Below are 55384 nucleotides of genomic sequence, written 5' to 3'. Positions count from 1 at the left end.
TCCGTCGGCCGCGCTCCGATCCTGGCCGGCCTCGCGGGCCTTCTGGTCGGGGTGTTCGTGGTCGGGATCGTGTGGCTGGGCACGGCGCTGATCGGCGGCGGCGACGACCACGAGGGCGCCGCCGCCGACGCGGCCGCCTCGTGCCGGATCCTGGAGCGGATCGACGCGACGAACTCGGACTCGCTGGACCTGCCGTACGCGTACCGGATCGGCGCCGCCGCGCAGCTCGCGGCCGCGGCCGCCGAGGACGACCGCCGCTACCAGGTCCTGTCCCGGGACACCCACGCCGCGTCGCAGGCCATCCAGTACGCGGACGCCGCGACCGCCAGGAACGAGATCGCGCAGGCGCTGGCCACCTGCGAGGGCCTCTGACCGCGCTGTTGCGCCAGTCCATTACTGTGACCTGTTGTCCACCCCTAGCCGACCGGCTAGAGGCGGGTCGCGCGTATCGGGGACGCGGGAGGGCCGAACAGCGTGGTACTCGAGGCACATCGGACAGACCTTCGAGCCCTGGGTGACCACACCGCGTCACACAGATCCGACCGTCCGTCCTGGCGCCGCGAGATCCTGCTCGTGATCGCGTTCCTCGTGCCCTACGACCTCATCCGGATGGTCGCCAGCGACGACCGCGGCCCCGCCCTCGCGCACGCCCGCGCGATCCTCGGCCTCGAACGGCACCTCGGCCTGCACGTCGAGGCACCGCTCAACGCCGCGGTCACCGGCGTGCGCTGGGCCGAGCTCGCGACGTCGTTCTGGTACGCCGGCCTGCACTACCTCGTCACACCGCTGGTGCTGATCGCGCTCTACCGCTTCGCACCGGAGCGGTACCGGCCGGCCCGGTCGGCGCTGATGCTGGCGACCGCGGTCGCGCTCGTCGGTTACCTCGCGTATCCCACGGCACCGCCGCGGATGCTGCCCGGCTACGTCGACACGATGATCGCCACCGCGGACGTCGGCTGGTGGCCCGACCACAACTCCGCGGGCCTCAACCAGCTCGCCGCGATGCCGTCGATGCACGTCGGATGGGCGCTCTGGTGCGGGCTGGTGCTCGCCGGGCTGGCACGGCACCGGTGGCAGCGGCTGCTCGCCCACGCGTATCCGCTGGTCACGACCGTGGTCGTGGTCGCGACCGCCAACCACTGGACGCTCGACGCGGTCGCCGGCGCAGTGCTCGTCCTCGGCGCTTGGTGGCTGCTCGTCCACCGCCGGCGGGCGGTGCGGGCACCGGAGCCTGTGGGGCTCCTGTGAACTAGCCAGGCAAAACGTCGAACCGCGTCATCTGTCGAGGCGTCTGGGCAGCGGGGCCAGTACGCAGCACAGCACTCGGCGGAGGATGACTCAGTTGCAGAAAAGATGGACCATCGGCGCCGTCGTCGGCGTCGCGGCGCTCGCGATCACCGGCACCACCCTGGTCGGGGTGTCGTCCGCGAGCGACAAATCGGCGGGTTCCGCACCCGGCACGATCGTCTGCCCGGACGTCCGGGCCGCGCTGCCCGCCGTTCCGGCGCGGGCCGCCGCCGAGGTCGACCGGAACCTCGCACAGCTCCGGACCCAGATCGACGAGGCCAACAAGCGGCTGGTCAGCTCGCAGGGCGAGGGGGGTAAGAACTTCGTCCAGAACGCGATCCTCGGGCCGTTGAAGGACAAGCGGACCGCCACCATCGACCGGATCACGATCGCGATCGGACGCGCGGCACCGCGTCCGAACCTCGACGTGGCGACGCTGGCCACCTGCCGCGTGCAGGGCGCCGGGAACACCGCGGCACCCACTGCCTCCTCGTCCGCGTCCCCGTCCGCGTCCAACCACGGACACGTGCAGACCGGTCCGGTGCCCGCGGACTTCATCCCGATCCGCAAGGTCCGGCCGACCCGCAGCACGCTCGCCAGGACCACCCGCCGCGGCTCCGGCGGCACGTTCACCGCGCGCTGCGGCAACAACGAACGCGGCCACTTCAACTCCGACAACGTGATCGTCGCGCCCGGCGTCGGCAACGGCGCACACCACCTGCACGACTACGTCGGCAACACCACGACGTCCGCCGCCTCCACCGACCAGAGCCTGGCCGCCGGACGCACCACCTGCCGCGACCGCGGCGACCTGTCCAGCTACTACTGGCCGGTCATCCGGGACATCACGAAGACCAAGAACCAGAAACGCGTCCCGGGCGAGCTGGACTCCGACCTCAACGTCGGCAAGGTGCTGCGGCCCAAGGTGACGATCACCTACTCCGGGAACCCGTTCTCCAAGGTCGTCCCGATGCCCCGGTTCCTGCGCGTGCTGACCGGTGACGCCAAGTCGTTCACGAACGGCGGCGCCAACCAGCGGGCGAAGTTCACCTGCCAGGGCTTCACGAACCGGATCAGCACCGACAAGTACACACTCTGCCCGGACGGCCGCGGGTTCACCCGGATCGCGGAGTTCCCGAGCTGCTGGGACGGCAAGAGCACCGACAGCGCCAACCACCGCACGCACATCCTGTTCCCGGACGCGGCGGGCAAGTGCCCGCGCGGCACGGTCGCGGTGCCGAAGCTGACGATCACGCTCACCTACAACGTCCCGAGGGGCCCGTCGTTCGCCACCGACGGATTCCCCGAGCAGCTGCACAAGCCGATCACCGACCACAACGACTTCATCAACGTGATGTCCCCCGCGTCGATGAAGCGGGTCGTGAACTGCCTCAACGCCGGCCGCCGCTGCTGATCGCCGCGCGCCCGCAAGCCGGTAACTCCGCTTGCGGGCGCGCAGTCACCCCGCCGGGATGAGTCTCCCGGCGCCGCTGACCGCCAGGGTCGAGGGCACGGGGGCGAACCTGGAGGCGCAGATGAACGGTTGGCTGATGTGGGGCCTGATCCTCCCCGTCCTCCTGGTCGTCGCGGGGGTGATCGCGATTCGCCGCCGGAACGGTCGATGACCCCGTCGGAACGGTCGATGACCGGAGCCGTCACACCGGCCAGTCGACCGAGAAGAACTGGGTCTCGCAGAACTCCTCCAGGCCGACGCGCGCACCCTCGCGGCCGATCCCGGACTGCTTCATCCCGCCGAACGGCGCCGCCGGATCCGACACCAGGCCCCGGTTGACGCCCACCATCCCGGCCTCGATCCGCTCGGCGAGCCGCAGCGCGCGGCCGAGATCACCGGCGTACACATAGGCGGCCAGGCCCATCTCGGTGCCGTTCACCTGCCGCAGCAGGTCCTCCTCGTCGCTCCACGCCACGATCGGCGCGACCGGGCCGAAGATCTCCTCGTCGAGGATCGCCGCACCGGCGGGCACGTCGGCGAGCACGGTCGGGGCGAGGAACCAGCCCTTCGACTCCGGGACCGCGGCGGTCGCCGCCACCCGGGCACCGGTCGCCACGGCGTCCGCGACCAGGGCCGTGACCCGGTCGACCGCGGCGCCGGAGATCAGCGGACCGATCTGTGCGCCGGTGTCGGCCGGACCCACGGTCAGCGCCTCGACCCGGGCACCGAACCGGGCCGTGAACTCCGCGACGACGTCGGTGTGCACGTAGAACCGGTTCGCCGCCGTGCAGGCCTGACCCCCGCCGCGGAACTTCGCGACCATCGCGCCCTCCACCGCCGCGTCGAGGTCGGCGTCCGCGGTGACGACGAACGGCGCGTTGCCGCCGAGCTCCATCGACGTGTTCACCACCCGGTCGGCCGCCTGCCGCAGCAGCAGCTGCCCGACCCGGGTCGAGCCGGTGAACGAGATCTTGCGGACCCGCGCGTCGGCCAGCCACGCGCCGACCACCCCGGCGGCGTCGGTGGACGGCACCAGGTTGACCACGCCGTCCGGCACCCCGGCCTCGGCGAGCAGCCGCACCACCGCGATCGCGGTCAGCGGGGTCTCCGCCGCCGGCTTCAGCACCACCGTGCACCCGGCGGCCAGCGCGGGCGCGATCTTCCGCGTCGCCATCGCCGCCGGGAAGTTCCACGGCGTGACCAGCGCCGCCACCCCGACCGGCCGGTGCGTGACCAGCGTCCGCGTACCCCCGGCGGGCGACGGACCGAAGTCCCCGCCGGTCCGCACCGCCTCCTCGGCGAACCACCGGAAGAACTCCGCCGCGTAAACCACCTCGCCGCGCGCGTCCGCGAACGACTTGCCGTTCTCCCGGGTGACCAGCGTCGCCAGGTCGTCGGCGTCGCGCAGCATCAGCGCGTGGGCCCGGTGCAGGATCTCCGACCGGCTCCGCGGCGGCAGCGCGCGCCAGCCCGCGAACGCGGCCTGGGCGGCGTCCACCGCGGCGATCGCGTCCCGGCGGTCGGCGTCGGCGACCGCCGCGATGACCCGGCGATCGGCGGGGTCCTCGACATCGAACAGCCCGGCGCCGCCGCGGCGGTGTTCGCCGCCGACGATGAGGGCGCGAGTCGGATCCAAGGCGTCGACGAGGGTCTCGTCGGGGCACACGGTCATGGTTCCAGGGTTCGCGGCGTCGCCTATGCTGTCCAATACCTGTTCGTCATCGTTCTCATGCCCGGAAGGCATACGTGGAGCTCCGCACCATCGCCTACTTCGTCGCGGTCGCGGACGCCGGGACCGTGAGCGCCGCCGCCGACGCGGTACGGGTGACGCAGCCCGCGCTGTCCCGGCAGCTCCGCGGCCTCGAACGCGAACTCGGCGTCGACCTGTTCGAGCGGGCCCAGGGCCGGCTGCGGCTCTCCCCCGCCGGGCGCGCGCTCCTCCCCCACGCCCGCGACCTGCTCGAACGCGCCGACGCGCTGCGCGTCGCCGCGGACCTGCAGGCCCGCGGGCGGCTCGCCCGCGTCACGATCGCCGCGCCCACCACGACGCTGACCGACGTCGTCTCGCCGTTCCTGGTGACGCTCGCCCCGAACGATCCGGTGCCCGCCGTGTTCGCGTCCGACGGCCTTACTCCGGACGACGCCCGGCGGCGCGGCGCCGACCTGGTGCTCACCGCCGGGCGACCGCACCCGCCGTTCGCGTCCCGCCCGCTGCCGCCGCTGCCGGTCTGGGCGTACGTCCCACCCGGACACCGGTGGGCGGCCGAACGCTCGGTGACGCTCGGGGCTCTCGCCGACGAGGACCTCGTCGTGCTGCCGCCCGGGCACCCCGCACGCCAGGCGTTCGACGCCGCGGTGCTGGCCGCGGGTGTCGCGCTACCCGCCGCCGTCGAGGCGAGCAACGGCACGGTCGCGCAGGCACTCGCCGCCGCCGGGCGTGGGATCGCGGTCGTCTCCGACGATCCGCGGTTCGACCTGATACCGCTGGCGGTCGTCTCTTCCGGAGCCGCGCCGGTCAGCGTGCACCTCTCCTGCGCGTGGGACGCCAGGCATCCGGCCGCTGCGGTGCTCGCCGACCTGGCCGCCCGGATCGAACGCTACGTCGTGGCGAGGTACGGGTATGGGTGAGCGTCGTCGTGTCTGGGCTTGTTATTTTGGACGCCGCGCGGCGCGGTGCATCCGGGCGGCCAGCGCGCGCAGATGTGTCCGGAGTTCGGCGGGTTCGAGCACCTCGAAGTCGAAACCGAATGTGCTGACCCAGACCGCGAGCTGGTCGAGGTCGTCGGAGCCGATCCGGACCGTGCAGGAGTCGGAGCTCCGCTCCTCCACGACGCCGAGCCAGGCCGGCACCTCCGCCCGGACGGCGTCGGGCGTGCCGTGCAGGACGAGGACTGCCTCGTACCGGTACGGCGCCCGGGCCAGCGCGTCATCGAGGTAGGCCGCCAAGTCGTCGGTGGGCAGCGGTCGCGGCGCGAACCGCGGCCCGCCGGGCGTGCGGACGCGCAGCCGGTCGACCCGGAACGTGCGCCAGTCGGTGCGGGCGACGTCCCAGCTCAGCAAGTACCACCGGCGCCCGGCGTTGACGAGACGGTACGGCTCGACCTCGCGGATCGTGGCCTCCGCGGTGCCGCTGGTGTAGTCGAAGCGCAGCCGGGTCGTGTCGCGGATCGCGGTGGCGATCGTGACCAGCGTCGTCGCGTCGACCGACGGGCCGCGGCCCGGCAGGCTGACCACGGCGTCGCTGAGCGTCGCGACCCGGTAGCGCAGCCGCGACGGAAGCACCTGGTCGAGTTTGGCCAGTGCACGCACGGAGCTCTCGGCGATCCCGGTGACCGCGGCCCCGGACGCCGCGCCGCGGAGCCCCACCGCGACCGCGACCGCCTCGTCGTCGTCGAGCAGCAGCGGCGGCAGCGCGGCGCCTGCGGCCAGCCGGTAACCCCCGCCGACGCCGCCCACCGCGTCGATCGGGTAGCCGAGCGCGCGGAGCTTCTCGACGTCACGGCGCACGGTGCGGGCGGTGACGGCGAGTTCGCCGGCGAGCGCGGTCCCGGTCCACTCCCGATGGGTCTGCAGCAGACCGAGCAGGCGGAGCAGGCGCGCGGACGTGTCGAGCACGGTTCGATTCTGCCTCGAATCGCGGACAGGAGTTGACCGCGATTGTTCCTACGGTCGTGGTGTTGCCGCTCCCCTCCCCGATCGGAGAGACACCATGACCGTGCTCGTCACCGGCGCCACCGGAAACGTCGGCAGGCCGCTCGTCGACCGGCTGCTCGCCGCCGGCCACCCGGTACGCGCGCTGACCCGCGACCCGGCCAGGGCGAACCTGCCCACCGGTGTGGACGTCGTCGCCGGGAACCTCACCGACAGCGACGCGCTGCCGCAGCTCTTCGACGGCGTCACCGCTGCGCACCTGATCACGTTCGGCGACGACTACGCCCCGCTGACCAACGGCGCGGAGATCGTCGCGGCCGCCGCGAAGGCCGGCGTCGAGCGCGTGACCGTGCTGAAGGGTGACCTCGAGCGCAGCCCGCTGGAGCAGTCGCTGGACGACGGCGGGCTTCGGTGGACCGGGCTGGCGCCGGTCGAGTTCATGTCGAACACGCTCGGCTGGGCCGACGCGATCCGCGCCGAGGGCGTCGTCCGGGAGGGGTTCGCGCAGTCCCGCAGCGCGCTGGTCCACGACGGGGACATCGCCGCGGTCGCGGCGACCGTGTTGACCTCGGACGGGCACGACGGCCGCGAGTACTGGCTGACCGGGCCCGAGGTGCTCACCCCGGTCGACCAGGTCCGGATCCTCGCCGAGGTGCTGGACCGGGAGATCCGGTTCGTCGAGCTGTCCCGGGACGAGGTCGTCGCGCAGTGGCGGGAGCAGGGGTTCGGCGCGGACGACATCGAATTCTTCCTGACGATGCGCACCGACCCGCCGGCTGCGGGCTACACGGTGCTCCCCACCGTCGAGGAGGTGACCGGCGTCCCGGCCCGCACCTACGCCCAGTGGGTGGCCGAGCACCGCACGGAGTTCAGCGACCGCGGGTGACCGGCGCCGACTCGGCGAGCAGGCGCCGGAGCTCAGCGCCGGGCGGCCCGAACCCGGCGCCGGCCTGGCGCCGGCTCAGCTCCCGGCGGTCGGCGACGTGGTCGAGCGAGCAGGCGAACCGCATCGTCTGCCGCAGCAGGTGCTGGTGGTAGTCGAGCAGCACCGCCGCGCGACGCCGCTGCGGGGTGTCGGTCGGTAACGCGGTGAGCAGGTCGCAGTACCGTCCGGCCAGCCGCGACGCCGCCCGCGCCCAGATCCCGACCGTGTCCTCGCCGCTGGACAGCGCGGCCAGCGCGTCCTCGGCGACCGGTTGCAGCGCGACCGCGTCCCGCAGTGTCGCCGCGAGCGTCTCGTCCACAGTGGTGACCGCCATCGCCGCCCACCTCCGGCCACCACTCTCCGCCGCCCCGCGGCGGGGGTCAAGCGCCCCGCTGGGCCTGTCCGAGCACCACCCCGGCGACGACGCTCAGCGCGGCCACGAGCGCGAGCACCAGCGCGAGGATGACCCAGGTCCGGCCGCTGAGCCCCTCGTCGTCGTGCGACCAGGCAGCGATCCGGCGCCGCACCTCCTCGGACGAGAGCGGCTCGGCGGGGCCGGACGGGAACGGGGCGGGCTCGTCGTCGGGCGCCGCGTGCCGCCCCCGGCGCCGGCCGCCGCTCGTCGCCGAGGTTCCCGTCGTCCGTGACCGGCGCAGGGACCGGCTCACCAACCGTCTGCCGCCGGTGGTGGTGAGGCCCCGGCTGCCGGACGCCGCCCGGAGCACGTCCTCCTCGACCCGCAGCGGGGTGTTCGCGCGGCTCAGCCAGTCCGGCCCCAGTTCCGCCGCGGCCGCGGCCGCCAGCAGCAGCGCGAACTCCTTCGCGGACTCCGGCCGCTCGGACGGCTCCCGGCGCAGCGCGTGGCCGACGACCGTCGCGAACCGGTCAGGCATCCCGGCGGGCAGCTCGGGGCCGCGGTAGATCTGGTGGTGCAGCATCTCGGGCACCGGTAGGTCCACCGGGTACGGCGGCCGCCCGGTGAGCATGTGGTAGGAGATCCCGGCCAGCGCGTAGACGTCGGTGGCCGGCCGTACCTGCTGCCCGAGGATCTGTTCGGGGGCCGCGTACCCCGGCGTGCCGACCAGCGAGCCGCTGGTCACGACGCTGCCCTCGAAGATCTTCGCCAGGCCGAAGTCGGTCACCTTGGCCGCGCCGTCGGCGGCGAACAGCACGTTGTCGGGCTTGACGTCCCGGTGAACGATGCCGCGGGTGTGCGCCGCGTGCAACGCGTCGGCGATCGAGAGCGCGATCGCGCACGCCGCCTCCGGCGGTAACCCCGCCTCCAGCCGGTCGGTCAGCGTCCCGCCCGGGCAGTGCTCCATCACCAGGACGCAGAGCCCTTCGTCGTCGGCGTAGTCGTGAACGTGGACGACGTGCGGATGGTCGAACGCAGCCATCACCTGCGCTTCGGCGAGGAACCGGCGCTCGACGGCAGCGTCGTGCATCGACAGGACCTTGATCGCGACCGGCCGCCCCAGCTGGCGGTGGCGCCCTTCGAGGACGAGACCGAACCCGCCGCTGCCGACCTGCTTGCCCAGCGCGTAGGACGGGAGCGCAGCGGCGATCTTCCCCCGGTCGAACGGCACCCGGGCAGCCTAGCCACCGGACACTGTTCGGAAAAACGTTCCGCGTCGGAGGCGTTAGCGAACCTCCGCGAACGGACGCGCACCGGCCGGCCGGGCGACGCTGTACCGCAGGTGCAGCACGCCCGGCCCGTCCAGAACGCGCCGCAGTTCCAGCTCGACGTGCTCGGCCGGCAGCTCCTCGAACAGCCGGCGCCCCTGCCCGAGCAGCACCGGGATCAGGTGCACCTCGAGCTCGTCGAGCAGGCCGGCCCGCAGGCAGGCCTGCGCGGTCGCGGCGCCGTGCACCATGATGTCCCGGCCGCCGGCCGCGGCTTTGGCCTGCCGGACGCACGATTCGACATCGGTGACGTAACGCGCGGACCCGGGCGCGGGCTCGTCGGGCGGCGCGTGGGTGAGCACGAAGATCGGCACGTTGTCGTGGTGATCGCCGGCCCACTGGCCGGCGGACTCGAACGTGCGCCGACCGGTGATGACCGCGCCGGTGGCCATCATCTCGTCGAACACCGTCGCGTTGGGCTCCGCGACGGGCCGGTACGAGGACGGATCCACCGAACCGGCCGCCAGCCACTCGTGCAGCCGTTCGCCGCCGACGCCGAGCCCGCGGTCCCTGTCGTCGTCCGGGCCGGTGATGAACCCGTCCAGCGACATCGACATGTACAGCACGACCTTGCTCGTCATGGTTTCTCCTCCGGGGTCCGGGCCGGCGGGGTGACCGCGAGCCGGGCGTCCGTGACGTTGTCGAACCGGGTGTCACCGCCCCGGATCAGCACGTAGTGCTGGGTGATCACGGCCTGGTACGGCTGGAGCGGCCCGAGGTCCTCCGGTCCCAGCTGGTGACCGGCCGGCAGCCGGGCGTTGAGCAGGGCGAGCGCCGCGCCGCGAGCGTCGTCGTCGTCCGGGACGGCCTCGGCGGTCGCCTGCAGGTAGAGCGCCTCCGCGCCGCCGATCGGCGCGGAGGAGTCGAAGACGGTGATCGCCACGCCCGGCCGTGCGGCGATGTTGCGAGAGTGTCGGCTGTCCGGTGCGGACACCCAGACGACCCGGTGGTCGCCGTCGGCCGCGTAGAACACCGGGGTGGCCCACGGCCGGCCCTCGCCGTCCGCGGTGCCGAGGACGAGGTAGTGGTGCGCGGCGAGCAGGCGCGGCACGGCTTTCCACATCGGCGTCACCCGATCCGGCGCAGGTACAGGACGGCCGGGCCCGATCCGAACGGCGCCGCGAACTCGGCGGTGCCCGCCGCGTCGATCGTCCGCGGGTCGGCCGTGGACGTGTCGCGGGAGGCGACACCGAACCATTCGACCGCGTACGAACCGGCCGGCAGGTCGACGGTGAACGCTCGCCCGTCGCCGTGCGGTTCCAGGACGAGGTACTCCGACCCGGGGTTGACCAGCGCGTAGCCGGTGGACGCGGTGGTGCGATCGGGCTGCGTGTCGATGAGGTTCAGGCGTTCGGCGTAGCGGCGGGTGTCGCCCATGGCCCACCGCGCGGGCTCGTACAGCTCGAACGGTGGCTCGCCGGTGTCGGCGGGCGACGCCCCCGCGGGCTCCAGCCCTCCGATCAGGCCGAAGTCCATCAGGATCGGGTGGTGGCCCCGGAGGAACGACTTCCAGGCCCACAGCGCGTCACCCTGTCCCGGCGCGTAGTGGTCGGTGTCGCTGAGGATCACCTTCGCGCCGTCGGCGACCGGCGGGTCGGCGAACCACTGGGACGGTGGCTCGCCGGGCGACATCGGGTGCCGCCCGTTGCTGAAGATCTCGTCGTCGTACCCCGGGGAGATCCACTCGGCCGCGCTGCGCAGCAATGGTTCGTTCACCCTCGTCTGCTCGGCGACCGGGAACTGCATGGTCATCCCGATCGGGTGCACCGGGTAGCCGCACGCCGCCTCGTGCTGCTTGACGACGTCGATGACCCAGTACTGCCACTCGGTGGAGTCACCCCACACCGGTGGCTCGTCCATGCCCAGCGCCTTCGCGAACTCCTCGCTCGCTGCTCCGCCCCCGGCGGACTCGTTGGCGACCTCCCACAGGACGTTCGGCAGGTCGTGCACCGTGTCGACGACCTTGCGGACGTACGCCGCCTGGAGGTCCCGCACCGTCGGGTCCAAGGGCTGGACCTGCAGGTCGTCGATCGAGGTCACCGACGTGCCGTTGACGTTGTTCCCGGCGTGGAACGGGTGGCCCTCGACGTGGTCGGGCGCCGGGCTCAGGTGCAGCGCCCAGCCGTCGAACAACATCACGCCCACGTAGATGCCCGCCTCACCCGCGCGGATCACCCGGTCGCGGAGCCGGTCGAAGAAACTCTCGTCGAAGCGCTCCAGGTCGAACCGGGGTTTGCCGTCCTTGGCGGTGCCCGGCCCGGTGCGCGCCCAGGGCTGCGGCTCCATGTTGAGGTGGTAGTTCCCGCCCGCCGCCTGCGAACGGAACTGTTCCCAGCGCCAGAGCCGGATGAAGTTGTGGCCGCGGTCGGTGAGGAACCGCAGGTAGGCGTCGTAGTCGAGCTGCTCGGGCTCGGCCGGGCCCTCAGGTCCTGGCCCCATGCCGTCGTGCAGGTTGTTCCAGATGTGCGATCCGGTCAGGTACACCGCACGGCCGGCGCGGGGGCCCGACGTCGGGGTGAAGTAGCGGGGGTTCCGGGTCGCGACGGCCAGTGGCCCGTCGGCACGGAGTGATGTCGTCGTCATGACGTCAGCCTCGACCACGCCGATCCACGGAACATCTGCCATCTGGCCGACGCAGAGGCCATCGTGGTCCCGTGACCGAGGTACCCACCAACCTGCAGAGCCCGCTGACGTCGTTCGTCGGGCGCCGGACCGAGCTCGAGACCGCGGGCCGGCTGCTGGCCCGCCATCGGCTGGTCACCGTGACCGGGCCCGGCGGCGCGGGCAAGACCAGGCTGGTGACCCGGGTCGCCGAGGGCCAGAACGGCCGCTACGCCGACGGCATCTGGTGGGTCGACCTGTCGGCTGCGGCCGGGGACGGTGCGGCGGTGGCGGAAGCGGTCACCGACGCGGTGGGCGTCCCGATCGTGGGACCACCGTTGTCCGCGCTGACCGTCCACCTCGGCGGGCACCACGCGCTGCTCTGCCTGGACAACGCCGAGCACCTGCTCGATCCGATCGCCGAGGTGGTGCAGGCCGTCCTGCGGAGCTGTCCACGCGTCACGGCCCTGGTGACCAGCCGCGAACCGCTCGGTGTGCCGGGCGAGGCGATCCTGGCCCTCCCTCCGCTGTCGGACGACGACGCGTTGGCGCTGTTCGCCGACCGCGCGCGCCTGGCCGAGCCCTCGTTCGTGCTGGACGAGACCAACGAGGCCGCCGTCCGGTCGATCGTGGCGCACCTCGACGGCATCCCGCTGGCGTTGGAGCTGGCCGCCGCGTGGCTGCGGACGCTCACGCCGCAGCAGGTCGAGGCCGGTCTCGAGGACCGGTTCACGCTGCTGGTGCGGGGACCGCGCGGCGCCCAGCGGCGGCAGCGCACGCTGGCGGGCTCGATCGACTGGAGCCACGCACTGCTCGACGACACCGAACGGGCCGTCTTTCGCCGGCTCGCCGTGTTCACCGGAACGTTCAGCCTCCCGGCGGCGCAAGCGCTCGGGGCCGGGGGCGTGGTTCCCGCGGCCGCGGTGCTGCCCACGCTCGGGCGCCTGGTGGACAAGTCGCTCGTGGTGGCCGACGAACACGACGGTGCGTACCGATACCGGCTGCTGGAGACCATCCGGGCCTACGGGATGGCCCGCCTCGTCGAGGCCGGTGAGGAAACCGCGCTGCGCGGCCGGCATCTCGACTGGTACCTGGAGTTCGCCGAGTCGATCGAGGCCGAGCGGGAACGCGACACCGACCGCTGGCGGCGGGCGCTGCTCCTGGAGTACGACAATCTCCGGGCTGCCCTGGAACGCGGGCTGGCGGCCGACGACCCGGACGCCGGTCGGCGGCTGGCAGCGGCGCTAATGTGGCTGTGGCACCTCGACCGGCACGGCCGGGAAGGGGTCGGCTACCTGCGCCGGGCCATCGACCGCGCCCCCGACGAGCGATCCGGGCTGCAGGCGCGCCTGCTGACCGGCCTCGCGCTCGTCCTCGACACCACCAGCCCGCTCGACCTGGAGTACGACGCCGCGACCCGAGCGGTGGACCTGGCCACCGAGGTCGGCGACGACGGCCTCCGCGCGCTGTCGCTGACCCTGTCGGCGGTCGGCGCGTTCTACACCGACTTCGACGCGGCGTGGCACCTGTGCGAACAGGCTCACCGCGCGGCGCGAGCGGGCGAGGTCCGCTTCGCCCGCGGCGGCGCGCGAGCGCTGCAGACGATCATCCTGCACCTGCGTGACCGGCACGCTGACGCGCGGACGACGTTCGACGAGGCCGTCCGGCGGGACCTCCGGCACCACCGGGGCGTGTTGTCCACCGTGCTCGCGTTCCAGGCGTCCGGCGCCCTGGCGATCGGTGAGCCGGCTCGGGCGCTCGACCTCGCGACGCAGGCACTGCACGTCGCCGAGCCGTTGGACGACTATCTGCGGGTGGGCTCCGCCCGCTCGGCCCTCGCCCGGATCAGGGCGCTGACCGGCGACCTGGCCGGTGCGGCCGAGGCCATCGCTCCGGTGGTGCGCTCTGTGGACGGTGTGGAGGGCGAGGTGTTCATCCCGTTCTTCGACCGCGCGATGGCCGCGCTGGCACTGCGCCGCGACGACCCGGGTGCTGCCGTTGCCCGGCTCCGCCCGGCCGCCCGCTCCACCGACCGTGGGCTCGAGACCTGGGTGGCCGGCCAGGCTCTGCCCGAGCTCGGCGCCGCGCTGATCATCGCTGACCAGCCCGACGAGGCCTCGACGATCCTGGGCAGCGCGCTCGTCGTCGCCCAACGTCTGGGGCTGCCCGCATCGCTCGCCGAAGCGTACTCAGCGCAGGGAGAACTCGCGGCGGCTTCCGGCGAGCGGTCACGGGCCCTCGACCTGCACCACGAGGCGCTGGCCATCCGCGTCGAACACGGGCTGCGCGCCACCCAGCCGGACAGCCTGGAGGCGTTGGCCCAGCACGGAGCGGCGATCCGGCCGAGCCTCGAGGACGTCCGCGCCCTGTACGCGGCCGAGTCGGCCCGAGCTGCCCTGGGCCTGCCGCGCCCACCGCACCAGCAGCGGGCGTTCGAGGCGACCGCCGCGGAACTGCGTGACGCGCTCGGCGTCCCGGCGTTCGACGAGGCCGCGGCCGAGGGGGCGGGCCGCACGCTCGACCAGGCCGTCGCCGACATCCGCCGCGCCCGCGGTCGCCGCGGCAGGCCCGCGACCGGCTGGTCCAGCCTGACCCCCACTGAGCTGCAGGTCGTCCGCCTCGTCGCCGAGGGGCTCACGAACGCCGAAGTCGGTGCCCGGTTGTTCATGAGCAGGGGCACGGTGAAGACTCACCTGTCGCGCGTGTTCGCCAAGCTCCACACGGCCAACCGCACCGAGCTCGCCACCGCGGCCGCCGAACGCGCGGCTGCCCTAGACGCGCGGCCGGTTCCACCAGAGTGACAACCCGACCCCGGTGGCGATCAGCGCGGTCGCGCCCAGCACGAACCAGACCGTGACCTCGATGTCACGCCGCTGCAGGCCGATCTCGCTCGGCAGGTCGGAGAGGACGTCGGCCAGCTGGTCGGCGTCCTCGGCCTGGAAGTACCGGCCGCCGGTCAGGTCCGCGACCCCGGTGAGCGCGTCCTCGTCGATCTGCTGGACCCGCCTGCCGCCACCGCGCGGGCCGCCGCCCCAGTTCCCGCCGGTCGCGTCGCCGCTGATCTGGTCGGGGGTGCAGACCATCGGGGCGGGCTCGGTGGTGCCGAAGCCGATCGTGAACACCCGCACCCGGCGGGCGGCGGCCTGCTCGGCCGCGGTGACCGGATCGATGCCCTGGGTGTTCGAGCCGTCGGTCAGCACGACGATCGAATCCGGCTCGTAGTCACCGAGCGGCCCCGGTGAACTCGGCGCAGCCCCGTTCGGCGCGCTGTCGCCCAGGTCGACGCCGCTGGCCGCGACGTCCGGGTTGATCTCGGCGATCGCGTCGATCGCGGTGAGGATCGCCTGCCCGATCGCGGTGCCCCGCGCGGTGGTCAGCGAGTCGATGGCCGCGAGCAGCGCGTCCTGGTCCGTGGTGGGCGCTACCAGCAGCCCGGCGATGCCGGAGAACGCGACCAGGCCGATCCGGACGCCGTTGTCCTGCGACTCGATGAACGCGCGGGCGGCGTCGCTGGCCACCGCCAGCCGGTTCGGCGCGATGTCGGTCGTACACATCGAACCGGACACGTCGATCGCCAGCAGGATCGTGCTCTGGTCGGTCGGCACGGTCACCGAGGCCTGCGGACGGCTCACGCCCGCGCCGAGCGCCAGCAGACCGGCGAGGAACAGCACCACCGGGACCCGCCGCCGCCACGCCGATCGTTTCGGTAACGCCGCCCGGATCAGCGCGACGCTGGAGACCTGGATCGCCGTCCGCCGCCGGCGCCGGTTCAACCACCACCGGGCGACCAGAAGCAGCGGCACGGCCAGCAGCGCGACCAGCGCCCACGGCCAGTGCAGCGACATCACACGATCCTTCCGTGCCAGCGGGTCATCAGGAGCGCACCGGCCACCAGCAGCACGAGCGCTACGGCGGCGACCGGGGCGGTGAGCTCGAGCGGTTCCTCCTTGCTGGTCAGGCGCAGGTCGATCGACCGGGTCGTCTCGGCGAGCCCGTCGGCGTCCTCGGCGCGGTGGTACGAGCCGCCGGTCGTCGCGGCGATCGACGTGAGCTGCGGCTCGTCGAGTGCGGTGGCGAGCTGGTAACCGTCGACCTCGACGGTCGCTCCCCGCGCGGTGCCCACCCCGACGGTCTGGATCCGCACCCCGGCGGTTGCGGCGAGGTCGGCCGCGCCCTGCACGTCGGTGCCGCTGGTGTTCTCGCCGTCGGAGAACAGCACGATCGTCGCCGACGGCCAGTAGCCGAGGTCGGGCGCGGGCGCGGCGGATCCCTCGGCAGGCAGGCTCACCGGCTTCCCGGTGATCGTGCTCAGCGACGCCAGGATCGCCTGGGAGAGTGACGTCCCGCCGGTGCCGCCGACCCGCTTGATCGCCGCGAGCGCCAGGTTCCGGTCGTCGGTCGGCTCCTGCGTCATCAGCGCCTGGTCGCCGAAGACGACCACGCCGACGTCGACCGAGTCCGGCTGGTCCTCCACGAACGACGTCGCCGCCTCCTGCGCGGCCGCGAGCCGGTTCGGCTTCAGGTCGTCGGCCTTCATGCTGTTCGACGCGTCGAAGACCAGGACGACCGTGCCCGCGATCCGCGGGACGGTGACCGTCGCCTCCGGACGGGCCAGGCCGACGAGCAGCAGCGGCAGCGCGGCGAGCAGCAGCGCGTACGGCAGGTGCCGCCGGAGCGCGGCCCGGCGCGGCGAACCCGACCCGGCCAGACCCGCTGCCGCGAGCGCCGCCGTCCGGCGTCGCTGGAGCAGCACGTACGCCACGACCGCCACCGCCGTGAGGAGCACGGCGGCCGCGAGCACGAACGGGTAGTGGAGACTCACCGGCGCCTCCGGCGCGAGTCCTGGACGAGCCCGACCAGCGCCGGGACGACGCCCTCGTCGGTGGTGATCCGGTGGGAGTTCACCGCGGCCCGGTGCATGCCGTCCTCGACCGCCTCCTCGCGGGCCCGGACCTCGGCGCTCAGCTGCCGTTGCAGGATCGGGTCGCTGGTGTCGACCAGCACCTGTTCGCCGGTCTCGGCGTCCTGCACCAGGATCAGCCCGACGTCGGGCAGCTCGAGCTCAACCGGGTCGACGATCCGGACGACGACGACCTCGTGCCGGTGGGAGAGCATGGTCAGCGCCCGTTCCCAGCCCGGGTCGCCGATGAAGTCGGAGACGACGAACACCAGGCTGCGGCGCCGGGACGTCGTCGCGGCTGCCAGCCGCAGCATCGCGGACAGGTCCGTGGTGGTGCCGGGACCGGTAGCGTGCTGCGGCCGGGTCAGTTCGGCGGCGAGCCGGAGGATCTGGTTACGGCCGGTGCGGGGCGGGATCACCTGGTGCGACCCGTTGTCGTAGAGGATTGCGCCGACCCGGTTGCCGCCCTGGGAGAGCATCTGCGCCAGACCCACCGTCAGCTCGGTCGCGAGCGACTCTTTGCCCTGCTCCGAGCGTCCGAACCGCATCGAAGCCGACCGGTCGACGACCATCCAGGCGGTCAGCTCCCGGTCCTCGGTGTACTGCCGGACGTACGGCTCGTCGAGGCGCGCGGTGACGTTCCAGTCGATGTGCCGGACGTCGTCCTCGGGGACGTACGCGCGCAGGTCGGTGAAGTCGATCCCGGCGCCCCGCCACACCGTGCGATACGACCCCTGGAGCCGCCCGTCCAGCCGACGGTGCAGCTTCCACTCCAGGCGCCGCAGCAACCGGTCGGGGGCCGACGCCATGCTCAGCCTCCCCGGCCGGCCGGCTCCGGCACCCGCAGCGCGCCGAGGATGCCGGTGAGCACCGCGTCGGCGGTGACGTCGTCGGAGAGCGCCTCGTAGGACAGCACCAGCCGGTGCCGGAAGACGTCCAGCGCGAGGTCGGTGAGGTCCTCGGGCACCACGTACTCCCGGCCGCGCAGGTACGCGAGCGCGCGGGCGCCGAGCACGAGGCTGATCGACGCGCGGGGGCTCGCGCCGAACATCACGTACCGGGCGAGGTCGCCCAGGCCCACCTGGGCCGGTTCGCGGGTGGCGGAGGCCAGCTGCACCGCGTACTCGATCAGCGCCGGGTCGACGTAGACGCGGTCGGCGTCCCGCTGCATCGCGACCAGCTGCTCGGGGTCGATGATCCGCTGGATCGCCGCGCCGGGCGCGATCGCCCGCTCGACGATCACGAACTCCTCGGTGGTGCTGGGGTAGCCGACGACGACCTTCATCATGAACCGGTCGACCTGCGCCTCGGGTAACGGATAGGTTCCCTCGGACTCGATCGGGTTCTGGGTGGCCATCACCAGGAACGGCGCCGGGACGCGGTGGGTCTCGCGGCCGATCGTGACCTGCTGCTCCTGCATGACCTCGAGCAGCGCGCTCTGCACCTTGGCCGGCGCCCGGTTGATCTCGTCGGCGAGCAGCAGGTTCGTGAACACCGGCCCGAGCGAGACCTGGAACTCCCCGGTCGGCTGGTGGTAGATGCGGGTGCCGAGAATGTCGGCGGGCACCAGGTCCGGGGTGAACTGCACCCGGTGGAACTGCCCGCCGATCGCCTCGGCGAGTGACTTCACCGCGAGCGTCTTCGCCAGGCCGGGGACGCCTTCGACCAGGATGTGGCCGCGCGCCAGCAGCGCCACCAGCAGCCGTTCGAGCAGCGCGTCCTGGCCCACGATCGTCTTCTTGACCTCGTAGAGCACCTGCTCCACCGGTCCGCCGGGGCCCGCGCCCGATCCGTTCGGTGTGGTCGCGCTGCCGTTCCACTGCCGCGTCATACGTGTCCGTCCTTCGAACTCGGGGTCACGGGGCCACTGGTCACAGCGGCGGCGCCCGGCCGTCGCCCTCGCCTGCGCCGAGGGCCGATCCGATCGGGACCGCGAACCCCACCCCGATGAACGTCCCCGCGTCGGTGGGGTTCGCCAGCGCCACGATGATGCCGATGACCTCGCCGCGGACGTTGATCAGCGGCCCGCCGGAGCTGCCCGGGTTCACCGCGGCGTCGAACTGGATCAGCCCGCTCAGCGGTTTCGCACCGGCCCGCGGCACCGTGCGGTTGAGGCCGGAGACGACGCCGCTGGTCGTGCTGTCGGCGAGCCCGAGCTGGTTGCCGATCGCGACCACGTCGTCGCCGACCGCGGCACCGCCGCCGAGCGTCGCGGGGACGACGACGTCGGGCAGCGTCTGCGGGGCGAGCGCGGCGATGTCGAGCGCCGGGTCCGCGTCGACGACGGTGGCCGGCGAGCTGGAGCCGTCGGAGAACGTCACCGAGATGCTGCGGGCGCCCTCGACGACGTGGAACGCGGTGAGGATCATGCCGTCGGCGTTCGCGATGACGCCGGTGCCGAGCGCGCTCGTCTCCGTGCGGCGGGCGTCGCGGTCCACGTCGGAGGATCCGCCGGTGGCCTGGATCAGCACGACCGACGGCAACAGCGTCTGGAAGACCTGCGCGGTCGTCAGCGTCTCGCTCGGGGACGGCGAGGGTGACGGCGCCGCGACCGGCGTCTCGTCACCGCCCCGGTACACCACCAGCACGGTGAGTACCACTGCCCATAACGCGGCCACGCCGAGCAGCGCACGGCGGCCCCACCTCCGGCGGCGCGACGGACGAGCGCGATCGGGCTCCGGCGGTGCCGCACCGGTCTCGTCCGGCACTCCGGTCACAGCCCGACCACCGCGCTCCGCACCAGCCGATCCTATGCGCGGTGTGGTCATGGAGAAGCCTTTCCCTACGTAGGAATCGGCTGTGCGGACAGTGAGAGAACTCCATGATTTCTCAGTTCTGCCCTCGGCGCCATCACCAGCGTTCGGGCCCGCGGAACCACGGTGGAACCGCGGCGGAACCACGGGGTCGCACGATCGGCCGCGTCGTGGCCCGGTCGGGCCACCGTTACCCAAGGAGGGACATGACTCGCGTGCAGCCCCGGGCGGCGATCACCGCCGCCGGGATCCGCAAGTCGTTCGGGTCTCAGGTCGTGCTCGACGGCATCGACCTGGACGTGACCGAGGGGACGATCTTCGCGCTGCTCGGCCCGAACGGCGCCGGCAAGACCACGATCGTCCGGATCCTGTCGACGCTGATCGACGCCGATGCCGGTACCGCGACGGTCGCCGGTAGCGACGTGACCCGCGAGGGCCGCGCGGTGCGCAAGGCGATCGGGGTGACCGGTCAGTTCTCCGCCGTCGACGACCTGCTCACCGGCGCGGAGAACCTCGTCCTGATGGCGGACCTGAACCACCTCGGACGCGCGGAGGGCCGCCGTCGGACGGCCGAGCTGCTCGCGCGGTTCGACCTGACCGACGCCGCCGCGAAGCCGGTGTCGACGTACTCCGGCGGGATGCGCCGCCGGCTGGACCTCGCGATGACGCTGGTCGGCGCGCCGAGCGTGATCTTCCTCGACGAGCCCACCACCGGCCTGGACCCGCGCAGCCGCCGGACGATGTGGGAGATCATCCGGCAGCTGGCGTCCGACGGCGTCACGGTGTTCCTCACCACGCAGTACCTCGACGAGGCCGACGAACTGGCCGACCACGTCGCGGTGCTCGACCAGGGCCACATCGTCGCCACCGGCACGCCGGGTGAACTCAAGCGCCGGATCCCCGGCGGGCACATCCGGCTGGTCTTCGCCGACGACGCCGCGCTGTCCGCCGCGTCCGCCGCGCTCGGCACCGCGACCGCCGACGCGGACGCGCTGGCGCTGCAGGTGCCGTCCGACGGCAGCGTCACCGCCCTGCGCGGACTCCTCGACCACCTCGACCGGGCGTCCGTCGAGGTCGCGGAGCTGACCGTGCACACCCCCGACCTGGACGACGTGTTCTTCGCCCTGACCGGCGCCCCCACCCGTGAGAAGGAGACCGCCCGATGAGCACGCTGAGCTACGCCGTGGCCGACTCGGCCACGATGTTGCGCCGCAACGCCCGCCACGTCGTGCGCTATCCGATCGTGGTGCTGATGTCGGTGGGCATCCCGGTGCTGCTGCTGCTGTTGTTCGTCGGCGTGTTCCGGGAGCTCGGGGCGAGCCTGGCCGCCGGCGACGACTACATCGACTACATCGTCCCCGGCATCCTGCTGATCGCGATCTGCTACGGCTCCTCGTCGACGTCGATGGAGGTCAACAGCGACTCGACCAAGGGCATCATCACCCGGTTCCGGACGATGGCGATCGCCCGCTCCGCGGTGCTCACCGGGCACGTGCTGACCGCGCTGATCCGGACCGCGATCAGCCTCGTGCTCGTCGTCGGCGTCGCGCTGCTGATGGGGTTCCGGCCGACCAGCGACCCGGTCGCGTGGCTGGCCGCGGCCGGCCTGCTGATGCTGCTGACGCTCGCGCTGACGTGGCTCGCGGTCGCCGTGGGCCTGGCCGCGCCGAACGCCGAGGGCACCGCTGGTTTCGGGCTCATCGTCCAGCTGCTGCCGTTCATCAGCAGCGCGTTCACGCCACCGGCGACGATGTCCGGCGGGGCGCAGTGGTTCGCCGAGAACCAGCCGTTCACCCCGGTCATCGATACCGTGCGCGGGCTGGTCGTCGGCGGGCCGATCGGCAACGACGGCATCATCGCGGTCGGCTGGTGCGTCGGGCTCAGCCTGATCGGGTACCTGTGGGCGCGGTCGCAGTTCCGGCGAGCTCCGGTGCACTGAGGCGGGCGTCCAGCACGGCGGACGCCGTACGCAGCACCGCGTCCCGGTCGAGGTCGGCGTACTCCGCCACGGCGGCGGCGTACGCCGCCGCGTCGGCGGCCTCCACCACCGCGCAGGAGCGGTCGACCGCGGTGGCCGACTGGAATCCGGCGAACATGCTGCACCGGCCGGCCAGCGCGACCATCCGGGCCGCGGAACCGGCGGCCGCCGCGCCGCCCCGCGCGAGATCGGCCAGCGCGAGCGCGACGAGCAGCGCGCCGCAGGCCGACAGCCCGTGGATCGAGTCCCCGGCCGCGCGGGCCCGGTCGATCGCCGCGGTCAGCTCCCGCGGCAGGTCGTCGACCGCGTCCGCGACGAGCTCGAGCCGTCCGGCGAACGCGTGCCCGATGACGCACCCGGCGTGGACTTCGGCCGTCCAGCCGTCCATGCCGATCACGTTCCGGTCCGTCGTGCTGCGGAGCCGCTCGGCGGCGAGACGCCACAGGTGCAGCCCGCCCTCGACGTCGCCGCGGCCGGTCAGGATCTCCGCCCGCACCACCAGGTCGAACATCAGCAGTCCGGTATCGCCTTCGCTCTGCCGCACGAGCTGTTCGACCTGCAGCTCCGCCTCGTCGAGCGCGCCGCCGTGGAGCGCGGCGAACGCCACCGCCCAGCGCACCCGGGTCGCGGTCGACCGGGCCTCCAGCTCGTCCAGCACCGGCAGGGCCGCGCTCAGGTGGTGCCGGGCGTCCTCGATCCGGCCGGCCGTGAACGACAGCTCTCCCACGCGCGCGTGCGCCTGCACGCGGACCAGGCGGTTGTCGCCCCCCTGCAACGCCGCGAGCATGCGCCCGGCCGCCACGAGGGCGGTGTCCACGTTGCCCTGTGCCTCCTCCAGGTAACTCCGGACGCCGTTCGCGATCGCGGCGAGCATCGGCTGCCCGCTCTCGCAGAGGACAAGCACCTCCTCCGCGGTGGACACGCGCAGCACGGCGTCGGTGGCGGCCACCGGCGTGGTCGGCGGAGCGGGCGGCAGCCTCCGGAGCGTCGCGCGGGACCGGAGCCCCCGCGTGCCCTGGATGAGCAGCGCCCCGAGGGCGGCGACGGTGACCGCCGTGCGGGTCGGTTCGACGAGGGCCGGTTCGGGCCGGTAGTGCGAGAGCAGCCAGGCGGGCTCGCCGGCGAGCGTCGCGATCCGGCTGAAGTTCGACTCCAGCATCCACACCCCGCCGAGCACGGCGGAGGTCGTCGCGACCGTGGCGCCGTCGGCGCGCTCCAGTCCGATCCGGAACGCGGCCGACAGGTTGTCGTGCTCCGCGCGGATCTGCCGGGCGCGTTCGACGACGTCGGACTCGAACAGCGCGGTGTGGTTCGCGATGCCGACGCCGCGGGCCCACGCGAGGAACCGGTCGGTCGCCACGGCGGTCTCGCCTGCCTCGTCCCGCCGCGCGGCGCTGAACCCCCGCACGGTCGCCAGCATCCGGAACCGCACGCCCGCCGCGGTCTCGGCCACCTTGAGCAGCGACTGGTCCACGAGGTGCTCGAGGACGGGCAACGGATCGCCGTCGCCGAGCACCGCACCCGCGGCGTCCGCGGTGAAGCCGCCGGGGAAGACCGACAGCGTCCGCATCGCGGCCCGGCCACCGGTCCCGAGCAGGTGCCAGCTCCAGTCGATGACCGCGGCGAGCGTCCGGTGCCGCTCGGGTGTGTCCCGGCTGGCGGTGCGGAGCAGGGCGAACCGCCGATCCAGCCGGTTCGCGATCTCCCGCACCGGCAGCACCTTGACGCGGGCCGCGGCGAGCTCGACGGCGAGCGGAAGCCCGTCCAGGTGCCGGCACACCTCGTGGACGGCGTCGTCGGGCAGGTCGACGTCCGGCCGGACCGCCCGCGCGCGCTGCCGGAACAGCTCCGCGCTGGTCCGGACGCTCAGCTCCGGCAGTAAGTGCACGGCTTCCGACGACAGCCCGAGCGGCGTCCGGCTGGTCGTCAGGACGCGCAGGTCCCGGCTGCGTGCCACCAGCGCACCGACCAGGTCGGCGGCACCGCGGATGACGTGTTCGCAGTTGTCCAGCACCAGCAGCGCGTCCGGCCCGAGCGAGTCGACGATCCCGGCGGGCAGGTCCGGTAGCCCAACCGGCCGCCCCGCCGGGCCCGGAGCGGCCTCACCCGCGCCGGGAACCGCGCCGAGGACGGCGGCGACCTCCCGGGCGACGTCCTCGTCGTCGGTGAGCCCGGCGAGCGGGACGACGAACACGGTGCGCTGCGGAGCGTCCCGGGCGACGGCGTGGGCCAGCCGGGTCTTGCCCAGCCCACCCGGCCCGACGATCGACGTCACCCGGGACGTACGCATGAGGTCGACGACGGCCGCGACGTCGTCCGCGCGGCCGAGCAGCGGGTTCGGCTCGTGGGGTACGCCGTGGCGGACCGGCCGCGGCTCGGGGCGGAGCAACTCCTCGTGGACGGCCCGCAGCGCCGGGCCGGGGTCGACGCCGAGCGCGTCGCGCAGCCGCCGCCGGTACGCGTCGTAGCGGGCGAGCGCGGCGGCCGGGCCGCGCACCGCGGCCTCGCAGCGCAGCAACTCGGTCAGCACCTCCTCGTCGCGGGGCAGCGCGGCCGCGAGCGCCAGCAGCGGGTCGAGCGCTTCGGCGCGGCGTCCCAGGCGGGCCAGCGCCATCGCCCTGGCGCGCGTCAGCGCCCGGTGGGTGGGGATCCGGGCGGCGCGGAGCTCGGCCAGCGGGCCGTCAGCACCGGACACGTCGGGCGGGTCCTCGGCCCACAGCGCGAGGGCGCGTTCGGCTGCCGCGAGCGCGGTCGGGTGGTCACCGGCCCGGGACGCTTGTTCGGCCTCGGCGAGCCGCCGCAGCACCGCCGACGCGTCGACCTGCTCCTCGGCGAGCGCGAGCCGGTAGCCGCGCGGCGTGCTGACGACGACGTCCGGCCCCAGCTGCGCCCGGGCGCGGAACACCAGCGCCTGCAGCGCCTTGGCCGGATGTTCGGGCAGCTCACCGGCCCACACGCCGTCGATCAGCCGGTCGGCGGCGCACCCGGCGCGCAGCTCGGTGGCGAGCAGCGCGAGCAGGTCGTGGAGCCGCCGACCCACGACGTCGGCGTCCCGGAACGCCACTCGGGACAGCAGCACCAGTTCGACGGTCACGGCACCCAGGTTAGGCCCGGTGACTGCGCCCCAGACTTCCCACTGGTTGATGAAGTTCCGGCGGCACGTCGGCGGCTCATGGACCTCGCGGGCACAATAATCGAACATTCCCGGCATGAGCAGATTTACTCCACGTATCGCCCGTTTCGCTGGCGTTCTACTGTTCACGCTGGTGCCGATGGGCACCGCGGCGCCGACCGCGCCCGACCCGAGGACGCTCACCACCCCGACGTTCTGTCCCGGCATCGCGTGCGACTTCTTCTGGCGGATCCGGCCGACTCCCCGCCCGGTCCTCCCACCGATCCCGCTGCTGCCGAATCGGAACAAGCCGTGAGCGCGGGCCGCCGGGTCGGGCTCCCGGTGCTGCTGTTCGCCGCCGACCTGTGCCTGTTCGCCAATCCGTCGGTACTGGCCGGTCTCGGTCGTCCCGGCCCGCTGTTCGCCGTCCTGGTCGCCGCGTCCGGCTTCGTCGCGCTGGTCTGGCGCGACCGGGCGCCGGTCGCGGTGCTGTGGGTGACCTGCAGCGAGGTCGTCCTGCTGTTCTGCCTGGCCACCAACGGTCTCGTCCCGCACTACATGCCGACGCTGAGCGTGCTGCTCGCGACCTACACGCTGGGCGCGCTCCGCATCCGGTCGGCCCGCTACCTGCCGCTGGCGATCGTGGCGCTGAGCGCGACCGCGCTCGACGTGATGGCGTGGAACGGCGTGGAGCCGGAGATCTCCGGCCGGGCGACGATCGTCGTGGGCTGTGCGCTCTCCGGGCTCGGCGCGTGGACCGCGGGGCGCACCCGGATGGCCGGGGCGCGCCAGGAGGCGTTGCTCGAGGTCGGGGCACTCGCGGTGGCCCAGCGGGCCGTCGCGCAGGAGCGGCTGGAGGCAGCCAGGGCGTCGCAGCACGCGCTCGCCGACGCGGTCAGCGCGATGGTCATGCAGGCCGCGGGCGCCGGCCAGGTGCTGCGCCGCGACCCGAGCCGCACCGCCACCGCGCTGCGTCGCATCGAGCTGATCGGCGGCCAGGCCATGCGTGAGCTGCGCCAGGCGCTCGCCGCGGTGCCCGCCGGGCCGCCGGCTCCGGCGCTCGAGGTCGAGCAGTGCCTGCCGCCGGCCCCGCGCGGACGCCGCCGGGCGCGCCGTTCGCCGGACATGATGCAGTGGGTGCTCACCCACGTGGCGCGGCGATGAGCGTCGCTCTGTGTCCGGGCCCGCGCGTGGTGCGGGTGCTCGTCGCCGATCCGATCGACGGTTACCTCGACGGCGTCACGATGCTGCTGCGCGACGCGGTCGTCCCGACGCCCGCCGGGCCGGTGGCGCTCACGCTGGTCGCCACCACCCGGTGGGGTGACGACGCGGTCGACCTGGCCCGGCGGCACGAACCGGACGTCGTCGTCATCGACGCGCGGCTGCTCGAGGTCCCGGACCGCGACATCGTGCACGAGCTGGGCACGGTCCTGGCCCGGCGGCAGGTCCACGTGCTGGTGCTCGTCCCGCCGGGTGCGGACGGCGTGCTCGGCGGGGCATTCCGCGCCGGCGCCCGCGGGTTCCTGATCCGGGAGACCGCCTCGGCGCACCTGGCGGACGCGATCTGCACGGTGTCGCGCGGGCACTGCTGGATCGAGGGGGCGGTCAGCACCCGGCTGCTCCCGCCGCTCGCCGAGGTCGCCGACACCCGGGCCGCCGCCTCCGCCGAAGTGCACCGGATCGAGCAACGCCTGCGCACGCTCACCCGGTCGCAGCACGAGGTGCTCACCCACTACGCCCAGGGGCGGCGTCCGCCGGAGATCGCGTCGCTGCGGAGTTGCTCGGTGGAGAACGTCCGGAGCCACCTGTACGCCGGTAAGCGCCGGCTGGACGCGACGGACCTCGCGCTGGTGGTGACCGCGTTCTTCACGACCGGCGCGATCCGCCTGCCCCGTCTCGACCTGGCCGAGACCCGTCATTAGCCCTCCGACCCATCCTCGACCCTGGAGCGTTCCGTGGCCCACTCGACGGATCCCGCGCGACCGCCGGTGTTCATCAGCTACCGGCGACGCGACACCGCGAACGTCGCGGGCCGCCTGGCCGACCGCCTCGCTCAGGAACACGGCGAGGACCGGGTCTTCCTCGACGTCGATTCGACGCAGATCGGCGCCGACGTGGTGTCCGAGGTCCGGCGCCGGATCCGGGCCAGCGGCGTGCTCGTGATGCTGATCGGCTACCGGTGGCACGGCCCGCGCGTCACCGGCCCCCGGCTGCACGACCCGGAGGACGTCGTCCGGATCGAGATCGAGGAGGCGCGGCGGTTCGGGGTCCCGGTGGTGCCGGTGCTCGTCGACGGCGCGCCGATGCCGTCAGCCACCCAGCTGCCGCCGTCGATCCAGGACGTCGCGCGGCTGGCCGCCGCGCGCCTGCGATACGACATGTTCCGCTATGACGTGGTCCCGCTGCTGGAGACGATCCGGCGGATCCTCGGCGCCCGCGCGGGCTCCGGGCGTCCGCGCGGAACGGGCCGGTCACGCGGGGGCGGCCGGGTCAGGCGCGCGCGACCACGTCGTCGGCGGCGAGGCGCGCGGACCGCGCCGTGCCCCACGCACCCAGCGGACGCAGGGCCTCGTTGAGCGAGGTGCCGTCTGCGGTCAGCGAGTACTCCACCCGGGGCGGCACCTCGCGGTACACCTCGCGGTGGATCAGGCCGTCCTCCTCCATCTCGCGCAGGTGCTGGATCAGCATCTTCTCGCTGACGCCGGGCAGCCCGCGCCGCAGCTCGCCGAAGCGTCGGGTGCCGTAGTTGTCCAGCTCCCAGAGGATCAGCGACTTCCACTTCCCCGACACCACGTCCATCGCGGCGTCGATCCCGCAGATGTACGGCCCTCGCCGCGCGCTCGCGCCCATATCGCCCCCTGACCTCAATACTTACGAAAAAGTAAGTATTGAACAAAATAGTAGGTACTTGTTGCACAGTAGGTGTCCACCGAGGATTTGGTCGACCCGTTACCGACCTCGGAGGGATCGATCTCGATGACCACCAGCACCACGTTCCTCGGGCTGGGAGCGATGGGCAGCGCGCTGGCCGCGGCCACGCTGGACGCCGGCGACCGCGTCACCGTCTGGAACCGCAGCCCGGAACGCGCCCGCGACCTCGGCGCGCGCGGCGCCCGCGTGGCCGGCACCGTCGCCGAGGCGGTGGCCGACGACGGCGTGATCGTCGCGTGCCTGTTCGACCACCGCTCGGTCCACGATGTACTCGATCCGGTGATCACCCGGCTATCCGGCCGGACCGTGGTCAACCTGACCACGTCGACGCCGGACGAGGCCCGCGAGCTCGCCACCTGGGCCGACAAGCACGGCGTCACCTACCTCGACGGCGCGATCATGGCCGTGCCGGAGATGATCGGCGGCCCGGCGTCGGCGCTGTTCTACAGCGGCTCGGAGAGCGCGTTCACCGACCATCGGGACCTGCTCGACCGGTGGGGCACGAGCACCTGGTTCGGCCCGGACGCCGGCCTGGCCTCGCTGTACGACCTCGCGATGCTCACCGGCATGTACACGATGTTCGCCGGGTTCCTGCACGGCGCCGCGATGGTCGGCACCGCCGGGGTGCCCGCGGCCGAGTTCGCGGCCCGGCAGGCACCGTTCCTCGCCGCGATGACCGAGCAGCTCGCCGAGCTCGCCGCCACCGTCGACGCCCGCGAGTACACCGGCCCCGACCAGCAGAGCCTGCGTTTCACCGACACCGCGCTGTCCGCCCTCCGGCGGGCGAGCACCGACCAGGGCGTCGCCGACGACCTGCTCGTGCCGGTGCACGACCTGGTCCGCCGCCAGATCGCGGCCGGGTTCGGCGCGCACGGCACCGCGCGGATGTTCGAAGGACTGAGGAGCAGCCGATGACCCCCGCGCCCGTCACGGTGATCGGCATCGGTCCGATGGGCCGCGCGATGGCCGCCGCGCTGCTCCGCGCGGGTCACCCGGTCACGATCTGGAACCGGACGCCGAGCCGTGGCGACGAGCTGGTCGCGGCAGGCGCCACCCGTGCGGCCGGTCCCGCGCAGGCCGTCGCCGCGAGCGAGCTGGTGATCCTGAGCCTCACCGACTACCCGGCGATGTACGACATCCTCGGTTCGGTCCCGCTGGACGGCACCGTGCTCGTCAACCTGAGCTCGGACACCCCGGCCGCGTCCCGGCAGGCCGCCCAGTGGGCCACCGACCGCGGGGCGCGGTTCGTCACCGGGGGCGTGATGGTGCCGGCACCCATCGTCGGCACGCCCGGCGCGTACGTGTACTACAGCGGCCCGCCGGACGTGTTCGACGCGCACGCCGCCGCACTCCGGGTGATCGGCGAGCCGAAGTACCTCGGGGATGACCCCGGCCTGGCCCAGCTGTTCTACCAGGCTCACCTGGACGTGTTCCTCACCGCGCTGTCCAGCCTGCTGCACGCGACCGCGCTGGTCACCGCCGCCGGGGTCCGGGCGGCCGACTTCCTGCCGGACGCGCTGGGCACGCTGACCGACATCCCGGCGATGATCGGCGACGGAGCCGAGCTGGCGCGGAGCCTGGAGGCCGGTGAGCACCCGGGCGAGTTGAGCACGGCGCGGATGATGGGCGCCACCGCGGACCACATCCTGCGCACCGCGACGGCGTCCGGCGTCGATCCGGGCCTGGCGGCGGCGGTGAAGTCGCAGTACGACCGCGCGATCGCGGCCGGCCACGGCGACGACAATTGGACCGCGCTGTACGAGGTGATCAGGGCGCGCTGAAGTTCTTCGGGTGCGAGACAACCCGGGAGGCGGCGCCGTTCGTCCATCCGGTCGAGGGAGGTGCCGATGCATCGACGGACGCTCGACGCGGAGTTCGCCGGCTTCGTCCGGGACAACCGGGTGGACCTGGTACGGACCGCACGGCTGCTCACCTGCGGGGACGTGCACCGGGCCGAGGACCTGGTGCAGTCCGCGCTGGTCCGGGCCTACGTGGCGTGGAACCGGATCCGCGGCAGCGACCATCCGGTCGCGTACGTCCGGCGGAGCATCGTCAACGCCCACATCGACGAGAGCCGCCGGCCGTTCTGGCGCCGCGAACGGTCGGTGGCCGAGCCACCGGAGTTCGGGGCGCCGGAGTCCCCGCCGGACGATCTCGGTGACGCGGTGCGGGCCGCGCTCGGCTCGCTCCCGCCGAAGATGCGGGCGGTCGTCGTCCTGCGGCACTGGCTCGACCTGAGCGTCGAGCAGACCGCCGAGTGGCTCGGCTGCACCGAGGGGACCGTCAAGAGCCAGAACGCCAAGGCCGTCGCGAAGCTGCGGCATCTCCTGGCTCCCGACGGCGCCCCGGCACCCGTCCCAGTCCACGCCGGGCGGAGGTCCCGATGAACGACATCAAGCACCTGCTCACCGCTGCCCTGAACGAGGAGCCCGCGCGCATGACGACCGACCTCCAGTCCCCGCCCGTCGACCCCACCGACGACCTGGCCCGCGGCCGACGCCGGGTGCTGCGACGCCGGGCCGCGATCGCCGGCGGGGTCGCCGCCGCGGCCCTGCTCGTGGGAGGCGTCGCCACCGTCGCCGGCCTCGACGCGGGCGGCGACGGCACCACCGGGGTGGCGACGACCGAGCACCGCACCACCGTGCGAACCCAGGAGGTCACGCTCGTCGCCTACACCGGGGAGCAGCCCAAGGGGTACCGTGTCGAGCAGCTGCCGGACGGCTGGGTGATCCAGGGCGGTTCGGAGGCCTCGCTGACGATCGCCCCCGCGAACGCCGCCGACCAGAACCCGGACTCGTTCGTGAACAAGCTGACCGTGCTCTCAGCGTCGTCGGACACCCCACCCGAGACGCTCACCGAAGGCACCCCGGTGCCGATGAGTGGCGGCACCGGCTACTTCCGCGACGCGGGGGACGGCGTCCAGATCTTCACCTACCAAGACCCGTCGGGCCGCTGGGTGCAGATCCAGGTTCCCGCCCAACTGCATTGGGACGCCGCCCGCAGCGCCGCGTTCGCCGAGGGCATCACCGTCGTCAACGGCGCGGGCGACTCGCACGGCTGACCGTCCACTCTCGGCGCTGCACACTTTGTGCCCCTCCAGGGGAACAAAGTGTGCAGCGCTCAGCGGCGCCACGCGGGGTACGCGTCGGCCGCGAACGTCCGGAAGCTGGCCGGGGGGCGGCCGGTGACCGTGGCCACGTCGTCGTTCACCAGGCCGAACGCCCCGCTGGTGAGCGCGTGGACGTAGACATCGCTGATCGGCTCGGCCACCTCCGCCGGAATGCCCGAGGCGACGAGCCGGTCCCGCACCTCGTCCCGCCCGGACTCCACGTGGCGAATCGGCCGGCCCGCCGCGTCCGAGATGAACGCGGTGACCTGAGCCATCGTCAGCGGTTCCGGGCCCACCAGCGTGTACCCCTTCCCCTCGTGGCCGTTCTCGGTCAGCGTGACGGCCGCCACCTCGGCGATGTCATCGGCGGACACCCAGGAGACGACGCCCTCGCCGCCGGGGAGGTCGATCTCGTCGCGGTCGCGGATGCCGTCGACGATCCGCATCCAGTGCCGCTCGGAGAAGTTCTGCATGAACGCGCCGGGCCGCAGGATCGTGTGCGGCACGCCGCAGGACTCCACCGCGAGCTCGACCCGGCGCAGCAGGTCGTCGTCCGGTGCCTGGTCGACGCCGAGCGCCGAGAGCAGAACGACCCGCCGGACGCCGTCCTCCGCGGCGCCGTCGAGCAGCGCGCGCACGTTCTCGGCCTCGTCGCCGGCCCGGCCCGGATCGCCGTAGACGAGGTAGATCGCGGTCGCGCCCTTGCGGGCGGCCTCGTACGTGCTCGGGTCCGCCCAGTCGAACGCGACCTCCTCGACGCCCGGCGGCGCCTCGGCGGGAGCCCGGACCGCCGCCCGTACGGTGGTGCCGCGGCGGACGAGCAGGGGTATCAAACGACGCCCGGTCTTGCCGGTGGCGCCGGTCACCAGAATGGTGCCAGTCACGGAAGCCTCCGCTGATCAGCGATGTGGACTGTTCGACGATAGGTACGGCTTCGCGGGACGTACCATGCCAGTTCAGCGCCCAGACATATCCGATCGACTCAGTGCGTACGGTTCTCGGAATGGTCCTATTAGCCGAAGCCCAGAGCGCGACGCGTTCGGCCGACGTCGTCGCGGACATCGTCGCCGACGTCGTCGCGACGACCCGGCAGCGCACGGCCGTCTACTCCCGGAGCCGGTTCCACGCGCCCTGGGGCATCCGCGTGGAGGGCGGGCACGTGGCGAGCGTCCACGTGGTGACCGCCGGGGCGTGCTGGCTGATCCCGGACGACGCCGAGCCGATCCAGCTCACCCGCGGCGACGTCGTCCTGGTGCCGTCCGGCCACGGTCACTCCCTGGTGGACGCACCCGGCAGCACGGCCCGGCCGCTGACCGAGCTGATCGGCGGTCCGCTGGGCGCGATGCCGGTGCAGGACCTGGTCATCGACGGGCCCGGCCCGGCCACCCGGTTGCTCTGCGGCGGGTACCTGCTCGCGCCGGGGCCGTGGCACCCGCTCACCGCCGCGCTGCCGTCGGTCGTCCACCTCACGGCCCGGCATTCGCGGATGGCCGGGCTGGCCGCGGTGGTCGACTTACTGTCCGACGAGGTCGACCGCGTCGATCCCGGTGCGCCCGCGGTGATCAGCTCGCTGGTCGAGCTGCTGTTCGTCTACGTGCTGCGGGCCTGGCTCGCCGAGCAGAGCGCCGCCTCCCACGGCTGGATCCGCGCGCTGCACGACCCGGTCGTCGGCCGTGCCCTCGCGCTGATCCACAGCGAACCGGGCCGGCCGTGGAGCGTGCTGTCGCTCGCCCGCGCGGTCGACACCCCGAAGGCGACGTTCAGCCGCCGGTTCACTGGCCTCACCGGTCAGTCCCCGATGGCCTACGTCACCGCCTGGCGGATGGCCGTTGCCGCCCGCCTGCTGCGCGACGAACACCGCCCGGTGCGCGAGGTGGCCCAGCGCGTGGGGTACGACTCGGAGTTCGCGTTCGCGCGGGCGTTCAAGCGGACGGTAGGCCACTCCCCCGGCCGCTACCGAGCCACCACCGAACCACCTTGGCCGAGCACCTAGAGGTACTCGCGCAGCTCCGTGACCGGCCAGCGGCGTTCGAAGAGGGTGGGGTCGCCGGCGTCGTCGGCGCGGAGCTGCTCGATCAGCCGCACGTAGCCGTCCAGGTCGAGCGTCCGCAGGAGGTCGAGCAGGTCGGCTGCCTCGCCGGTCACCGGCTCGACCGGCGCGACGAACCGGTCGTAGAGGTCGACGACCTGCCGGACCATCGCGAGGTGGCGGGCGCCCGGGTCGACCGAGGGGAAGTTCGTCGCGGCGAAGTCCTCGGTGAACACGATCGGCTCGACGGCCAGCGCCTCGGCGCCGTAGCGCTGCGCGAGGTGGATCAGCAGCTCGACGTCGAACGTCTCGTTGAACGACGTCATCTCCGGCAGGACCGGGCGCAGCGCCGTGGCGTCGAACGCTTTGAAGCCGGCCTGGGTGTCGAGCACGTGCGCCAGCGACGGGATCAGCAGCGCCCGCACGTAGTGCCGGAACAGCACGATGAGCTTGTCGGGCTTGTCGCCGGTGCTGCGCGGCTCGGTGTGCGGCCCGTCGGGCTTGACCAGCACCGCGCCCTCGAGGCCGTATCGCTGGCCGAGCGCACCGACCACGCCCGAGCCGCCGGCGATCGGCGCCACCAGCGAGCCGAGCTGCGCGAGGTTCGCCGAGAGATCGGCGTCGGTGTACGCCACGACGTGCCGCCCCGGCACGTCGTCGGCGACCGCGGCGGCCAGCGCGGCGAGGATCGAACCGCCCTTGCGGGACTGGTCGGTCGAGGTCAGCCGGTCGAACTCCGGGCTGATCGACGCTCCGCTCGTGAGGACGTCCGCCAGGCGCAGCACCCGCACGCCACGGTGGCCGCTCGCCGGGTAGCCCTCGGCCGCCACGATGCGCTCCATCACGTCCGCACTGGACGGCTGGTCCGGGCACCCGTCGTCACAGGCGACGATGCTCCAGGTGACGCTGGGCAGGCCCGCGGTCAGCCAGTCGAGCTGGCGGACCTTGGCCCGGACGAAGTCCTCGCCGTGCGGGTGTTGCGACCGCGGCACGATCCGCCCGGTCTCGCCGTACATCGCCCACACCACGGTGAGGTGCACGGGCCCGGGAACCGCGGCGAGGCGTTCCCGCGACCGGGCCACGGCAGCGGCCTCCGCCGCTACGGCCGGCCCCCGGTCGCCAGGGGCAGGGTCGCCCGAGGCCAGCGTGAGCACGGCCTCGTTCTGGTCGGAATCGGTCAGGTCACGCACGAGCGCTGACGTCTGCTCCACAGCCAGGAGATCGTACGGGTCCCCGGGCCGCCCGTGGGTGGCGGCCCGGGGAGCCGGTCACGCGTCCGCGGCGTGGCGGGCGGCGATGTAGCCGAACGTCATCGTGTTCGAGATGCTCGCCCCGGCGCCGGGGTAGGTGCGCCCCATGACCGTCGCCGCCATGTTGCCGGTCACGTACAGGCCGGGGATCGGCGCGTCGGCCTCGTCGAGCGCCCGCCCGTGCTCGTCGGTGATGACGCCGCCGATCGTGCCGACGTCGCCGGGGTAGATCTGGGTGGCGTAGAACGGCGCGGTGTCCACCGGGCCGAGCGCCGGGTTGGGCTTGTTGCCCGGGTCGCCGAGCACCTTGTTGTACGCCGACTCGCCGCGCCCGAAGTCCGGGTCCTCACCCTGCGCGGCGTGGACGTTGAACCGGCCGATGGTCGCCAGCAGCGCCTCGGGGTCGACCTCGATCTGCTTCGCCAGCTCCTGCAGCGTGTTCGCGCGCTTGAGCCAGCCGCTGGTGACCAGCTCCTCCGGCATCCGCCCGGGTAAGACCGACGCGAGCTTCCGCAGCGTCGGCAGGCCGCGTGCCCACGGGTACCGCTTCCGGAACGTGTCATCGAAGATCAGCCAGGCCGGCACCGCGTCGTTCGCGTACATCGCCTTGCCGACCTCCAGATAGGAGTTCGACTCGTTGACGAACCGCTTGCCGTGCTTGTTGACGAACAGCGCGTGCGGGTACTGCCTGCCGAGCGCGACGGCGGAGCCCGCCAGCTCCATCCGCGGGTTGGGCAGCCAGACCGCGTCGTCCATGTAGTCGGTCTTCGCGCCGACCGCGATCGCGGCGGCCAACACCTCCCCGGTGTTGCCGGGGTTGGCCATCGTCCACTGACCGTCGTTCGGCTGCGTGTCGGCGCTGTACTTCTTCCGCATCTCCGGGTTGCGCTCGAAGCCGCCGGCCGCGAGCAGCACGCCGCGGTTCCCGCGGACCAGGACCGGTTCGCCGTTCCGCACCGCGCGGACGCCGACCACCCGCCCGTTCTCGACGACGAGGTCCTCGACGCCGGTGTTGACCCACAGCGGGACGCCGGCTTCGACGAGGATCTTCGTGATCTGGCCGACCAGCGACATGCCGTTGGTCAGCAGATCCTTGCGGCGGATCTTGCCGAGGTAGGTCCGCGAGCCGACCCGCACCGTGGTGCGCAGCGACCGGAGCGAGCGGCTCCACGTGGGCAGGCTACGGACCTCGTTGGTCTTGACCGCCATGCCCATCCCCTTGCCCATGCCGGGGATGATCTTGGACTGCCACTCGCCGAGCTGCCGCCCGTCCCACGGGACGCCTTCGACCGACCGGCCGCGCGCCTTCCCGCCCTTGCGGTTGTCGTAGTAGTCGGCGTAACCCTCGCAGCGCACCAGCTTGACGCCCTTGCGCTGGAGCAGCGAGATCATCTCCGGGCCCTCGTTGAGGAACGCTTCCCGGCGCGCCTGCGAGGAGCCCTGGTCGGGCGGTCCGACGACCGACTCGAAGTAGGCCATCCCGTCCTCGAACGAGTCCGGCACCCGCTCCGCACGCATCAGCGGGTTGTTCGGCACCCAGATGATGCCTCCGGACATCCCGGTCGAGCCGCCCAGGAACGGCTGCTTCTCGATGACGACCGGCTTCAAGCCGGCCTCGTGGGCGGCGAGCGCGGCGACCAAGCCACCTCCACCGCTCCCGACGATCACGAAGTCGAACGACTCATCCCGCGTAGCCATGCCTCATCCCCATCGATGGTCGGAACGTGCGATCCGGTCTGGTCACCGGGAGAGCGAGCCGCCGTCGATCGCTTCCCAGAAGACGACTTGCGCGCCCTCGGTATCCAGCGCCGGGGACATCGACATGTCGGCCGTGCGGGTGGCGAGCGCACCGAAGACCGCGGCCGGTTCGCCCTCCACCTCGTAGAGGGCGACGTAGCGGTGCGATGGCTCGGTCGTGCCCGCGCCCTCCGCGACCCGGTAACGGGTGGCGGCGACGACGCCGGGGACGTCCAGCAGCTCTTTGAGGTGGACCTGGTTGTACCAGGCGTTGTACTCCGCCTCCTGCTCCGCGGAGCGGGGATTGGTGAACACCATCATGATCGTCCGGGCCATCGGATCCTCTCCCCGGTCGGCACACCGTTGGGCGTTCGAAGTTTAGACAACAGTCAATGTGTAAGTCACGACTTCGTACGGACCGGATTCACGGCTGTGACGGGTGGGACTCCTAAGGTGATCCCCATGCCTGCCACCCTGAGCCCGACGAAGACCCGGGCGGCGCTCCGCACGTCGGCGCGCGTCTCCCTGCAGCTGCTGCTGGTCCTGCTCATGACCGCGGTGACGCTGTGGATCCTGGGCCGGATGTGGTCGATCGTCTGGCCGCTCGTCGTCGCGCTCCTGCTCACAACGCTGACCTGGCCGCCGACCCGTTTCCTGCGCAACCACAGGTGGCCGCCCGCGCTGGCGGCGGCCACCGTGACGCTCGGTTTCCTGGCGCTGGCCGCGGGTACGATCGTCGGCATCGCGGTGCCGGTGGCAGCCCAGTCACCCGAGCTCGCGACCGGCGTCGCCGACGGCATCGCGCGCCTGCGCGAGTGGGCGGCGGGCCCGCCGCTGAACATCGGTGACGATCAGGTGACGAGCGCCCTGGACAGCGCGACCGCGAAGCTGCAGGACAGCGTCGGCAGCATCGCGACCGCGACGCTGACCGGCGTGAGCACGGTGGTCAACGGCCTGATCACCGCGATCCTCGCGCTGTTCCTGATGTTCTTCTTCCTCAAGGACGGTCCGCGGTTCCTGCCCTGGCTGACCCGCCAGCTCCCGGGCCGCCTCTCGACCGACGTGCCGACCGTCGCGGCGCGCGGGTGGAACACGCTCGGGGCGTTCGTCCGGTCGCAGGCGTTCGTCGGCCTGCTCGACGCGGTCTGCATCGGGATCGGGCTGTGGATCCTGGACGTTCCGCTGGTGCTGCCGCTGGCCGTGCTGACGTTCGTCTCGGCGTTCGTGCCGATCGTCGGCGCGGTGTTCGCGGGTTTTGTCGCGGTGCTGATCGCGCTGGTGTCCAACGGCCTGACCGACGCGCTGATCGTGCTGGCGATCATCCTGGTCGTGCAGCAGCTGGAAGGAAACGTGTTCCAGCCGATGGTGCAGAGCCGCGGCCTGGGGCTGCACGCCGGGGTGGTGCTGCTGGCGGTGACGCTCGGCAGCAGCCTGGCCGGCATCGTCGGCAGCCTGCTCGCGGTCCCGGTCGCCGCGCTGATCGCGGTGACCTGGAATTACGTCCGCGATCAGCTGACCGATCCGGTACCGGTTCCGGCGCCCGACCCGGACCCCGACCCGGAGCCCGCGGTCGAGAACGCCGAGGGCGTCGCACCAGCCTGACGCTCGGGAACGTTCAAGCCTCCTCGCGCTGGGTAGTTCTGCGAAAGCGGAGCGCAACCGGGGCGCTGCCGCTCACCCCGTTGACCGGGACGCCCGCGCGTCCCCGCGAGAGGAGCAGGCATGACGCACTCACCACCGCCGAAGGGTGGTCCGGAGGTCTTAGTCGCGGAGTCCGCCACCACCCGGCGCGACCTCGGCGACGACGTCGACGCGCTTGCGACCCGCGCCGACCGGCCGCGCAAGGCCCTCGCCGGAGCGGCCGGTTCGGCCGGAATCGCAGCGCTGACGCTGGTCGCCGTCGTGGTCCGGCGGCGCCGCCGCCGTCGGACACCCCCGGCGGCCTGGTACCGGCGGGGGATCCGCCGGTAGAAAGCCGGTGCGGCGGCCCCGGGCCGCCGCACCGATCACGAGCCTTCGGCCTCGCCGGTGTAGGCCGCGTACGTCCGGTCGGCGGCGGCACGGGCCGCCTCCGGGTCGTCACCGGCGGCGATCGCCTGCTCGGCCCACGCGTCGCTGCTCAGCCGCATGAACTCCTTGCCGTCCGGCGACGCCGCCCATGCCGCGGCAGCCTCCTGGTCGGCCGCGGGCGACGAGGCGGGGTCCGCGAGGTAGTTGGCCAGGCCCCAGAGTCCGGAGTCCCAGCCGACGCCGGTCGCACCGGGGCCGAACTGCTCCCAGAGCGCGTCGTCGATGTGCGCGACGTGTTCGAGTTCGACGCGCGTCCGCCCCGCGCCCTCCGGCGTCAGCCGCACCTCGATCCAGCTGACGTTGCCGCCGTACTCCCACGTCGCGGCGTACCCGTGCGGCTTCTCGCAGCGGGTGATCGTGCCGCCGGCGTTGCCCTCCAGCTGGTAGTGGCCGCCCTCCTTCAGCTCACCGGAGATCGGCAGGAACCAGCGCGGGAGCCGGTCGGCGCTCGAGACGGCGTCCCACAGGTCCTCGATGTCGGTGTCGTAGGCCTGGCTGATCGTGGAGACCCGGGCCTCGCCGGCCTCCAGCACCCGGCTGCCGAGCGTGCGGCGTACGGCGCTGATCTGGCTCTTCACGTCGATCATTCGGTCGCTCCAGGGGGGTCGTCGGTCTTCGCGGCCGCTCGCCGCTGTCGTTTGCCGCGCGCGACCTCGGTGGCCAGCGCGTCGAAGTGCGGCGTCCAGAACCGCCGGAACTGCCGCAGCCAGTCGTCCGCTTCACGCAAGGCCGTCGCCTCCACGGCGTAGAGCCGCCGTGTCCCCTCCGGCCGCACGGTGGCGAACCCGTTGTCGCGCAGCACCCGGAGGTGCTGCGAGACCGCGGGCTGGGTGATCCCGAACTCCGCCCGGATAACCTCGGTGATCGCACCGGAGGGCTGCTCACCGTCGGCGAGCAGCTCCAGGATCCGGCGGCGCACGGGGTCGCCGAGCACATCGAACGCATGCACGGGAGCAACGTTATCAGGTGATGCTTATATAAGCGAACACTTCTAGAAAGTCACGGTCACGTCCAGGCCGCCGCCCTCACGAGGCCGGACGTCCAGCGTCGCCCGGTGCGCGTCGGCGATCGCCCGGACGATCGGAAGTCCGAGCCCGTAGCCGCCGCCGTGCCGGATCCGGGCGCCGCCGAGCTGCTGAAACGGCTCGAGCAGCCGGGCGACGTCCTCCGCCGGGATCTCCGGGCCGGTGTTCCGGACGGTCAGCCGGGCCCGCCCCTCGACGGTCCCGGTCGTGACCTCGACCCACCCGTCGTCGACGTTGTGCCGGACCGCGTTGTCGACCAGGTTCGCGACCAGGCTCTCGACGAGGTGCGGGTCGCCGGTCGTCGGGGCCGGCCGCCTCTCGCCCGTGATCCCCTCCCGCCCCCGCAGTACCCCGCCGACGATCTCCGCGACGTCGAGCGGCCGGCGGTGCTCGATCCCGGACTCGCTACCCGCCAGCGTGAGCAGCGCGTCGATCAGCCGCTCCTGCTGGGTGCCGAGCGTCAGCACCTCGCGGCACGCCGCGCGCAGGTCGTCCGCGGTCGCATCCGGGTCGGCGAGCGCGACCTGCAGCAGCGTCCGCTCGGCGGTGAGCGGCGTCCGCAGCTCGTGCGACGCGTTCGCGACGAACCGCCGCTGGGCCTCGAACGACGCCTCCAGCCGCGCGAACAGATCGTCGAGCACGGCCGCGAGCTGGCGGAACTCGTCGTCGCGCCGGTTGACGCCCAGCCGCCGGTGCAGGTTCGACGCGGAGATCTCGCGCGCGGTCGCGGTGATCGTCCGCAGCGGACGGAGCAGCCGCCCGGCGATCAGCCACCCGAGCACGACCGCGACCACCACGGTCAGCGCCAGCCCGACCAGCGACGAGACCACCAGCTCCTGCCGGACGCCGACCCCGTCGCTGGACGGTCCGGCGCCGGGTGGCACGCCGGGCTGCCCCGGCACCGGCGACGACTCGCTGGCCTGCAACAGCGGGACGCCGAGCAGCGCCGCACCGCACACCACGAACGCCCCGGAGTAGAGCAGCGTCAGTTGCCCGCGCAGCGTCACGGCTCGCCCACCCGGTAGCCGCCGCCGCGCACGGTGTGGACGACCGGCGGGTCGCCGAGTTTCGTCCGCAATCGTTTGATCGTGGTTTTGACCGCGGTCGTGAACGGGTCCGCGGCCTCGTCCCAGACGTGGTCGAGCAGTTCCTCCGGCGAGATCACCCGGCCCGGCGACGCGAGCAGGTACTCCAGCACCGCGAACTCCTTCGGGCTCAGCTCCAGCCGACGCCCGTCGCGGGTCGCGACCCGGCTGTTCGGGTCGAGCGTCAGGTCGCCGCACTCCAGCGTCGGCGGCAGCGCGGCGCCGGGGCGGCGGCCCAGCGCGCGGACCCGGGCGACCAGCTCGGCGAAGTCGAACGGTTTCGGCAGGTAGTCGTCGGCGCCCAGACCCAGGCCGTCGACGCGTTGGCGGACCGTGCTCGCGGCGGTGAGCATCAGGACGCGGCACGCCGGGTGGCCGGCCACGATCCGGCGACACACCTCGTCGCCGTGGACCCCCGGCACGTCCCGGTCCAGCACGACGACGTCGTACGGGGTGACCGCGAGCCGCTCGAGTGCGGTGTTCCCGTCCAGGACGACGTCGACCGCCAACCCCTCGCGCCGCAGCCCGGTCCCCAGCGTCCGGGCCAGGATCTCGAAGTCCTCCACGACCAGCACTCTCACCCGCCCCACGATGCCAGCCGTTCGGTGTCAGTTCGGTGCCAAGGCGCGACACCGGGCTGACACCGTCCGCCGCGTAGACCGGAGCCGCCACATTCCGAGAGGAAGGACAACCGATGAGCATCGTCGTCGACGGGCTCCACAAGCGCTTCGGGTCGACGGTCGCACTGGACGGCATGACGTTCGCGGTGCGGCCCGGCCTGGTCACCGGTTTTGTCGGGCCGAACGGTGCAGGCAAGTCCACCACGATGCGGGTGATCCTCGGCCTGGACGCCGCCGACGCCGGCACCGCGCTGGTGGACGACACCCCGTACCGGTCGCTGCGGCGCCCGCTGCGCCACCTCGGTTCGCTGCTGGACGCCGCCGCGCTGCAGCCGAGCCGGACCGCCCGCAACCACCTGCTCTGGCTCGCGCACTCGCAGGGCCTGGACGGCACGCGCGTGGACGAAGTGCTCGCGCTGACCGGGCTGACGTCGGTGGCCCGGCGCCGCGCGGGCGGGTACTCGCTCGGCATGCGGCAGCGGCTCGGGCTCGCCGCCGCGCTGCTCGGCGATCCGCCCACCGTGATGCTCGACGAGCCGTTCAACGGCATGGACCCGGACGGCATCATCTGGCTGCGCGGGTTCCTGCGGTCGCTGGCCGCCGAGGGACGCGCGGTGCTGGTCTCGAGTCACCTGATGGGTGAGCTGCAGGACACCGCCCACCACCTGGTCGTGGTCGGACGCGGCCGGGTCCTCGCCGACGGCCGCGTCTCCGACCTGGTGGCCGAGCACTCGTCGCTGGAGCAGGCCTACCTGACGCTGACCCGCGGCGCGGTGGAATTCTCCACCCGGGAGGACGTCCGATGACCGGCCAGTTCGCGCGGGTGCTCCGCGCCGAGTGGACAAAGTTCCGCACGGTCCGGGGCTGGGTGGTCGCGACCGCCGTCGCCGCGGTGCTCATCGTCGGCCTCGGCGTCGCGCCCGGCATGGGCGGAACGTGCGGCACCGGCTGCCGGTTGCCGGTCGGCCCGGAGGGCCAGGAGGTCACCGACAACTTCCGGTTCGTGCACCGCGCGCTGACCGGCGACGGCAGCATCACCGCCAGGCTCACGGCGCTGACCGGCGAGAAGCCGTCGTCCGAGGGGCCGTCGGAACCGGGGCTGGTGTCGTGGGCCAAGGCCGGGCTGATCCTGAAGGACGGCACCGACCCCGGGTCCTCGTACGTGGCCGTGATGCTCACCGGCGCCCACGGCGTCCGCCTGCAGTACGACTACGTGCACGACGTCGCCGGCCCGGCCGGGGACACGGCGCCGCAGTGGCTGCGGCTGACCCGCACCGGCGACACGGTGACCGCGGCCGTGTCGGCGGACGGCGCCCGGTGGCAGACCGTGGGGCAGGCGACGCTGCCGAACCTGCCGGAGACCCTGGAGGCGGGGATGTTCACCACGTCGCCGCAGTACGCCGAGGTGTCGTCGCAGTCGTCGTTCGGCACGACCGGCGCGATGGGCGGCCCGTCGACCGCGACCGGAGTGTTCGACCAGGTGCGGCTCGAGGGGGACGCGGAGGCCGCCTGGAGCAGCGACCAGGTCGGCGGGCCCGACCGGCCGGAGGACGTCCCGACCGGCGGTGGTCCGGACGAGGACGGCGACACCGATCGCGCGGCGGGCGCCGACACCGGCTCACGCGAGGAGGGCGGCGTGTTCACGCTGACCGGGTCCGGCGACATCGCGCCCGCGGTCACCGGTGCGGCCGGGCTGGGCACCAGCATCACCCAGACGCTCGTCGGGACGTTCGCCGGGCTGGTCCTGTTCGTCGTCGTCGGCGTGCTGTTCGTGACCGCCGAGTACCGGCGGGGGCTGATCGGCACGACGCTGGCCGCAGGTCCGCCGCGCGGCCGGATGCTGGTGGCCAAGGCGCTGGTGGTCGGCGCGGTCACGGCGATCACCGGCGCAGTCGCGGCCGCGGCCGTGCTGACGCTCGGGCAGCGGGTGCTGCGCGGCAACGGCGTGTACGTCCATGCGGCGTCCACGGCGACCGAGGTGCGGATCGTGCTCGGGACCGCGGTGCTGCTGGCGGTCTGCGCGGTGCTGGCGCTGGCCCTGGGTGTCGTGCTGCGGCGCGGGGCGGTGGCGCTCACCGTCGTGCTGGCGATCACCGTGCTGCCGTATCTGCTGGCGATGAGCGTGCTGCCGGCCGACGCCGCGGATTGGGTGCTGCGGATCACGCCGGCCGCCGCGTTCGCGGTGCAGCAGAGCGCGGTCGAGTACGCCCAGGTCGACAACCTGTACCTCCCGGTGGAGGGGTACTTCCCGCTGCCGCCCGCCGGTGGCCTGGCCGTGCTGCTGGCCTGGGCCGCGGCCGCGTTCACGCTGGCCACGGTCGTGCTCCGCCGGCGGGACGTCTGATGTACACGGACGCCCTGCGGGCGGAATGGACCAAACTCCGGACGTCGCCCGGCGCGCTGTGGTCGGTGGTCGCGCTGGCGGTCGCCATCGCGGGGTTGAGCGCGCTCGCGGTCGCCCCGGTGACGTGCCCGTGCGCGACCGACACCACGAAGCTCACGCTGACCGGCGTCCAGCTCGGACAGGCGGTGGCGGCGGTGGTCGCGGTCATGCTGCTGGGCGGCGAGTACGGCACCCGGATGATCACGGTCACGCTCGCCGCGCTGCCGAGCCGGACGTCGATGCTGGCCGCGAAGGCGACTCTGGTCGGAGGGCTGGTCGCGGTCGCCGGGACGGTCGGCGTCGGCGGCGCCTGGGTGGCGGGGCAGGCCGCGCTCGGGGACGAACTCGGGGCCGGGGCGGTGTGGCGTCCGCTGGTCGGCTCGGTGCTGTACCTGGTGCTGATCGCGCTGTTCGGGCTCGGGGTCGCGGCGATCACCCGGAACTCGGCGGCGGCGGTCGGGGTGGTGCTGGGGCTGCTCTACGTCGCGCCGCTCGTCACCGCGATGGTGCAGGACGACGACTGGCAGGAGCGCCTGCAGCGGTTCGGGCCCGCCGACGCGGGCCTGGCCGTCCAGGCCACGATCAACCTGGACGACCTGGCGATCTCACCGTGGCGCGGCCTGGGCGTGCTGGCGCTGTGGACGCTCAGCGCGCTGCTGCTCGGCGGCGTCCTGCTCCACCGCCGCGACGCGTAGCGCACGGCCCACCCGCGGCTTGACGCGAAGCGTCAGTGTGCGATCGCGGGCACCGGCTCGGCGGCGAGCGACGGCGCGGTGTCCGCTGCCACCTCCGTGGCCGGGCGGCGGCGGAACAGGAACGCGGCGAGCACCGCGCCGGTCGCGAAGAACCCGGCGCCCCACCAGTACGCGACCGCGTAACTGTGCACCGCGGCCTCCGCGGCGACGGCCGGGCTGACCGGCCCGTGCGCGGCCAGGTAGTTCGTCGCGGCGGTCGCGGCCAGCGTGTTCAGCAGCGCGGTGCCGATCGAGCCACCGACCTGCTGAGACGTGTTCACCAGCGCGGACGCCACCCCGGCGAACTGCCGGTCGATGCCGAGCGTCGCGGACTGCATCGCGGCGGGCATCGTCGTCCCCATTCCGACCCCGAGCAGCGTCAGCGGCACGAGCAGGCTCGACGCGTACGTCGAGTGAACACCGAGGCGGGTCAGCGCGACCATCGCCACCGCACCCAGCCCGAGCCCGATCGGCACCATCACTTTCGGCCCGAACCGGGGCACCAGCACGTTCGTCGAGAGCTGCGCGGCCACCGCGAGCCCGATGACCATCGGCAGGAACGCCAGCCCGGTGCGGATCGGCGAGTACTCCAGCGTGCCCTGCAGGTAGTACGTCACGAACAGGAAGACGCCGAACATGCCGGTCGCGGCGACCAGCACCGACAGGTACGCGGCGCCGCGGTTGCGATCGAGCACGATGCCCAGCGGGAGCAGCGGGTGAGCAGCCCGGCGCTGCCAGAGCACGAACCCGGCCAGCAGCAGCACGCCGACGGCCAGCATCCCCCAGGTCCAGGCCGAGCCCCAGCCGTCGGTCTCGGCGTTGGCGAAGCCGTAGACGACCGCGAACAGCGCGCCGGAGACCAGCACGGTGCCCGGGACGTCCAGGCGCGGACGCGGTCCGGTGCGCTCGGCGGCGTCGACGAACACGACCGTGCCGATCACCGCGACGACCGCGATGAACACGTTGATGTAGAGCGTCCAGCGCCAGCTCAGCGTCTCGGTGAGGACACCGCCGAGCAGCAGGCCGATCGCACCACCGGCCGCCGCCACGGCGCCGAACACGCCGAACGCGCGGGCGCGTTCGCGCGCCACGGTGAACGTCGTGGTCAGGACCGCGAGCGCGGTCGGCGCGAGCAGCGCACCGAAGACGCCCTGCAGCGCGCGGGCGCCGACGAGCGCGCCGAAGCTCTGAGCCGCGCCGCCGAGCGCCGAGGCCGCGGCGAAACCGACGAGCGCGATGACGAACGTCCGCTTGCGCCCGATCAGGTCGGACAGCCGCCCGCCGAGCAGCAGCAGGCTGCCGAACGCCAGCGAGTACGCGGTGATGATCCACTGCCGGTCGCCGTTGGAGAAGCCGAGGTCGGCCTGGGTGGCCGGTAGAGCGATGTTCACCACGGTGGCGTCCAGCACGACCATCAGCTGGGCCAGACCCACCGTGACCAGCGCCCACCAGCGCCGGGATGACGCCACATCGGGCGGCGTCGAGATAGTTGTCGAGGTCATGCAACGACCATATACGAGACTGGCGAGTTTCGAAACTGGTTAGTTCCGGAACTGTGCCGTACCATGAGCGGACTACGCAGGAGAGGAGAGCCGGCCGATGACGTCCGCCGCGCCCGCCGTGAAGCCGGGCCGCAAGCGCGACCACACGCGCGACCCCGAGATCCTCGACGCGGCGCTCGACGTCCTGGCCGAGACCGGCTACGAGGGCATGACGATCGACCAGGTCGCGGCCCGCGCCAAGGCCGGCAAGGCCACGCTCTACCGCCGCTGGCCGTCGAAGGCCGAACTGGTCATCGACGCGATCGGCTGCATGAAGAAGGAAGACCTCCGGCCGGAGGCGCTGCCCGACACCGGCACGTTGCGCGGCGACCTGCTGGCGATGATCAAGCCGCCGACGATCCAGGACGCGACGCGCAAACTGCAGATCATGTCCGGCGTGGTCTCGATGCTGTCCAAGCACCCCGAGCTCGGTGACGCGCTCCGCGCCGCGATGATCGAGCCCCGCGCCGCCGCCAACCGGTTCCTGCTCCGGCGGGCGATCGAGCGCGGCGAGATCCGCGCCGACTGTGACGTCGAGTTCCTCGCGCTGCTCAGCCCGTCGATGACGTTCTACCGCACGCTGTTCCAGCAGCGTCCGGTCGACCGGGAGTTCCTGGTCTCGATCATCGACGAGATCCTGCTGCCCGCGGTCCGACCCTAGCGAGCCGAGGGGGCGCCGGTGGACTATCCGCTCCCCCGCCGCCGCTTTCTCGCCCTCGTCGGTTCCGCCGGGGCGGGTTTCCTGGGTCCCGCGCTGGTCGGCGCCGACGGTGTCCGCGCCGGCGTCCCCAGCCGTGCCGCGACCGTCGTCCCCGCGGGGGTGTTCACGCTCGGGGTGGCGTCCGGCGACCCGTTACCGGACGGCGTCGTGCTCTGGACGCGGCTCGCGCCGCGCCCCACGGAGGGCGGCGGCATGCCCGAGCGACCGGTTCCCGTGCGCTGGGAGGTCGCGGCCGACGAACGTTTCCGGACGATCGTCAAGGCCGGCACCGCAACCGCGCACGCGTCGGCGGCGCACTCCGTCCACGTCGACGTCCGCGGGCTGCGCCCCGCCGCCGACTACTTCTACCGCTTCCGGGTCGGGAGCCAGGCCTCCCCGGTCGGCCGCACCCGTACCGCGCCCGCGCCGGACGCCCGGCCCCGCCGGCTCCGGTTCGCCACCGCGTCGTGCCAGAACTGGCAGGACGGCTACTACACCGCGTACCGCTCGCTCGCCGACGAGGACCTGGACTTCGTCGCGTTCCTCGGCGACTACATCTACGAGGCCGCGCCGTGGACCGGGCTGCTCCGCGCGCACTGCGGCACCGGCCAGCCGTACACACTGGAGGATTACCGCAACCGCCACGCCCAGTACCGCACCGACCCCGACCTGGCCCGGGCGCACGCCGCCGCGCCCTGGGTCGTCTCGCTGGACGACCACGACGTGGACGACAACTGGACCGGCGCGGAACCGGCCGACCCGTCGGTCCGCGAGGCGGTGCCGTTCACCGCGCGCAAGGCGGCGGGCATCCGGGCGTTCGTCGAGCACATGCCGGTCCGGGTCGGGCCGGACACCGAGCTCTACCGGCGATTACGGTTCGGGACGCTGGCCACGCTGCACGTCCTCGACACCCGCCGGTACCGGTCGCCGCACGCCACCACCGTGGCGGAGGCCGAGGAGCCCTGGCGGACGATGACCGGGCCCGGCCAGGAGCGGTGGCTGATCGACGGGCTGACCCGCGCCGGGAGCGACTGGAACCTGCTCGCGAACCAGGTGCTGTGGGCCTCGGTGGACAGTCGCGCGGGCCCGGGCGAGCGGTACAGCTTCGACAACTGGGACGGCTACCGCGTGCAGCGCAGGCGGCTGCTGGAGTACCTGGGAAGCGGCGCCGCGCGCAACCCGGTCGTCCTCACCGGGGACCAGCACGCGACCTGGGCCTGCGACGTGAAGCCCCACCCCGGCGTGGACGGCTCCCCGATTCTCGCCGCCGAGCTGGCCGGGACGTCGATCACGTCCGGCGGCGACCCGGACGTCGAGGCTTTCCGCCGCGAGCACGCGCCGTTGCTGGCGGAGAACCCGCACTGCAAGTACATCGACAACCGGCGCGGCTACCTGCTCGGCGAGCTGACCGCGACCGCGCTCCGCGTCCGGCTGCGGGTCGTCGACACGGTGACCGACCCCCACGGTGGAGCGGTACGCACGGGCGCCCGCTTCGTCGTCGAGAACGACCGCCCCGGCGTCACTCTGGACGGGCCGCCCGATCTGTCCGGCGCCCCCGGCGGCACGGTCACGCCACTAGGGCAGCGTCCGCCGGGACGGTGACGCACAGGCGGGTGCCCTCGGCGGAACTGTCCACCCGCACCCACCCGGCGAGCGCGCGAGCCCGCCGCTCGACGCCTGCCAGCCCGCCGCCCGGTTTCGCCACGGCGCCGCCCGGCCCGTCGTCCACCACCAGAGCGGTCAGCCAGCCGTCGGCGAGCGTGACCGCGACCTGCACGGTCGCCTCGGGCGCGTACTTCGCGACGTTCGTCAGGCCCTCGCAGAGCGCGTAGTAGAGCGTCGCCTCGACCACGGCCGGAAACCGTCCCGGGCAGACCACGAACCGCACCGGCAGCCGGAGCCGCGCGGCCACCTCCTCCATCGCCGGTCCGAGCCCGTGTTCGCGCAGCTGTGGCGGGAGCAGCCCGCGCGCCAGGTGCTCCAGCTCCCGCAGGGTCGCGCGCACCTCGTCCCGGCACTCGGTGGCGACGACGGTCGCCACCGGGTCGGACGTCTGCTCGCTCAGCCGGTCCAGGCGACCCGCGAGCGCGCCCAGGCGGTGTTGCGCCCCGTCGCGCAGCTCCTGTTCCAGCCGGGACCGCTCGGCGAGCTTGTTCTCCTCCAGCCGGTCCTGGGCGGCCAGCACCTGGGCGAGGTGCGCGCTGGCCGCGGCCTGCAACTGGGCGGTGAGCAGCGCCTGGCCACCGGCGCGCAGGACGGCGTCCACCAGAACCGGACGGCGCCGCAGCGAGGCGTCGACGTCGACGATCGCCAGTGGGTGCTGCTCGCCGGCGATCGAGATCCGCCACCGGCGGTCCTCGGCCGGGTCGGCCGTCTCGGCCGGGTCCGCAGCGCCGGCCGTGCCGGTAGGGACCGGCGCAGCCGGCCGGCCGGCCGGGTCGACCCACCCGTGCTCGGCAGGCGCCCAGAAGTACAGGCGCAGGGTCCCGTCGCGGAGCGCGTCGGCCAGCGCACCCCGGACCGTCGCGACCGACGTCCCGGACGAGGTGATCCGGACGACGCGGTACGGCGCGCTCAGCTCCCACCAGCGGTCACGCAGCGCGCCGGAGACCACGGCCAGCGACACGACCAGCGCAATCACGCCCTGGTTGAAATAGAACGCCTGCAGCTCCGCGACGTTCGTCCAGGCCTCGGGCTGCAAGAGCGACTGGACCGACGCGACCAGCCCGAGCGCGGCCGTCGCCACCAGCACCGGGATCGCGATCCGCCGGTCGAGGTTGGACAGCCAGCGGGCGCGGCGCCAGAGCAGCCAGGCGAACCAGGTGGCGAGCAGCACCTGCGCGACGGCCTGACTCCGGATGCCGACCTCGAACGCGGTCCGGTTCTCCGCCACCCGCAGCCAGGAGACGCCGGTGTGCACGCCCACCCACTCGGGCGCGGTGACGGACTGGAGCGCGACTTCCGTGCCGATCAGCACGCCGATCGCGACGACCACCCAGGCCCGGTCCTGCCGCCGGGTGATCCGGCCCTCGGGGTACGACAGGATCGCGGTGCCGAGGAACACGAAGAAGCCGAACTGGGCGAGGAACGAGAGCATCGGGCCCGGGCCGCCGCCCCAGGAGACCATCCAGGCGAACGGCCAGCAGAACCCGCCCGCGATCAGTAACCGGCCGGTGAGCTGCCGCCGCGGACCGCCGGTCGAGAGCATCGCACCGGCCGCGGCGAACCCGGCGCAGGCGAGCGTGGCGACGACACCGTGCACCGGGTGGGTGCGCCAGTACGGTGCGCCGATCAGCACGACCAGGGTCCCGGCCGCCACCGCGCACACGACGACCCGCACCGCGTGGTGCCGGAGGACCGGCACGGTGCTCGGAAGGGTGAGCCAGTGGCCCGACACCAGCCGCATGCTACGGAGGCTGCGCTGCCCGTGCTGTCCCCCGTTCGGGGGCCGCGCTCACTTCGATGCGCATGCCCGAGCGGGCTCACTCCGGCTGAAGTGACTGCACGGAAGGTAGCCGAACTTCTCGGTGAGGATCTCGCGCGCTTCGTCGGTGGCGAGGAACGCGAGGAAGTCCTTGAGCGCGGTGCCCGCGGGCGGTTCGCCGAACGTGTAGAGGTTCTCCACGGCCCAGAACGGATAGGCCTCGGACGCCACGTCCTCCTCGCTCGGGCCGTAGCCGTCGAGCCGCAGCACCTCGACGTCCGGGTACTTCGCCGCGGTCCGGACGTCCGCGTAGCCGATCGCCCCGTCCAGCGAGTCGACGACCCGGAGCACGTCGTCGGTGGTCCGCAGCGTGCAGTGGACGACGTCCGACTTCGGCTTCGGGTCCAGGCCGTTGCAGTCCGACGACGTCTCCGGCGCCGCCGCCGGCCGTTTCCCGAGCACGGTCTGCTCGAACGTGGCGCGCGTCCCGGAGCCCGCCTGCCTGCTGACGAGCTTGACCTCCAGGTCGGCGGTGCCGCCGACGACGTCGTACGTGGACGCCCGGCCGTCCCAGAGCCGCTGGACCTCCTCGCGGGAGAGGCCGCCGTCCGGGACCGCGCCCCGGTGCGCGACGACGCCGAAGATCCCGATGCCGAGCGTGTGCCGGGCGAGGACGCGGCCAGGGTCGGCCGCGGTGCCGTCGTACATCACCAGCCAGGTGCGCTGGATCTCCTGGTTGGTGGCCGCGGTGCCGAGCTTGACGAGGCGGTCCAGCGCGGTCCGGCTCCCGGACTCGCTGACCAGGATCTGCGGTTCGGCGTCCGGGCTCGCCTCCCGGCACCGTTTCTTGAACTCGCCCGCCAGCGTCTCGATGGCCGGCTTGAGTGCGGTGGAGCCGCTGATCGAGACGGTGCCGGCGTGGCAGCTGATCGCGACCCGGCGCGGCTCGGAGTCGGACGGCACGATGATCAGGCCGAGGAGCAGGCCCAGTAACGCGAGCGTCGCACCACCGAGGGCCAGGCCACGGCGGCTGCGCCGGACCCGACGTTCCTCCTCGATCAGGCGGCCGCCATCCCGGTGATCCCAGGCACCGGTGACCTCGTCGCGGACGCCGGTGAGCAGCACGGTGAGCTTGAAGCGGTCGCCGTGTCGCATCTCCACGGCCGGAAGGCGCAGCTCGGAGGTGGACACCGGTTCCTTGCCGAGCTCGCCGAACGCGTTCTTGAGCTTGGCGCCCTCCGTCTCCCCGACGACCGCGTGGATGACCTGGCGCTTACCGAACCCGAATACCAGCGGCTGGTCGAAGTCGTCCCGGGTCAACGTTCCGCCGGTGTTCTCGACCCGGATCACCGCGACCTGGGGGTCCTTGACCACGTCGCCCTTGTGGCTCAGTACGAGATCGTCGGCGAACGGCTCTCCCTCGGGCCGGGTGAGCGACTCGTTCCAGTGCACCCGGTAGTTCAACCGCTTGCGGCTCCGGCTGCTGACCCGCTCGAACAGCCAGCCGGCCGCGGTGACCAGCGTCGCGATCGTGGTGAGGAACGTCAGAATCGTGTCGGCGTTGTCGCCGATGCTGCTGAGCATGAACGTCAGCCGTTCTCCTGCGGGCGCACGAGCGCAGAGTACACAGTGGTCGCAGTAGGACAATTCGGATGCCAGTTGTTCATCTTCCGTTTGCTGAAAAAATACATACGGTCGGACGTATTCTTTTCTCATGATGATTCTCGAGGACGCCGACCCGATGTGCCTCCCGCCGGACAGCGCGTCCGCGTTACTCGCCGCCGCGCCCTGGCGTCGGTACGCGGTGATCGGCGACAGCCTCTCCGCGGGCACCGGCGACGCCATCCCCGGCTACCGGGCCGCCGGATGGTCCGACCGGCTCGCCGGCCACCTCCGTGACGTCCATCCCCGGCTCGCGTACCTCAACACCGCGGTCGTCGGCGCCACGACCGCGGACACGCTCGGCTCCCAGCTCGACGAGGCGCTCTCGTTCGGGCCGGACCTGCTGCACCTGCCGTGCGGCGCCAACGACCTGCTGCGGCGACAGCCGGACTACGAGCGGATCGCCCGGCTGCTGCGCGTCCTCTACACGCGGTCGGCCACCAGCGGCGCGCTGCTCACCACGTTCACGCTCTCGTCCGAGTACGTCGTCCCGGTGTTCCCGGACTGGCGCGACCGGATCCGGCGGCTCAACGCGCTCGTCCGCGCGCTGGCCGCGGAGTTCGACGCGGTCCTCGTCGACATGGAGGACCACCCGGTCAACGCGCGGGACGACCTGCTCAGCGCCGACCGGATCCACTTCTCCACCGCCGGGCAGGCGGTCCTCGCGGCCGAGATGGTGCGGGCGCTCGCTCGTCAGCTGACCCGGTGACCCTACGATCGCCGGTATGGCGGTGACGACCGACAAGCGCCTGTTGCGCGGGGCGCGGACACGGCAGACCGTGCTCCGTCGCGCCGTCGACGTCGCCTCGCTCGACGGGCTCGGCGGGTTGAGCTTCGGGCGGCTGGCCGAGGACACCGGGATGAGCAAGGCCGGTATCCAAACGCTGTTCCGGACGAAGGAGGCGCTCCAGCTGGCCACCGTGGACACCGCCAGGGACCTGTTCGTCGATGCGGTGGTGCGACCTGCACGGTCGGCGCCGCCCGGCCGCGCCCGCCTGCTGGCGCTGCTCGACGGGTGGATCACCTACGCCACGACGCCGCTGTTCACCGGCGGCTGCTTCCGGGTCGCGAACCTGGCCGAGTTCGACAGCCACCCCGGCCCGGTGCACGACGCGCTGGCGCGCGACCAGCGGGACTGGATCGGGTTGCTCGCCGCGCAGATCCGCATCGCCGTCGCGGCGGGCGAGATCCCCGCGGTGGACGCCGAGCACGCCGCGTTCGGCCTGGACGCGCTGCTCTGCGCGACGAACACCGCGCTCCGCTTCGGCGACCCGGCCGCGGTCGACCGGCTCCGCCTGCTGGCCGAGTCGCTGCTGGGGCCGCAGCGCTGAAACCCCCGCGCCCGACTCCCGTGCCGCTCTCCTACCCGCTCCCCCGGCGTCGCTTCCTGGCGTCCGGGCTGCTCATCCCGGTCCTGCTGAGCGCCGACGGCCAGCGGAGCCGGGTGCGGTCGGCCCGGCCGTCCCGGGTCCCGGCCGACGTGTTCACGCTCGGGGTGGCGTCCGGCGACCCGTTACCCGACGGCGTCGTGCTCTGGACGCGGCTGGCGCCGCGCCCCACCGAGGGCGGCGGTATGCCACGGACCCCAGTACCGGTCCACTGGGAGGTCGCGCCCGACGAACGCTTTCGGACGATCGTGCGCTCCGGTACCGCAGTGGCACACCCCGCCTCGGCGCACACCGTCCACGTCGACGTCCGCGGACTGCGCGCCGGCGCGGAGTACTTCTACCGGTTCCGGGTGGACGGCCAGTCGTCGCCGGTCGGCCGCACCCGCACCGCACCGGCGCCCGACGCGCGCCCCGGGCACCTGCGGTTCGCCACCGCGTCCTGTCAGAACTGGCAGGACGGCTTCTACACGGCGTACCGGGCGATGGCCGAGGAGGACGTCGACCTCGTCCTGTTCCTCGGCGACTACATCTACGAGGCCGCGCCGGGGCCCGACCGGCTGCGAGACCACGTCGGCACCGGCCAGCCGTACACGCTGGAGGACTACCGCAACCTCCATGCCCAGTACCGCACCGACTGGGATCTGGCCCGGATGCACGCGGCGGCCCCGTGGGTGGTCTCGCTCGACGACCACGACGTCGACGACAACTGGACCGGCGCGCTCCCGGCCGATCCGACGCTCCGGGAGGCGGTGCCGTTCGCCGCGCGGAAGGCCGCCGCGCTGCGGGCGTTCTGCGAGCACATGCCGATTCGGCTGGGGCGGGCTGGGGTCGGCGCCGAGCCGCGGCTCTACCGGCGGCTGCGGTTCGGATCGCTGGCCACGCTGCACGTTCTCGACACCCGTCAGTACCGATCGCCGCACCCGCGCACGCTCGCGCAGGCCGACGAGCCGTGGCGGACGATGACCGGCGCGGCGCAGGAACGCTGGCTGCTCGACGGGCTGGCCCGGGCCGAGAGCGGCTGGAACCTACTGGCCAACCAGGTGGCGTGGGCCGCGGGTGACCGCCGCGCCGGGCCGCGCGAACGGTACAGCTTCGACAGCTGGGACGGGTACCGGTTGCAGCGGACGCGGCTGCTGGAGTACCTGGGAAGCGGCGTCGCGTCCAACCCGGTCGTTCTCACCGGGGACCAGCACGCGACCTGGGCGTGCGACCTGCGGCCGGACTTCGAGGCGGACGACTCCCCGGCCGTGGCCGCCGAGCTGGTCGGGACGTCGATCACGTCCGGCGGTGACGCGGATGTCGCCGCCTTCCGCCGGGTGCACGACACGCTGCGCGCCGAGAACCCGCACTTCAAGTACGTCGACAACCGGCGCGGCTACCTGGTCGGCGACCTGACCGCCGACCGGCTGGAGGCCCGGCTGCGGGTGGTCGACACGGTGCTGAGCCCGGGTCCGACGACGACACGCACGGCCGCGCGGTTCGTCGTCGAGGCCGGGCGGCCCGGCGTCACGCTCGACGACGCCGACCACCCGCGGGGCTGAGCTTCCACACTGAGCGGTGACGCACGTTGGTGTATTACGTTGCCATAGTGTGTGAGACACAGTATGGTGTTGGACATGACAAGCGATGCGACGCTCTCCGGCCACCTGCAGGAGTTGCGCCGCGGCACGGTCGTCGTCGCGAGCCTCACCGTTCTGCGCACCCCGGGCTACGGCTACTCGCTGCTCGAAACGCTCAGCGCGGCCGGGTTCGAGGTGGAGGCCAACACGCTCTACCCCCTGCTGCGGCGCCTGGAGGCCCAGGGCCTCCTCACCAGCTCCTGGAACACCGACGAAGCACGGCCGCGGAAGTTCTACCGGACCACCGAGCAGGGCGACGCGATCGCGCGCGCACTGCGCGCCGAGTGGTCCCGGCTCGACCGCGCGGTCACCGACCTCGACGCCCCCACCCTCGCCCCGAAGGACGCTTCATGAGTACCGACCTCGTCGACCGCTACGTCTTCACCGTCCTCCGCCGTGTCCCCGAGCGACAGCGCGCCGACATCGACCGGGAGCTCCGGGCCTCGATCGCGGACGCCGTCGACGCCCGGGTCGAGAACGGCGAGCCACCCGAGGCCGCCACCGAGGCCACGCTGCTCGAGCTCGGCGACCCCGACCGCCTGGCCGACGGGTACGCCGACCGGCCGCGCGTCCTCATCGGCCCGGAGCTGTACGACATCTGGCGCCGGCTGCTGCTGATGCTGTTCTCGATCGTGCTGCCGATCGTCGTCACGGTCGTGGTCATCGTGACGGTCCTCGAGGATCCGGCGATCGGGCCGGCCATCGGCGCCGGGATCGGCGCGCTGATGACCACCGGCGCGCACCTCGCGTTCTGGACCACGCTGGTGTTCGCGATCCTCGAACGCACCGGCGTCGCCCGCCGGGACCTAGGCGCCGAGTGGACGCTCGCCCACCTGCCGAAGTACGAGCCCGCGTCGCTGTCCCTCGGCCAGCTGGCCCTGACCGTGCTCTGGCCGGTCCTGCTGATCGCCGGGCTGGTGCTGCAGCAGTTCACGTTCACCGACGTCCCGGTGCTCGACCCGGACAACTGGACGTTCTGGTGGCCGTTCCTCATCGGCGTGCTGGTGCTGGAGATCGTCTACGCGGTCTGGCTGCACCGCCGCGGCGCCTGGACCCACGCGGTGACCGCCGCGAACGCCGTGCTGGCCGTGCTGTTGACCGGGCCGGTGGTCTGGCTGCTGGCCACCGACCGCTTCTTCAACCCGGAGTTCGTCGCCGGGCTGGACTGGGGCACCGAGGACCCGCTCGCCTGGCTGCGGGGCATTGTGATCGTCGTCGCGATCGTCGGTGCGGTCTACGACGTCGTCGACGTCGCGATCCGCGCCGAGCGGGCCCGCCGCGGTCTGGCCACTCCGGTCGCGGGAACCGGCAACCTGACGGTGACCGCCGGCTGACCGTCGTGCCCCCTCCGGGCGCCTTCCCGCTACGGCGGGAAGGCGCCCGCGACGCGTTCGCAATTGTTCGAGCCAGAGGATGCACATCACAGCGGGTAGTGGCAAGCTGACCGAAGTTCCGGGACCTGACGCTGTCGTCGGCTCGATGGGGTACCTCATGCACACGGGGCGTTCGGAAAGCCTGGTCCGCTGCGACCTGACTCGATCGGGCGAGTGCCTGGCGATCACCGGCGAGATCGACGAGGCGAACGCCTCCGCGCTGGCCGACCGGATCGGCGCCGCGCTGGCCGACCGGATCACGCTGCTGGACCTGCGTGGCGTGACGTTCTTCAGCGCGGCCGGGGTGCGGATGCTGCTGCTGGTCGGCCCCGCCGTGGGTGTTACGGACTCCGGGCTGCGG

At 73.0% G+C, this 55384-nt stretch carries 55 protein-coding genes and 1 pseudogene (2 of these 56 running past the window's edge); 31 read left to right on the top strand and 25 right to left on the bottom strand.

Annotation, left to right across the window (positions count from 1 at the left end; all coding sequences use genetic code 11):
• The 4 genes from BUB75_RS24175 to BUB75_RS46430 all read left to right on the top strand — a co-directional run.
• Positions 1–372: the 3' portion of a hypothetical protein gene (locus BUB75_RS24175; RefSeq protein WP_073260071.1), read on the top strand. 66 nt of this gene lie to the left of the window's left edge; the window shows 372 of its 438 coding nt (coding positions 67–438); its start codon lies off the left edge, out of view; its stop codon occupies positions 370–372.
• Positions 373–573: 201 nt separating this feature from the next.
• Positions 574–1248, top strand: a complete 675-nt coding sequence (locus BUB75_RS24170) for a phosphatase PAP2 family protein (RefSeq protein ID WP_143175372.1) — start codon at positions 574–576, stop codon at positions 1246–1248.
• Between the two features lie 85 nt (positions 1249–1333).
• On the top strand, positions 1334–2701 hold the full coding sequence (locus BUB75_RS24165) for a DUF1996 domain-containing protein (protein WP_073260069.1): 1368 nt from the start codon (positions 1334–1336) through the stop codon (positions 2699–2701).
• Positions 2702–2759: 58 nt separating this feature from the next.
• On the top strand, positions 2760–2912 hold the full coding sequence (locus BUB75_RS46430) for a hypothetical protein (protein ID WP_178379965.1): 153 nt from the start codon (positions 2760–2762) through the stop codon (positions 2910–2912).
• Between the two features lie 30 nt (positions 2913–2942).
• On the opposite strand, the gene BUB75_RS24160 is transcribed toward BUB75_RS46430, so the two are convergent.
• Positions 2943–4412 carry an NAD-dependent succinate-semialdehyde dehydrogenase gene (locus BUB75_RS24160; RefSeq protein ID WP_073260068.1) on the bottom strand — a complete coding sequence of 490 codons (1470 nt, stop codon included), beginning with the start codon at positions 4410–4412 and terminating at the stop codon, positions 2943–2945.
• A 74-nt stretch (positions 4413–4486) separates the two neighbouring features.
• Here BUB75_RS24160 and BUB75_RS24155 point away from each other — a divergent pair, with 74 nt between their 5' ends.
• Positions 4487–5368, top strand: a complete 882-nt coding sequence (locus tag BUB75_RS24155; protein WP_073260067.1) for a LysR family transcriptional regulator — start codon at positions 4487–4489, stop codon at positions 5366–5368.
• Positions 5369–5389: 21 nt separating this feature from the next.
• Here the strand turns inward: BUB75_RS24155 and BUB75_RS24150 are convergent, their stop codons facing one another.
• A complete protein-coding gene (locus BUB75_RS24150; RefSeq protein ID WP_073260066.1) occupies positions 5390–6355 on the bottom strand; it encodes a helix-turn-helix transcriptional regulator in 966 nt (321 codons plus the stop codon).
• A 94-nt stretch (positions 6356–6449) separates the two neighbouring features.
• Between BUB75_RS24150 and BUB75_RS24145 the strand changes: the two genes are divergently transcribed.
• Complete coding sequence (locus tag BUB75_RS24145; protein WP_073260065.1) at positions 6450–7277, top strand: SDR family oxidoreductase; 828 nt, start codon at positions 6450–6452, stop codon at positions 7275–7277.
• On the opposite strand, the gene BUB75_RS24140 is transcribed toward BUB75_RS24145, so the two are convergent.
• Genes BUB75_RS24140 through BUB75_RS46425 form a run of 5 tightly spaced genes read right to left on the bottom strand, consistent with a single transcriptional unit; the run spans position 7261 to position 11582 of the window.
• Positions 7261–7650 carry a hypothetical protein gene (locus BUB75_RS24140; protein ID WP_073260064.1) on the bottom strand — a complete coding sequence of 130 codons (390 nt, stop codon included), beginning with the start codon at positions 7648–7650 and terminating at the stop codon, positions 7261–7263. The genes BUB75_RS24145 and BUB75_RS24140 overlap by 17 nt on opposite strands.
• Before the next feature lie 46 nt (positions 7651–7696).
• Entirely contained in the window at positions 7697–8902 is a 1206-nt protein-coding gene (locus tag BUB75_RS24135) for a serine/threonine-protein kinase (protein WP_073260063.1), read from the bottom strand.
• 54 nt (positions 8903–8956) lie between these two features.
• Positions 8957–9580 carry a dihydrofolate reductase family protein gene (locus BUB75_RS24130; protein ID WP_073260062.1) on the bottom strand — a complete coding sequence of 208 codons (624 nt, stop codon included), beginning with the start codon at positions 9578–9580 and terminating at the stop codon, positions 8957–8959.
• Complete coding sequence (locus BUB75_RS24125; RefSeq protein WP_178379964.1) at positions 9577–10062, bottom strand: pyridoxamine 5'-phosphate oxidase family protein; 486 nt, start codon at positions 10060–10062, stop codon at positions 9577–9579. Before BUB75_RS24125 ends, BUB75_RS24130 begins: the two co-directional genes overlap by 4 nt.
• 5 nt (positions 10063–10067) lie before the next feature.
• Positions 10068–11582 (bottom strand): hypothetical protein, encoded by a 1515-nt coding sequence (locus BUB75_RS46425; protein ID WP_178379963.1) that lies wholly within the window; start codon positions 11580–11582, stop codon positions 10068–10070.
• Between the two features lie 71 nt (positions 11583–11653).
• On the opposite strand from BUB75_RS46425, the gene BUB75_RS24115 reads away from it, so the two are divergent.
• Positions 11654–14401, top strand: a complete 2748-nt coding sequence (locus tag BUB75_RS24115) for a helix-turn-helix transcriptional regulator (RefSeq protein ID WP_073260059.1) — start codon at positions 11654–11656, stop codon at positions 14399–14401.
• Here the strand turns inward: BUB75_RS24115 and BUB75_RS24110 are convergent.
• Genes BUB75_RS24110 through BUB75_RS24090 form a run of 5 tightly spaced genes read right to left on the bottom strand, consistent with a single transcriptional unit; the run spans position 14372 to position 19217 of the window.
• Entirely contained in the window at positions 14372–15445 is a 1074-nt protein-coding gene (locus BUB75_RS24110; RefSeq protein ID WP_073260058.1) for a VWA domain-containing protein, read from the bottom strand. The two genes, BUB75_RS24115 and BUB75_RS24110, sit on opposite strands and share 30 nt — an antisense overlap.
• Positions 15445–16422 (bottom strand): VWA domain-containing protein, encoded by a 978-nt coding sequence (locus BUB75_RS24105; protein ID WP_073260057.1) that lies wholly within the window; start codon positions 16420–16422, stop codon positions 15445–15447. Before BUB75_RS24105 ends, BUB75_RS24110 begins: the two co-directional genes overlap by 1 nt.
• Positions 16419–17309 carry a DUF58 domain-containing protein gene (locus BUB75_RS24100; RefSeq protein WP_073260056.1) on the bottom strand — a complete coding sequence of 297 codons (891 nt, stop codon included), beginning with the start codon at positions 17307–17309 and terminating at the stop codon, positions 16419–16421. The genes BUB75_RS24105 and BUB75_RS24100 overlap by 4 nt, the downstream gene beginning before the upstream one ends.
• 2 nt (positions 17310–17311) lie before the next feature.
• Positions 17312–18331: an AAA family ATPase gene (locus BUB75_RS24095; protein WP_073260055.1), complete on the bottom strand. Its 1020-nt coding sequence runs from the start codon at positions 18329–18331 to the stop codon at positions 17312–17314.
• 40 nt (positions 18332–18371) lie between these two features.
• On the bottom strand, positions 18372–19217 hold the full coding sequence (locus tag BUB75_RS24090; RefSeq protein ID WP_218617733.1) for a S1C family serine protease: 846 nt from the start codon (positions 19215–19217) through the stop codon (positions 18372–18374).
• A 242-nt stretch (positions 19218–19459) separates the two neighbouring features.
• Between BUB75_RS24090 and BUB75_RS24085 the strand changes: the two genes are divergently transcribed.
• Both BUB75_RS24085 and BUB75_RS24080 read left to right on the top strand, forming a co-directional pair.
• Positions 19460–20419, top strand: a complete 960-nt coding sequence (locus BUB75_RS24085; protein WP_073260054.1) for an ATP-binding cassette domain-containing protein — start codon at positions 19460–19462, stop codon at positions 20417–20419.
• Positions 20416–21192: an ABC transporter permease gene (locus BUB75_RS24080; RefSeq protein ID WP_073260053.1), complete on the top strand. Its 777-nt coding sequence runs from the start codon at positions 20416–20418 to the stop codon at positions 21190–21192. The genes BUB75_RS24085 and BUB75_RS24080 overlap by 4 nt, the downstream gene beginning before the upstream one ends.
• Here BUB75_RS24080 and BUB75_RS24075 read toward each other — a convergent pair.
• Entirely contained in the window at positions 21134–24325 is a 3192-nt protein-coding gene (locus BUB75_RS24075) for an ATP-binding protein (protein ID WP_073260258.1), read from the bottom strand. The genes BUB75_RS24080 and BUB75_RS24075 overlap by 59 nt on opposite strands.
• Positions 24326–24440: 115 nt before the next feature.
• Here BUB75_RS24075 and BUB75_RS45410 point away from each other — a divergent pair, with 115 nt between their 5' ends.
• Genes BUB75_RS45410 through BUB75_RS24060 form a run of 4 tightly spaced genes read left to right on the top strand, consistent with a single transcriptional unit; the run spans position 24441 to position 26919 of the window.
• The gene (locus tag BUB75_RS45410) at positions 24441–24659 is read left to right on the top strand and encodes a hypothetical protein (protein ID WP_143175371.1); all 219 of its coding nucleotides are present in this window, start codon (positions 24441–24443) and stop codon (positions 24657–24659) included.
• Positions 24656–25507 (top strand): sensor histidine kinase, encoded by an 852-nt coding sequence (locus BUB75_RS24070; protein WP_073260052.1) that lies wholly within the window; start codon positions 24656–24658, stop codon positions 25505–25507. Before BUB75_RS45410 ends, BUB75_RS24070 begins: the two co-directional genes overlap by 4 nt.
• A complete protein-coding gene (locus BUB75_RS24065; protein WP_143175370.1) occupies positions 25504–26265 on the top strand; it encodes a sigma factor-like helix-turn-helix DNA-binding protein in 762 nt (253 codons plus the stop codon). The genes BUB75_RS24070 and BUB75_RS24065 overlap by 4 nt, the downstream gene beginning before the upstream one ends.
• A gap of 33 nt (positions 26266–26298) precedes the next feature.
• On the top strand, positions 26299–26919 hold the full coding sequence (locus BUB75_RS24060) for a toll/interleukin-1 receptor domain-containing protein (protein WP_073260050.1): 621 nt from the start codon (positions 26299–26301) through the stop codon (positions 26917–26919).
• Here the strand turns inward: BUB75_RS24060 and BUB75_RS24055 are convergent.
• Complete coding sequence (locus BUB75_RS24055; protein ID WP_073260049.1) at positions 26834–27193, bottom strand: winged helix-turn-helix transcriptional regulator; 360 nt, start codon at positions 27191–27193, stop codon at positions 26834–26836. The genes BUB75_RS24060 and BUB75_RS24055 overlap by 86 nt on opposite strands.
• A 126-nt stretch (positions 27194–27319) precedes the next feature.
• Here BUB75_RS24055 and BUB75_RS24050 point away from each other — a divergent pair, with 126 nt between their 5' ends.
• From BUB75_RS24050 to BUB75_RS24035, 4 genes are all read left to right on the top strand, one after another.
• Positions 27320–28189, top strand: a complete 870-nt coding sequence (locus BUB75_RS24050; RefSeq protein ID WP_073260257.1) for an NAD(P)-dependent oxidoreductase — start codon at positions 27320–27322, stop codon at positions 28187–28189.
• On the top strand, positions 28186–29055 hold the full coding sequence (locus tag BUB75_RS24045) for an NAD(P)-dependent oxidoreductase (protein ID WP_073260048.1): 870 nt from the start codon (positions 28186–28188) through the stop codon (positions 29053–29055). The genes BUB75_RS24050 and BUB75_RS24045 overlap by 4 nt, the downstream gene beginning before the upstream one ends.
• Positions 29056–29121: 66 nt before the next feature.
• A complete protein-coding gene (locus tag BUB75_RS24040) occupies positions 29122–29661 on the top strand; it encodes a SigE family RNA polymerase sigma factor (RefSeq protein WP_073260047.1) in 540 nt (179 codons plus the stop codon).
• Positions 29658–30335: a hypothetical protein gene (locus tag BUB75_RS24035; protein ID WP_073260046.1), complete on the top strand. Its 678-nt coding sequence runs from the start codon at positions 29658–29660 to the stop codon at positions 30333–30335. The genes BUB75_RS24040 and BUB75_RS24035 overlap by 4 nt, the downstream gene beginning before the upstream one ends.
• A 59-nt stretch (positions 30336–30394) precedes the next feature.
• On the opposite strand, the gene BUB75_RS24030 is transcribed toward BUB75_RS24035, so the two are convergent.
• A complete protein-coding gene (locus tag BUB75_RS24030; protein ID WP_073260045.1) occupies positions 30395–31267 on the bottom strand; it encodes an SDR family oxidoreductase in 873 nt (290 codons plus the stop codon).
• Between the two features lie 119 nt (positions 31268–31386).
• On the opposite strand from BUB75_RS24030, the gene BUB75_RS24025 reads away from it, so the two are divergent.
• Positions 31387–32376: an AraC family transcriptional regulator gene (locus BUB75_RS24025; RefSeq protein ID WP_073260044.1), complete on the top strand. Its 990-nt coding sequence runs from the start codon at positions 31387–31389 to the stop codon at positions 32374–32376.
• Here the strand turns inward: BUB75_RS24025 and BUB75_RS24020 are convergent.
• From BUB75_RS24020 to BUB75_RS24010, 3 genes are read right to left on the bottom strand one after another with little or no spacing between them, the layout of a single operon-like run.
• Complete coding sequence (locus BUB75_RS24020; protein ID WP_073260043.1) at positions 32373–33623, bottom strand: glycosyltransferase family protein; 1251 nt, start codon at positions 33621–33623, stop codon at positions 32373–32375. The genes BUB75_RS24025 and BUB75_RS24020 overlap by 4 nt on opposite strands.
• Positions 33624–33680: 57 nt before the next feature.
• Entirely contained in the window at positions 33681–35360 is a 1680-nt protein-coding gene (locus BUB75_RS24015; RefSeq protein ID WP_073260042.1) for an FAD-dependent oxidoreductase, read from the bottom strand.
• 42 nt (positions 35361–35402) lie between these two features.
• Positions 35403–35735, bottom strand: coding sequence for a DUF4286 family protein (locus BUB75_RS24010; RefSeq protein ID WP_073260041.1), 333 nt, complete (start codon positions 35733–35735; stop codon positions 35403–35405).
• Between the two features lie 126 nt (positions 35736–35861).
• On the opposite strand from BUB75_RS24010, the gene BUB75_RS24005 reads away from it, so the two are divergent.
• Positions 35862–37001: an AI-2E family transporter gene (locus BUB75_RS24005; protein WP_073260040.1), complete on the top strand. Its 1140-nt coding sequence runs from the start codon at positions 35862–35864 to the stop codon at positions 36999–37001.
• A 120-nt stretch (positions 37002–37121) separates the two neighbouring features.
• Positions 37122–37370, top strand: a complete 249-nt coding sequence (locus BUB75_RS24000) for a hypothetical protein (RefSeq protein ID WP_073260039.1) — start codon at positions 37122–37124, stop codon at positions 37368–37370.
• Positions 37371–37405: 35 nt separating this feature from the next.
• On the opposite strand, the gene BUB75_RS23995 is transcribed toward BUB75_RS24000, so the two are convergent.
• The 4 genes from BUB75_RS23995 to BUB75_RS23980 are packed head-to-tail and all read right to left on the bottom strand — an operon-like array spanning position 37406 to position 40160.
• Positions 37406–38056, bottom strand: a complete 651-nt coding sequence (locus tag BUB75_RS23995) for an SRPBCC family protein (RefSeq protein WP_073260038.1) — start codon at positions 38054–38056, stop codon at positions 37406–37408.
• Complete coding sequence (locus BUB75_RS23990) at positions 38053–38418, bottom strand: ArsR/SmtB family transcription factor (RefSeq protein ID WP_073260037.1); 366 nt, start codon at positions 38416–38418, stop codon at positions 38053–38055. Before BUB75_RS23990 ends, BUB75_RS23995 begins: the two co-directional genes overlap by 4 nt.
• 42 nt (positions 38419–38460) lie before the next feature.
• Positions 38461–39501: a sensor histidine kinase gene (locus BUB75_RS23985; protein WP_073260036.1), complete on the bottom strand. Its 1041-nt coding sequence runs from the start codon at positions 39499–39501 to the stop codon at positions 38461–38463.
• Entirely contained in the window at positions 39498–40160 is a 663-nt protein-coding gene (locus BUB75_RS23980; protein WP_073260035.1) for a response regulator transcription factor, read from the bottom strand. Before BUB75_RS23980 ends, BUB75_RS23985 begins: the two co-directional genes overlap by 4 nt.
• Before the next feature lie 113 nt (positions 40161–40273).
• On the opposite strand from BUB75_RS23980, the pseudogene BUB75_RS23975 reads away from it, so the two are divergent.
• From BUB75_RS23975 to BUB75_RS23965, 3 genes and pseudogenes are all read left to right on the top strand, one after another.
• A pseudogene (locus BUB75_RS23975) lies at positions 40274–40966 on the top strand (ABC transporter ATP-binding protein); the annotation flags it as partial.
• A gap of 35 nt (positions 40967–41001) precedes the next feature.
• Complete coding sequence (locus BUB75_RS23970; protein WP_073260033.1) at positions 41002–42543, top strand: ABC transporter permease subunit; 1542 nt, start codon at positions 41002–41004, stop codon at positions 42541–42543.
• Complete coding sequence (locus BUB75_RS23965; protein ID WP_073260032.1) at positions 42543–43277, top strand: ABC transporter permease; 735 nt, start codon at positions 42543–42545, stop codon at positions 43275–43277. The genes BUB75_RS23970 and BUB75_RS23965 overlap by 1 nt, the downstream gene beginning before the upstream one ends.
• 32 nt (positions 43278–43309) lie before the next feature.
• Here the strand turns inward: BUB75_RS23965 and BUB75_RS23960 are convergent, their stop codons facing one another.
• Complete coding sequence (locus BUB75_RS23960) at positions 43310–44818, bottom strand: MFS transporter (protein WP_073260031.1); 1509 nt, start codon at positions 44816–44818, stop codon at positions 43310–43312.
• 97 nt (positions 44819–44915) lie between these two features.
• Here BUB75_RS23960 and BUB75_RS23955 point away from each other — a divergent pair, with 97 nt between their 5' ends.
• The gene (locus BUB75_RS23955) at positions 44916–45518 is read left to right on the top strand and encodes a TetR/AcrR family transcriptional regulator (RefSeq protein ID WP_073260030.1); all 603 of its coding nucleotides are present in this window, start codon (positions 44916–44918) and stop codon (positions 45516–45518) included.
• Between the two features lie 18 nt (positions 45519–45536).
• A complete protein-coding gene (locus tag BUB75_RS23950; RefSeq protein ID WP_073260029.1) occupies positions 45537–47159 on the top strand; it encodes an alkaline phosphatase D family protein in 1623 nt (540 codons plus the stop codon).
• Here the strand turns inward: BUB75_RS23950 and BUB75_RS23945 are convergent.
• The gene (locus BUB75_RS23945; RefSeq protein ID WP_073260028.1) at positions 47125–48963 is read right to left on the bottom strand and encodes a sensor histidine kinase; all 1839 of its coding nucleotides are present in this window, start codon (positions 48961–48963) and stop codon (positions 47125–47127) included. The genes BUB75_RS23950 and BUB75_RS23945 overlap by 35 nt on opposite strands.
• A gap of 48 nt (positions 48964–49011) precedes the next feature.
• Entirely contained in the window at positions 49012–50565 is a 1554-nt protein-coding gene (locus BUB75_RS23940; protein ID WP_073260027.1) for a PstS family phosphate ABC transporter substrate-binding protein, read from the bottom strand.
• 130 nt (positions 50566–50695) lie between these two features.
• Between BUB75_RS23940 and BUB75_RS23935 the strand changes: the two genes are divergently transcribed.
• From BUB75_RS23935 to BUB75_RS45405, 6 genes are all read left to right on the top strand, one after another.
• Positions 50696–51352, top strand: coding sequence for an SGNH/GDSL hydrolase family protein (locus BUB75_RS23935; RefSeq protein ID WP_218617731.1), 657 nt, complete (start codon positions 50696–50698; stop codon positions 51350–51352).
• Positions 51353–51368: 16 nt separating this feature from the next.
• A complete protein-coding gene (locus tag BUB75_RS23930) occupies positions 51369–51974 on the top strand; it encodes a TetR/AcrR family transcriptional regulator (protein ID WP_073260026.1) in 606 nt (201 codons plus the stop codon).
• A gap of 20 nt (positions 51975–51994) precedes the next feature.
• Positions 51995–53572 carry an alkaline phosphatase D family protein gene (locus tag BUB75_RS23925; RefSeq protein ID WP_073260025.1) on the top strand — a complete coding sequence of 526 codons (1578 nt, stop codon included), beginning with the start codon at positions 51995–51997 and terminating at the stop codon, positions 53570–53572.
• 75 nt (positions 53573–53647) lie between these two features.
• A complete protein-coding gene (locus BUB75_RS23920; RefSeq protein WP_073260255.1) occupies positions 53648–54004 on the top strand; it encodes a PadR family transcriptional regulator in 357 nt (118 codons plus the stop codon).
• Entirely contained in the window at positions 54001–54984 is a 984-nt protein-coding gene (locus BUB75_RS23915; protein WP_073260024.1) for a permease prefix domain 1-containing protein, read from the top strand. The genes BUB75_RS23920 and BUB75_RS23915 overlap by 4 nt, the downstream gene beginning before the upstream one ends.
• Before the next feature lie 157 nt (positions 54985–55141).
• Positions 55142–55384: the 5' portion of an STAS domain-containing protein gene (locus BUB75_RS45405; protein ID WP_143175369.1), read on the top strand. Its footprint extends 123 nt past the window's final position; only the first 243 of its 366 coding nucleotides appear in the window; its start codon is at positions 55142–55144; the stop codon falls past the right edge of the window.

Source organism: Cryptosporangium aurantiacum, from assembly GCF_900143005.1.
In the GTDB taxonomy this organism is placed as follows: Bacteria; Actinomycetota; Actinomycetes; order Mycobacteriales; family Cryptosporangiaceae; genus Cryptosporangium; species Cryptosporangium aurantiacum.
The sequence above is the reverse complement of the archived record's forward strand: the minus strand, read 5'-3'. Positions and strand labels throughout refer to the sequence as shown.

What these genes read in the sequence shown, in the direction of transcription:
- BUB75_RS24165 (WP_073260069.1), top strand. Translation starts at nt 1,334, where the DNA reads ATGACTCAGTTGCAGAAAAGATGGACCATCGGCGCCGTCGTCGGCGTC.
- BUB75_RS46430 (WP_178379965.1), top strand. Translation starts at nt 2,760, where the DNA reads ATGAGTCTCCCGGCGCCGCTGACCGCCAGGGTCGAGGGCACGGGGGCG.
- BUB75_RS24160 (WP_073260068.1), bottom strand. Translation starts at nt 4,412, where the DNA reads ATGACCGTGTGCCCCGACGAGACCCTCGTCGACGCCTTGGATCCGACT.
- BUB75_RS24145 (WP_073260065.1), top strand. Translation starts at nt 6,450, where the DNA reads ATGACCGTGCTCGTCACCGGCGCCACCGGAAACGTCGGCAGGCCGCTC.
- BUB75_RS24140 (WP_073260064.1), bottom strand. Translation starts at nt 7,650, where the DNA reads ATGGCGGTCACCACTGTGGACGAGACGCTCGCGGCGACACTGCGGGAC.
- BUB75_RS24130 (WP_073260062.1), bottom strand. Translation starts at nt 9,580, where the DNA reads ATGACGAGCAAGGTCGTGCTGTACATGTCGATGTCGCTGGACGGGTTC.
- BUB75_RS24125 (WP_178379964.1), bottom strand. Translation starts at nt 10,062, where the DNA reads ATGTGGAAAGCCGTGCCGCGCCTGCTCGCCGCGCACCACTACCTCGTC.
- BUB75_RS46425 (WP_178379963.1), bottom strand. Translation starts at nt 11,582, where the DNA reads ATGACGACGACATCACTCCGTGCCGACGGGCCACTGGCCGTCGCGACC.
- BUB75_RS24110 (WP_073260058.1), bottom strand. Translation starts at nt 15,445, where the DNA reads ATGTCGCTGCACTGGCCGTGGGCGCTGGTCGCGCTGCTGGCCGTGCCG.
- BUB75_RS24100 (WP_073260056.1), bottom strand. Translation starts at nt 17,309, where the DNA reads ATGGCGTCGGCCCCCGACCGGTTGCTGCGGCGCCTGGAGTGGAAGCTG.
- BUB75_RS24095 (WP_073260055.1), bottom strand. Translation starts at nt 18,331, where the DNA reads ATGACGCGGCAGTGGAACGGCAGCGCGACCACACCGAACGGATCGGGC.
- BUB75_RS24085 (WP_073260054.1), top strand. Translation starts at nt 19,460, where the DNA reads ATGACTCGCGTGCAGCCCCGGGCGGCGATCACCGCCGCCGGGATCCGC.
- BUB75_RS24080 (WP_073260053.1), top strand. Translation starts at nt 20,416, where the DNA reads ATGAGCACGCTGAGCTACGCCGTGGCCGACTCGGCCACGATGTTGCGC.
- BUB75_RS45410 (WP_143175371.1), top strand. Translation starts at nt 24,441, where the DNA reads ATGAGCAGATTTACTCCACGTATCGCCCGTTTCGCTGGCGTTCTACTG.
- BUB75_RS24065 (WP_143175370.1), top strand. Translation starts at nt 25,504, where the DNA reads ATGAGCGTCGCTCTGTGTCCGGGCCCGCGCGTGGTGCGGGTGCTCGTC.
- BUB75_RS24055 (WP_073260049.1), bottom strand. Translation starts at nt 27,193, where the DNA reads ATGGGCGCGAGCGCGCGGCGAGGGCCGTACATCTGCGGGATCGACGCC.
- BUB75_RS24050 (WP_073260257.1), top strand. Translation starts at nt 27,320, where the DNA reads ATGACCACCAGCACCACGTTCCTCGGGCTGGGAGCGATGGGCAGCGCG.
- BUB75_RS24045 (WP_073260048.1), top strand. Translation starts at nt 28,186, where the DNA reads ATGACCCCCGCGCCCGTCACGGTGATCGGCATCGGTCCGATGGGCCGC.
- BUB75_RS24040 (WP_073260047.1), top strand. Translation starts at nt 29,122, where the DNA reads ATGCATCGACGGACGCTCGACGCGGAGTTCGCCGGCTTCGTCCGGGAC.
- BUB75_RS24035 (WP_073260046.1), top strand. Translation starts at nt 29,658, where the DNA reads ATGAACGACATCAAGCACCTGCTCACCGCTGCCCTGAACGAGGAGCCC.
- BUB75_RS24025 (WP_073260044.1), top strand. Translation starts at nt 31,387, where the DNA reads ATGGTCCTATTAGCCGAAGCCCAGAGCGCGACGCGTTCGGCCGACGTC.
- BUB75_RS24015 (WP_073260042.1), bottom strand. Translation starts at nt 35,360, where the DNA reads ATGGCTACGCGGGATGAGTCGTTCGACTTCGTGATCGTCGGGAGCGGT.
- BUB75_RS24010 (WP_073260041.1), bottom strand. Translation starts at nt 35,735, where the DNA reads ATGGCCCGGACGATCATGATGGTGTTCACCAATCCCCGCTCCGCGGAG.
- BUB75_RS24005 (WP_073260040.1), top strand. Translation starts at nt 35,862, where the DNA reads ATGCCTGCCACCCTGAGCCCGACGAAGACCCGGGCGGCGCTCCGCACG.
- BUB75_RS24000 (WP_073260039.1), top strand. Translation starts at nt 37,122, where the DNA reads ATGACGCACTCACCACCGCCGAAGGGTGGTCCGGAGGTCTTAGTCGCG.
- BUB75_RS23995 (WP_073260038.1), bottom strand. Translation starts at nt 38,056, where the DNA reads ATGATCGACGTGAAGAGCCAGATCAGCGCCGTACGCCGCACGCTCGGC.
- BUB75_RS23970 (WP_073260033.1), top strand. Translation starts at nt 41,002, where the DNA reads ATGACCGGCCAGTTCGCGCGGGTGCTCCGCGCCGAGTGGACAAAGTTC.
- BUB75_RS23965 (WP_073260032.1), top strand. Translation starts at nt 42,543, where the DNA reads ATGTACACGGACGCCCTGCGGGCGGAATGGACCAAACTCCGGACGTCG.
- BUB75_RS23960 (WP_073260031.1), bottom strand. Translation starts at nt 44,818, where the DNA reads ATGACCTCGACAACTATCTCGACGCCGCCCGATGTGGCGTCATCCCGG.
- BUB75_RS23955 (WP_073260030.1), top strand. Translation starts at nt 44,916, where the DNA reads ATGACGTCCGCCGCGCCCGCCGTGAAGCCGGGCCGCAAGCGCGACCAC.
- BUB75_RS23945 (WP_073260028.1), bottom strand. Translation starts at nt 48,963, where the DNA reads ATGCGGCTGGTGTCGGGCCACTGGCTCACCCTTCCGAGCACCGTGCCG.
- BUB75_RS23940 (WP_073260027.1), bottom strand. Translation starts at nt 50,565, where the DNA reads ATGCTCAGCAGCATCGGCGACAACGCCGACACGATTCTGACGTTCCTC.
- BUB75_RS23935 (WP_218617731.1), top strand. Translation starts at nt 50,696, where the DNA reads ATGATGATTCTCGAGGACGCCGACCCGATGTGCCTCCCGCCGGACAGC.
- BUB75_RS23930 (WP_073260026.1), top strand. Translation starts at nt 51,369, where the DNA reads ATGGCGGTGACGACCGACAAGCGCCTGTTGCGCGGGGCGCGGACACGG.
- BUB75_RS23920 (WP_073260255.1), top strand. Translation starts at nt 53,648, where the DNA reads ATGACAAGCGATGCGACGCTCTCCGGCCACCTGCAGGAGTTGCGCCGC.
- BUB75_RS23915 (WP_073260024.1), top strand. Translation starts at nt 54,001, where the DNA reads ATGAGTACCGACCTCGTCGACCGCTACGTCTTCACCGTCCTCCGCCGT.